Origin of the sequence: Nocardiopsis sp. CA-288880 (assembly GCF_050955985.1) — a bacterium.
Classification (GTDB): Bacteria; Actinomycetota; Actinomycetes; order Streptosporangiales; family Streptosporangiaceae; genus Nocardiopsis; species Nocardiopsis tropica.
This window is the reverse complement of record NZ_CP192105.1, coordinates 5,978,199-6,035,164: the sequence shown is the minus strand read 5'-3', so window position 1 is coordinate 6,035,164 and position 56,966 is coordinate 5,978,199. Positions and strand designations below refer to the sequence as shown.

Annotated in this window: 47 protein-coding genes (1 of these 47 only partly in view); 15 read left to right on the top strand and 32 right to left on the bottom strand. The window is 73.3% G+C overall.

The window, feature by feature from the left end; all coding sequences use genetic code 11:
• Positions 1 to 304: 304 nt before the first annotated feature.
• The 6 genes from ACQPYD_RS26050 (at position 305) to ACQPYD_RS26025 (ending at position 9,803) form a co-directional block, all read left to right on the top strand.
• Positions 305 to 1,903 (top strand): family 2 glycosyl transferase, encoded by a 1,599-nt coding sequence (locus tag ACQPYD_RS26050; RefSeq protein WP_433698122.1) that lies wholly within the window; start codon positions 305 to 307, stop codon positions 1,901 to 1,903.
• Positions 1,904 to 2,482: 579 nt separating this feature from the next.
• Positions 2,483 to 3,463, top strand: a complete 981-nt coding sequence (locus tag ACQPYD_RS26045; RefSeq protein WP_267946156.1) for an ABC transporter permease — start codon at positions 2,483 to 2,485, stop codon at positions 3,461 to 3,463.
• 97 nt (positions 3,464 to 3,560) lie between these two features.
• On the top strand, positions 3,561 to 4,472 hold the full coding sequence (locus ACQPYD_RS26040; protein ID WP_267946155.1) for an ABC transporter permease: 912 nt from the start codon (positions 3,561 to 3,563) through the stop codon (positions 4,470 to 4,472).
• 14 nt (positions 4,473 to 4,486) lie between these two features.
• Positions 4,487 to 6,691: a dipeptide ABC transporter ATP-binding protein gene (locus ACQPYD_RS26035; protein WP_433698121.1), complete on the top strand. Its 2,205-nt coding sequence runs from the start codon at positions 4,487 to 4,489 to the stop codon at positions 6,689 to 6,691.
• A 73-nt stretch (positions 6,692 to 6,764) separates the two neighbouring features.
• A complete protein-coding gene (locus tag ACQPYD_RS26030) occupies positions 6,765 to 8,474 on the top strand; it encodes an ABC transporter family substrate-binding protein (protein ID WP_433698119.1) in 1,710 nt (569 codons plus the stop codon).
• A gap of 273 nt (positions 8,475 to 8,747) precedes the next feature.
• Positions 8,748 to 9,803: a pectate lyase family protein gene (locus ACQPYD_RS26025; protein WP_433698118.1), complete on the top strand. Its 1,056-nt coding sequence runs from the start codon at positions 8,748 to 8,750 to the stop codon at positions 9,801 to 9,803.
• 76 nt (positions 9,804 to 9,879) lie between these two features.
• Here ACQPYD_RS26025 and ACQPYD_RS26020 read toward each other — a convergent pair whose 3' ends face one another.
• From ACQPYD_RS26020 to ACQPYD_RS26010, 3 genes are all read right to left on the bottom strand, one after another.
• Positions 9,880 to 10,872 carry a hypothetical protein gene (locus ACQPYD_RS26020; RefSeq protein ID WP_433698117.1) on the bottom strand — a complete coding sequence of 331 codons (993 nt, stop codon included), beginning with the start codon at positions 10,870 to 10,872 and terminating at the stop codon, positions 9,880 to 9,882.
• Positions 10,873 to 11,798: 926 nt separating this feature from the next.
• The gene (locus ACQPYD_RS26015) at positions 11,799 to 12,671 is read right to left on the bottom strand and encodes a hypothetical protein (protein WP_433698116.1); all 873 of its coding nucleotides are present in this window, start codon (positions 12,669 to 12,671) and stop codon (positions 11,799 to 11,801) included.
• A 93-nt stretch (positions 12,672 to 12,764) separates the two neighbouring features.
• Positions 12,765 to 13,865, bottom strand: coding sequence for a pilus assembly protein TadG-related protein (locus ACQPYD_RS26010; RefSeq protein WP_433698115.1), 1,101 nt, complete (start codon positions 13,863 to 13,865; stop codon positions 12,765 to 12,767).
• A gap of 545 nt (positions 13,866 to 14,410) precedes the next feature.
• On the opposite strand from ACQPYD_RS26010, the gene ACQPYD_RS26005 reads away from it, so the two are divergent.
• The gene (locus tag ACQPYD_RS26005; protein ID WP_433698114.1) at positions 14,411 to 15,385 is read left to right on the top strand and encodes a hypothetical protein; all 975 of its coding nucleotides are present in this window, start codon (positions 14,411 to 14,413) and stop codon (positions 15,383 to 15,385) included.
• 88 nt (positions 15,386 to 15,473) lie between these two features.
• Here ACQPYD_RS26005 and ACQPYD_RS26000 read toward each other — a convergent pair whose 3' ends face one another.
• The 5 genes from ACQPYD_RS26000 to ACQPYD_RS25980 all read right to left on the bottom strand — a co-directional run bounded on the left by ACQPYD_RS26000 (position 15,474) and on the right by ACQPYD_RS25980 (position 20,831).
• Positions 15,474 to 17,927 carry a glycosyltransferase family 4 protein gene (locus tag ACQPYD_RS26000; RefSeq protein WP_433698113.1) on the bottom strand — a complete coding sequence of 818 codons (2,454 nt, stop codon included), beginning with the start codon at positions 17,925 to 17,927 and terminating at the stop codon, positions 15,474 to 15,476.
• A 300-nt stretch (positions 17,928 to 18,227) separates the two neighbouring features.
• A complete protein-coding gene (locus tag ACQPYD_RS25995; protein ID WP_433698112.1) occupies positions 18,228 to 18,902 on the bottom strand; it encodes a hypothetical protein in 675 nt (224 codons plus the stop codon).
• 42 nt (positions 18,903 to 18,944) lie between these two features.
• Entirely contained in the window at positions 18,945 to 19,472 is a 528-nt protein-coding gene (locus ACQPYD_RS25990; protein WP_433698111.1) for a hypothetical protein, read from the bottom strand.
• A gap of 10 nt (positions 19,473 to 19,482) precedes the next feature.
• Entirely contained in the window at positions 19,483 to 20,460 is a 978-nt protein-coding gene (locus tag ACQPYD_RS25985) for an OmpA family protein (RefSeq protein ID WP_433698110.1), read from the bottom strand.
• A gap of 161 nt (positions 20,461 to 20,621) precedes the next feature.
• Entirely contained in the window at positions 20,622 to 20,831 is a 210-nt protein-coding gene (locus ACQPYD_RS25980; RefSeq protein WP_433698109.1) for a hypothetical protein, read from the bottom strand.
• Positions 20,832 to 21,305: 474 nt separating this feature from the next.
• Between ACQPYD_RS25980 and ACQPYD_RS25975 the strand changes: the two genes are divergently transcribed.
• Positions 21,306 to 22,469: a TIGR04222 domain-containing membrane protein gene (locus ACQPYD_RS25975; protein ID WP_433698108.1), complete on the top strand. Its 1,164-nt coding sequence runs from the start codon at positions 21,306 to 21,308 to the stop codon at positions 22,467 to 22,469.
• Positions 22,470 to 22,641: 172 nt separating this feature from the next.
• Here ACQPYD_RS25975 and ACQPYD_RS25970 read toward each other — a convergent pair whose 3' ends face one another.
• A complete protein-coding gene (locus ACQPYD_RS25970) occupies positions 22,642 to 23,649 on the bottom strand; it encodes an LLM class flavin-dependent oxidoreductase (RefSeq protein ID WP_433698107.1) in 1,008 nt (335 codons plus the stop codon).
• Positions 23,650 to 23,833: 184 nt separating this feature from the next.
• Between ACQPYD_RS25970 and ACQPYD_RS25965 the strand changes: the two genes are divergently transcribed.
• Together ACQPYD_RS25965 and ACQPYD_RS25960 are read left to right on the top strand one after the other, a co-directional pair.
• Positions 23,834 to 24,229 (top strand): ArsR/SmtB family transcription factor, encoded by a 396-nt coding sequence (locus tag ACQPYD_RS25965; protein ID WP_433698106.1) that lies wholly within the window; start codon positions 23,834 to 23,836, stop codon positions 24,227 to 24,229.
• A gap of 396 nt (positions 24,230 to 24,625) precedes the next feature.
• Positions 24,626 to 26,692 (top strand): serine/threonine protein kinase, encoded by a 2,067-nt coding sequence (locus tag ACQPYD_RS25960; protein WP_433698105.1) that lies wholly within the window; start codon positions 24,626 to 24,628, stop codon positions 26,690 to 26,692.
• Here the strand turns inward: ACQPYD_RS25960 and ACQPYD_RS25955 are convergent.
• Positions 26,665 to 26,970 (bottom strand): hypothetical protein, encoded by a 306-nt coding sequence (locus tag ACQPYD_RS25955; protein ID WP_433698104.1) that lies wholly within the window; start codon positions 26,968 to 26,970, stop codon positions 26,665 to 26,667. The genes ACQPYD_RS25960 and ACQPYD_RS25955 overlap by 28 nt on opposite strands.
• A 465-nt stretch (positions 26,971 to 27,435) precedes the next feature.
• Here ACQPYD_RS25955 and ACQPYD_RS25950 point away from each other — a divergent pair, with 465 nt between their 5' ends.
• Together ACQPYD_RS25950 and ACQPYD_RS25945 are read left to right on the top strand one after the other, a co-directional pair.
• Entirely contained in the window at positions 27,436 to 28,368 is a 933-nt protein-coding gene (locus ACQPYD_RS25950; RefSeq protein WP_433698103.1) for a nitroreductase/quinone reductase family protein, read from the top strand.
• A gap of 340 nt (positions 28,369 to 28,708) precedes the next feature.
• Positions 28,709 to 29,938, top strand: coding sequence for a S8 family serine peptidase (locus ACQPYD_RS25945; RefSeq protein WP_433698102.1), 1,230 nt, complete (start codon positions 28,709 to 28,711; stop codon positions 29,936 to 29,938).
• A gap of 117 nt (positions 29,939 to 30,055) precedes the next feature.
• Here the strand turns inward: ACQPYD_RS25945 and ACQPYD_RS25940 are convergent, their stop codons facing one another.
• The 8 genes from ACQPYD_RS25940 to ACQPYD_RS25905 form a co-directional block, all read right to left on the bottom strand.
• A complete protein-coding gene (locus ACQPYD_RS25940) occupies positions 30,056 to 30,967 on the bottom strand; it encodes a type II secretion system F family protein (RefSeq protein WP_433698101.1) in 912 nt (303 codons plus the stop codon).
• A gap of 13 nt (positions 30,968 to 30,980) precedes the next feature.
• On the bottom strand, positions 30,981 to 31,913 hold the full coding sequence (locus ACQPYD_RS25935) for a type II secretion system F family protein (RefSeq protein WP_433698100.1): 933 nt from the start codon (positions 31,911 to 31,913) through the stop codon (positions 30,981 to 30,983).
• Positions 31,914 to 31,968: 55 nt separating this feature from the next.
• Entirely contained in the window at positions 31,969 to 33,294 is a 1,326-nt protein-coding gene (locus tag ACQPYD_RS25930) for a CpaF family protein (RefSeq protein ID WP_267946133.1), read from the bottom strand.
• A gap of 48 nt (positions 33,295 to 33,342) precedes the next feature.
• The gene (locus ACQPYD_RS25925) at positions 33,343 to 33,759 is read right to left on the bottom strand and encodes a TadE/TadG family type IV pilus assembly protein (RefSeq protein WP_433698099.1); all 417 of its coding nucleotides are present in this window, start codon (positions 33,757 to 33,759) and stop codon (positions 33,343 to 33,345) included.
• Complete coding sequence (locus tag ACQPYD_RS25920) at positions 33,756 to 34,169, bottom strand: TadE/TadG family type IV pilus assembly protein (protein ID WP_433698098.1); 414 nt, start codon at positions 34,167 to 34,169, stop codon at positions 33,756 to 33,758. The genes ACQPYD_RS25925 and ACQPYD_RS25920 overlap by 4 nt, the downstream gene beginning before the upstream one ends.
• Positions 34,162 to 35,562: an AAA family ATPase gene (locus tag ACQPYD_RS25915; RefSeq protein WP_433698097.1), complete on the bottom strand. Its 1,401-nt coding sequence runs from the start codon at positions 35,560 to 35,562 to the stop codon at positions 34,162 to 34,164. Before ACQPYD_RS25915 ends, ACQPYD_RS25920 begins: the two co-directional genes overlap by 8 nt.
• A 6-nt stretch (positions 35,563 to 35,568) precedes the next feature.
• Positions 35,569 to 36,342 carry a Flp pilus assembly protein CpaB gene (gene cpaB, locus ACQPYD_RS25910; RefSeq protein ID WP_433698096.1) on the bottom strand — a complete coding sequence of 258 codons (774 nt, stop codon included), beginning with the start codon at positions 36,340 to 36,342 and terminating at the stop codon, positions 35,569 to 35,571.
• A gap of 69 nt (positions 36,343 to 36,411) precedes the next feature.
• Positions 36,412 to 37,533: a hypothetical protein gene (locus tag ACQPYD_RS25905; protein ID WP_433698095.1), complete on the bottom strand. Its 1,122-nt coding sequence runs from the start codon at positions 37,531 to 37,533 to the stop codon at positions 36,412 to 36,414.
• Between the two features lie 601 nt (positions 37,534 to 38,134).
• Between ACQPYD_RS25905 and ACQPYD_RS25900 the strand changes: the two genes are divergently transcribed.
• Positions 38,135 to 38,590, top strand: a complete 456-nt coding sequence (locus tag ACQPYD_RS25900; protein WP_433698094.1) for a YkvA family protein — start codon at positions 38,135 to 38,137, stop codon at positions 38,588 to 38,590.
• A gap of 389 nt (positions 38,591 to 38,979) precedes the next feature.
• Here ACQPYD_RS25900 and ACQPYD_RS25895 read toward each other — a convergent pair whose 3' ends face one another.
• Genes ACQPYD_RS25895 through ACQPYD_RS25880 form a run of 4 tightly spaced genes read right to left on the bottom strand, consistent with a single transcriptional unit; the run spans position 38,980 to position 43,708 of the window.
• Positions 38,980 to 40,653 carry a glycoside hydrolase family 43 protein gene (locus ACQPYD_RS25895; protein ID WP_433698093.1) on the bottom strand — a complete coding sequence of 558 codons (1,674 nt, stop codon included), beginning with the start codon at positions 40,651 to 40,653 and terminating at the stop codon, positions 38,980 to 38,982.
• A gap of 46 nt (positions 40,654 to 40,699) precedes the next feature.
• Entirely contained in the window at positions 40,700 to 41,524 is an 825-nt protein-coding gene (locus tag ACQPYD_RS25890; RefSeq protein WP_433698092.1) for a carbohydrate ABC transporter permease, read from the bottom strand.
• A gap of 1 nt (position 41,525) precedes the next feature.
• Positions 41,526 to 42,416, bottom strand: a complete 891-nt coding sequence (locus ACQPYD_RS25885; protein ID WP_267946124.1) for a carbohydrate ABC transporter permease — start codon at positions 42,414 to 42,416, stop codon at positions 41,526 to 41,528.
• Positions 42,413 to 43,708, bottom strand: a complete 1,296-nt coding sequence (locus ACQPYD_RS25880; protein ID WP_433698091.1) for an ABC transporter substrate-binding protein — start codon at positions 43,706 to 43,708, stop codon at positions 42,413 to 42,415. Before ACQPYD_RS25880 ends, ACQPYD_RS25885 begins: the two co-directional genes overlap by 4 nt.
• A 213-nt stretch (positions 43,709 to 43,921) precedes the next feature.
• On the opposite strand from ACQPYD_RS25880, the gene ACQPYD_RS25875 reads away from it, so the two are divergent.
• Positions 43,922 to 44,938 carry a LacI family DNA-binding transcriptional regulator gene (locus ACQPYD_RS25875; RefSeq protein ID WP_344183537.1) on the top strand — a complete coding sequence of 339 codons (1,017 nt, stop codon included), beginning with the start codon at positions 43,922 to 43,924 and terminating at the stop codon, positions 44,936 to 44,938.
• Positions 44,939 to 45,046: 108 nt separating this feature from the next.
• Here ACQPYD_RS25875 and ACQPYD_RS25870 read toward each other — a convergent pair whose 3' ends face one another.
• Together ACQPYD_RS25870 and ACQPYD_RS25865 are read right to left on the bottom strand one after the other, a co-directional pair.
• Positions 45,047 to 45,490, bottom strand: a complete 444-nt coding sequence (locus ACQPYD_RS25870; protein WP_433698090.1) for a hypothetical protein — start codon at positions 45,488 to 45,490, stop codon at positions 45,047 to 45,049.
• 407 nt (positions 45,491 to 45,897) lie between these two features.
• A complete protein-coding gene (locus tag ACQPYD_RS25865; protein WP_433698089.1) occupies positions 45,898 to 46,482 on the bottom strand; it encodes a TetR/AcrR family transcriptional regulator in 585 nt (194 codons plus the stop codon).
• A 69-nt stretch (positions 46,483 to 46,551) separates the two neighbouring features.
• Here ACQPYD_RS25865 and ACQPYD_RS25860 point away from each other — a divergent pair, with 69 nt between their 5' ends.
• Positions 46,552 to 47,004: a VOC family protein gene (locus ACQPYD_RS25860; protein WP_344183543.1), complete on the top strand. Its 453-nt coding sequence runs from the start codon at positions 46,552 to 46,554 to the stop codon at positions 47,002 to 47,004.
• 77 nt (positions 47,005 to 47,081) lie between these two features.
• Here ACQPYD_RS25860 and ACQPYD_RS25855 read toward each other — a convergent pair whose 3' ends face one another.
• From ACQPYD_RS25855 to ACQPYD_RS25820, 8 genes are all read right to left on the bottom strand, one after another.
• Positions 47,082 to 47,378, bottom strand: coding sequence for a YciI family protein (locus ACQPYD_RS25855; RefSeq protein WP_433698087.1), 297 nt, complete (start codon positions 47,376 to 47,378; stop codon positions 47,082 to 47,084).
• 135 nt (positions 47,379 to 47,513) lie between these two features.
• Positions 47,514 to 47,675, bottom strand: a complete 162-nt coding sequence (locus ACQPYD_RS25850; protein ID WP_433698086.1) for a hypothetical protein — start codon at positions 47,673 to 47,675, stop codon at positions 47,514 to 47,516.
• Positions 47,672 to 49,456, bottom strand: a complete 1,785-nt coding sequence (locus ACQPYD_RS25845; protein ID WP_433698085.1) for a TRAFAC clade GTPase domain-containing protein — start codon at positions 49,454 to 49,456, stop codon at positions 47,672 to 47,674. Before ACQPYD_RS25845 ends, ACQPYD_RS25850 begins: the two co-directional genes overlap by 4 nt.
• Positions 49,453 to 52,134, bottom strand: a complete 2,682-nt coding sequence (locus ACQPYD_RS25840; RefSeq protein WP_433698084.1) for a GTPase-associated protein 1-related protein — start codon at positions 52,132 to 52,134, stop codon at positions 49,453 to 49,455. Before ACQPYD_RS25840 ends, ACQPYD_RS25845 begins: the two co-directional genes overlap by 4 nt.
• A 93-nt stretch (positions 52,135 to 52,227) precedes the next feature.
• Positions 52,228 to 53,439, bottom strand: coding sequence for a TRAFAC clade GTPase domain-containing protein (locus ACQPYD_RS25835; protein WP_433698083.1), 1,212 nt, complete (start codon positions 53,437 to 53,439; stop codon positions 52,228 to 52,230).
• On the bottom strand, positions 53,436 to 55,088 hold the full coding sequence (locus ACQPYD_RS25830) for a hypothetical protein (RefSeq protein ID WP_433698082.1): 1,653 nt from the start codon (positions 55,086 to 55,088) through the stop codon (positions 53,436 to 53,438). The genes ACQPYD_RS25835 and ACQPYD_RS25830 overlap by 4 nt, the downstream gene beginning before the upstream one ends.
• A gap of 81 nt (positions 55,089 to 55,169) precedes the next feature.
• Positions 55,170 to 55,496, bottom strand: coding sequence for a hypothetical protein (locus tag ACQPYD_RS25825; protein ID WP_433698081.1), 327 nt, complete (start codon positions 55,494 to 55,496; stop codon positions 55,170 to 55,172).
• Positions 55,497 to 55,910: 414 nt separating this feature from the next.
• Positions 55,911 to 56,966, bottom strand: partial view of an acyltransferase family protein gene (locus ACQPYD_RS25820; protein ID WP_433698080.1) — the 3' portion only. It continues 978 nt past the right edge of the window; only the last 1,056 of its 2,034 coding nucleotides appear in the window; its start codon lies beyond the right edge, outside the window; it ends in the stop codon at positions 55,911 to 55,913.

Here is a 56,966-nt window from a genome sequence, read left to right as displayed (position 1 = left end):
CGTGCTGCATGCTCATGTCTGGTAGCGGATGTGCCCTACGACACTGAAGGGCGTATTCGCGATCAGCATACGCTCTGTGCCTCCCCGGAAACCCAGCCGACCTGGCTTGGCCAGGATAACCCCCGCTGAGCTGCCCGAAGAGGGCGTTCGGCCCGACGGGGCGGGTGGGCGGGCGCGCCTATCGGCGGGGATTCGTGACTCGTGGGACTCGAGAGCCCAAGTAACGATTACGTCAAGCTCTCCCCGATCTCGGTGCCTCCCGCGGTCTTGCGTCCGCCGTGTCCGACCCGACAAGGTATGGGGCATGGCCTCCCGCTCCCCGCTTCCCCCCGGCCTCGGTGTCGAGATCGACCGCTCCGTCCGCCTCGCCGACGAGGGGCACCTCCTCCTGGGCGGCTGCCCGCCACGGGCCGTCCGCCTCGCCCCGGCCCAGGTCAGCGCGCTGATCCGCTGGCTGAGCGGCGCGGTCCCCGCCGGAGCGGACGAGGGCCTGCTCGCCCGCGACCTGATCAGGGCCGGGCTCGCCCACCCCCGTCCGCTGCCCCTCCCGCCGGGGCGCACCGCCGAGGTGGCCGTCGTCGGCCAGGCGGGTCCCGCCGCGCTGGAGACCACGCTCGGCCTCCTCGCCGCGTCCCACCCGGAACTGCGGCCGGTCGTCGTCGGAGCCACCGGGGCCTGTGCGTGGACCGCGCGCAGGCACGGAGCCCGGGTCGTGCCCGGCCCGCCCGGGGGCGCGCAGGCACGGGCGGTGGCGCTGGGAGCCTGCTCCGCGGAGTTCGTCGCCCTGGTCGAGGCGGGGGCGCGTCCCACCGCCGGATGGCTGGACACCGCCCTGGGGCATTTCGCCGACCCCGGGGTGGCGGCCGTGGTGCCCCGCGCGCTCACCGACCGGCCCCGGACCCCCGGCCCCCTGGGCCGGGCGGTGGCGGCCGTCGCCGCCCACGGGGCCGGGCCCGACCGCGGCGCCGACCCCGGGGCCCTCCTCCCCTGGGGGCACGGGACCCCCGGCCAGGCGCGCCCGGGAGCCTTCGGCGACCAGGGCTCCGACGATCCGCTGCGTCCCGTCCCGGTGCTGGTCGTGCGCCGCTCCGTCGCCGACCTGGACCCCGAGCTGGGGCCGGCCGCCGAACTCGACCTCCTGTGGCGCCTCGCCGGAGCCGGGTGGTCGGTGCGCTACGAGCCGAGGTCCCGTGTGCGGATGCCGCCGACCACGGACATGGGGGACTACCTGCGCGCGTGTTTCACCTCCGGTGCGATCGCGGGGCCCCTGGCGCGCCGCCACGGAGGACGGGCCGCCGGGCCCGAGGTCTCCTGGCCCGGGGCGGCCGCCCTGGCTTTGGCGGCGTCCGGACGCCCCGGCGCGGCGCTGGCGGTCGGGGCCCTGGGCGGCGCGGCGGTCGCGACCGCGGTCTGCGGCCGGGAGGGCGCCCCTCTGGCGGAGGCGGTGAGGCTGACGGGGCTCGACCTGGTGCGCACAGCCGGGGCGGGTGCGCGCGCGGCGCGGGCCGGTTGGTGGCCGGCGGCCGTCGCCGCCGTGGTCGCCGGCACGGTGGCGCGGGGACGCCGCGGGGCGGGCGCGCGGCGGTCCTCCCGGTCGCGCCGGGGCGCCCGGATCGCGGCGGTGTCGGGGGCGGCCCTGGTCCTGCCGCACCTGGCGGCATGGCGGAGGGGGAGGGGCGTGGCCCTCGCGGGTCCGGTGACCTGGACGGTCCTGGGAGCCGCGGGCGACGCCGCCCGCTCGCTGGGCGCCTGGCGGGGGATGGCGGGGGCGCTCTCCGCGGCTCCCCTGGTGCTGCGGCCGGTGGCGGTGGCGGCCGGGGCCGCGCCGTGGGCGCCCGCCCCCGAGGGGGCCGGGGCGGCCGCCGTTCGGGAGAGCGTGCCCGCCCTCGTCAGCCGTCACTGACTTTCGCTACCCAGGGTGAGGGGCCTCGCCTTCGCGCGTCCGCTGTGCCCTGCGCGCGGGACACGGCGGGCAGGGGCGTTCGGTACGCGTTCGCCTGTAGGAGGAGTCAGGGTTTCGTGTGTGTTACTAACTATTGATGTTTGATGGCGCATTTGTGGTGATATGTCCAGTTCGAGGGCTTGAATGTTGTTTCATTCGGGATCCTCTGGAGTTTATTTTTGCAGGTCAGCTGGTGTATTGGTAACTGTGTGGAGTCGTCGGGAAGCTGTGTGTGTAAAGATTGACAAAACGGATGCATCCGGATGGTCGAATGGGCACCGTTGTCTTTTCTTGATGGAGTGGTTACCGTCGAGTGTCTAGTGCTCCCGCAGACTCTTGACATTCCGGTCACTGATCGTGAACCGGATGCAATTGTGTTTTGGTAGTCACCGGGAGTAACCCCCACCGGTGGTCGCAGGAACGTGAAGGCCCAACGGCGGCACCCGCCGCGCCCCTCCGATCCGTGACCCTCGGTGCTCTCAGTCACGACCGCGCACAAGGGACAAGCGTCGGGCTCGGCTGTGAGGTTCGGAGATAGTTTTGGGCAAGTTCCTGGCCAGGCGGCTGCTGAACTACGTCGTGCTGATCTTTCTCGCGACGAGTTTCGCCTACCTGCTCGCCGCAACCAACCTCTATCCGCGCGGCTATTTCGAGCAGATGCAGCCCCCGCCCACGGCCGAGGTCATCAACGCCCAGCTCGACACCCTCAACCTCAACGACGAGACGCCCCTGGCCGAGCGCTACGCGGTCTGGTTGGGCGGTGTGGTCCAGGGGGACTTCGGGCAGAGCATCCAGGGGCGTGACGTCACCCCCCAGATCTGGATGAAGGCCGGCGTCACGCTGCGCCTGATCACGTTCGCCACCGTCCTGGGCGCCGCCGTCGGCATCGCCGTCGGCGCCTACTCCGCCGTACGCCAGTACAGGCGCTTCGACAAGGCCTCCACGGCAGTCGCCTTCTTCGTCCTCTCCGTGCCCACCGTGGTCATCGCGATCAGCGTCCAGGTGGGCGCGACCGCCATCAACGACCTCGTCGGCTTCCAGCTGCTGATCTTCTCCGGCGAGTACTCGGCGGGCTTCCGGGGCGAGTGGTGGCAACTCCTGCTCAACCGGATACACCACGCGCTGCTGCCCACGATCGTGCTCGCCCTCTCCCTGTTCGCGGCCTTCGCGCGCTACCAGCGCAACATGATGCTCGACGTGCTCAACGCCGACTTCGTGCGCACGGCCATGGCCAAGGGGCTCACCCGCAGGAGAGCGCTGTTCAAGCACGCCCTGCGCACCGCGCTGATCCCCACGATCACCTACTTCACCTTCACCTTCGGGATCATGGTGTCCGGCGCGACCTTCACCGAGAAGATCTACGGCTGGCACGGCATGGGCGCCTGGCTGATCGACTCGATCTCCCAGCACGACGTCCACGTGGTCGCGGCGGTCTCCTTCTTCATGGCGGTGACGGTCATGGCCGCCTCGTTCCTCTCGGACATCCTCTACGCCTGGCTCGACCCGAGGGTGCGGGTGTGATCGTGACCGGCCCCCGCACCACCCACGGCGACGCCCGCGCGTCCCGCCCCTCGACCGCCCCGCACACCACCGCGGCAGCCCGGCTGGAGACCACGCCATGAGTACGACCGAAACGAGCACGGAGCCCGCACCGGCACCGGCCGTGCCGCCGGCGCCCAACCGCCTGAGGGACATCGGGCGCCAGCTCCTGGGGACGCGGCGCGTCATCATCGGGCTCGGCATGCTCGTCCTGCTGCTGGCCGTCGCCTTCATCGGCCCCCTCCTGACCGGATGGGACGTGGGGGAGCGCGACTACACCTCCCTCATCGACCCGCCCTCGCCCGAGCACTGGATGGGCACCAACCGCACCGGCCAGGACGTCCTCACCCAGAGCACCGCGGGCCTGCAGAGGTCGCTGCTCATCGGACTCCTCGTCGCCCTGCTCTCGACGGCGGTCGCCGCTCTGGTCGGCTCCTTCGCCGGGTACTTCGGGGGCCTCACCGACCGCGGCCTCATGTGGATCGCCGACCTGGCCCTGGTCCTGCCCAGCTTCGTCGTCCTGGCGATCCTGTCCAAGCACTTCGTCGGCAACGGCGGCTGGCTGGTCCTCGTCATCCTGCTGGCCGCGTTCAGCTGGATGGTCACCTCCAAGATGGTCCGCGGACTGACCATCTCCCTGCGCGAACGTGAGTACATCCACGCCGCCCGGTACATGGGCGTCCCCCCGCACAAGATCATCCTGCGGCACATCCTGCCCAACATGTCGTCCCTGCTCATCGCGGACGCCACGATCGCCGTGAGCACGGCGATCATCGGCGAGACCGCGCTGAGCTACTTCGGCCTGGGCGTGCAGGCGCCGGACATCAGCCTCGGCGTGGTCATCGCCGACGGCTCGCGGTTCGCGACCACGGCGTGGTGGATGTTCATGTTCCCCACGCTCCTGCTGGTGGTCCTCGTGCTCGCGGTGAACATGATCGGGGACGGGCTGCGCGACGCCCTCGACCCGCAGTCCAAGTCGCGCCGCTCCTAGGGGGACAGCAACACATGAGCACCGAAACGGTCGCCGCCACCGACGTCGCCCGAGACGGGCGGACCGCGGACAGCCCGGTCCTGGAGGTCGCCGACCTCACCGTCACCTTCCCGGGGTTCGACGGCAACCCCGACGTGCACGCCGTCCGCGGCGTCAGCTACGCCGTCAGACGAGGCGAGGTCCTGGGCATCGTCGGCGAGTCCGGCTCCGGCAAGTCCGTCTCCTCGATGGCCGCCATGGGGCTGCTGCCCGAGCACGCGAGGATCACCGGCTCGGTCCTGCTGCACGGGGAGGAGATCCTCGGACTGGACGACCGGGCGATGGCCGCCAAACGCGGCAAGGTCATCTCCATGGTCTTCCAGGACCCGCTCTCCGGCCTCACCCCCGTCTACACCGTCGGCGACCAGCTGGCCGAGGCCGTCCTGGTCCACGACCCGAAGACCCCCAAGGCCAAGGCGCACGATCGGGCCGTCGAACTCCTCGACCTCGTCGGCATCCCCAACGCGGCCCAGCGCTACCGGTCCTTCCCGCACGAGTTCTCCGGCGGCATGCGCCAGCGGGTCATGATCGCCATGGCCATGGCCAACAACCCCGACGTCATCATCTGCGACGAGCCCACCACCGCGCTCGACGTCACCATCCAGGCCCAGATCCTCGACCTGCTCCGCACCGCGCAGAACGAGACCGGCGCGGCCATCGTCATGATCACCCACGACCTGGGGGTGGTCGCGGGCTTCGTCGACCGCGTCCTGGTCATGTACGCGGGCCGCCCCGTCGAGATCGGCACCGTCGACGAGATCTACTACAGCAGCCGCATGCCCTACACCATGGGCCTGCTCGGCGCCGTCCCCCGCATGGACCTGGACCGCCAGGGCGCCCTCGTCCCCATCAAGGGCACCCCGCCGTCGCTGTCCCACCTTCCGCCCGGCTGCCCCTTCGCGCCGCGCTGCCCCATCGCCCAGCCCGAGTGCGAGGCCGCCGAGCCCGAACTGCTCGCCATCGGCTCCCAGCCGAGCGCGGAGGCCATCCGGCTCGCCCACGCCGACGGCGGGACCGCGCCCGGGAGCACCGGGGTCCACGACACCGGCGTGCAGCGGGTGGCGTGCATCCGCTCCGGCGAGATCGCCGACCGGGGCTGGACCGCCCAGGACATCTACCCCGTCCCGGAGATCCCCGACGTCCCGGCCGCCGACGTCCCCCGCGAGGACCGGCCCGAGATGCTGCGGGTCGAGGGCCTGGTCAAGCACCACGCGCTCAACAAGGGCATGGTGTTCAAGCGGCGCGTCGGCACGGTCTACGCGGTGGACGGCATCGACTTCGACATCCGCGAGGGCGAGACCCTCGCGCTCGTCGGCGAGTCCGGCTGCGGCAAGTCCACCACCCTCATGCAGATCATGGACCTGGAGAAGCCCCAGAGCGGCTCCGTCTCCGTCATGGGCAAGGACGTGACCACGCTCGGCAAGAGCGGGCGGTTCGCGCTGCGGCGCGACATGCAGATCGTCTTCCAGGACCCCATGAGCTCCCTGGACCCCCGCATACCGGTGTTCGACATCATCGCCGAGCCCCTGCGGGCCCACCGGACCGGCACGGCCGAGGTCACCCGGCGCGTCTACGAGCTCATCCAGCTGGTCGGCCTCGACCCCGAGCACGCCACCCGCTTCCCCTCGGAGTTCTCCGGCGGCCAGCGCCAGCGCATCGGCATCGCCCGTGCCCTGGCGCTGGAGCCCAAGCTGCTGGTCCTCGACGAGCCCGTGTCCGCTCTCGACGTCTCCATCCAGGCCGGCGTCGTCAACCTCCTGGAGGAGCTCCAGGCCCGGCTGGGGCTCTCCTACCTGTTCGTGGCGCACGACCTGTCCGTGGTGCGGCACATCGCCGACCGCGTGGCCGTCATGTACCTCGGCCGGATCGTGGAGATCGGCGACACCCAGTCCGTCTACTCCAGGCCCGCGCACCCCTACACCCAGGCGCTGCTGTCCGCCATCCCGATCCCCGACCCGGAGAAGGAGCGGGCCCGCACCCACATCGTCCTCGACGGAGACCTGCCCAGCCCCGCCAACCCGCCCTCGGGTTGCAGGTTCCGGACCAGGTGCCAGAAGTTCATCACCCTCTCCGACACGGAGAAGGACGCGTGCGTGAACGTCGAACCGCAGATCCTCGCCACCAGCGGAGGAGACCAGGGCGCCGCCTGCCACTACGCGGAACGGCGCCAGGTCGTCTGACCCCCCGGCCCTTCGAGGCACCGCCGGCGCCGCCCCGCGCGCCGGCAGAACCACCCCCATAGGAGGAATCCCCATGCGAATCGGGAAGGCGCGCTATCTCGCCCCCGTCGCCGCCCTGGTGATGGTCGCCAGCGCCTGCGGCAGCGATGACGGAAACGATCCGGACGCCGCGCAGGAGGAGGTCGCCGCGCTACCCGCGTCCGACCTCAACGCCGCTCCGCGCGAGGACCTGCAGGAGGGCGGCACCTTCGTGTGGGCCCTCAGCGAGTACGAAGAACAGCACAACATGGTGCACGTCCAGGGCAACAAGGCCGAGGTGCGCCGTGTCCTGGGCGCCCTCATGCCGACCCCGACCCGGTTCGACGACGAGGGCGGCTTCGCCCCCAACGAGGCCTACGTCCTCGATTACGGGGTCAGCGACGACGGCCTGGAGGTCTCCTACACCCTCAACCCCGACGCGGTCTGGTCCAACGGCGAGCCCATCACCTGGGAGGACTACGAGGCCCAGGTCATCACCCGCAAGGGTGAGCGCGACGGCGAGTTCGAGGTCGGCTCCGACACCGGCTACAAGTGGATCGAGGACGTCGTCCAGGGCGAGGACGAGTTCTCGTTCACCCTGGAGTTCTCCCGGCCCTACGCCGACTGGCCCGCCCTCTTCGACATCGTGTACCCCAAGGAGTACATGGAGGACGAGGAGCTCTTCCTGGAGGGCTACGACGGCGAGATCCCCGTCACGGCCGGCCCGTTCGCGAACCCCGAGTTCGACGACGTCACCCAGCGCATCACGGTGACGAAGAACGAGGACTGGTGGGGCGAGCCCGCCATGCTGGACGAGATCGTCTTCACCCACGTGGCGATCGACGGCCAGGCGACCGCGTTCAACAACGGTGAGATCGACGCCTTCTACCTCGGCTACGACGCCGCCGCGTGGGAGCTCCTGAAGGACCGCGAGGGCACCTACTTCACCCGCGCCGTCGACAACGCCCACCGGTTCATCTCGCTGAACGCCGGCAGCGAGATGCTCCAGGACAAGAACGTCCGCCAGGCCATCTCCATGGCCGTCAACCGCGACACCATGGCCGAGGTGGCCCTGGGCGCCGTGGACTGGCCCATCACCGGCGAGGTCAACCGCCTGCTCCGCTCCAGCCAGAACGGCTACCAGGACAACAGCGACCCGGTCGGCACCTACGACCCCGAGGCCGCGGCGGCGCTGCTCGACGAGGCCGGCTGGACCCTGGAGGAGGGCGCGGAGTTCCGCACCAACGAGGCGGGCGACACCCTGACCCTCGGCTGGGTGGCCTCCGAGAACATGCAGCTGGCCAAGGACGAGGGCGACATCGCCCGCGAGATGCTCGCCGAGATCGGCGTCGAGGTGGACGTCCAGAACGTTCCCGGCAACGCCCTGTTCTCGGACTACGTCATCCCCGGCAACTACGAGATGGCCAGCTTCGTCCTGACCGGCTCCAACCCCTACCCCACCGACACCGAGGGCAACTACAGCGGCCCGGTCGACGAGGCGGGGGAGGAGTGGGGCAACAACACCAGCTTCCACTCCACCCAGGAGATCAACGACCTCTACGAGGAGCTGGCCGGGGAGACCGACCCGGACCGCTACGCCGAGATCGCCAACCAGATCGACGCCGCCATCTGGGAGGAGGTCCTCACCATCCCTCTGTTCGAGCGTCCCGGCCAGTACGCGATGGACGAGAACCTGCGCAACTGGGGCGCCTACGGCGTCGCTGGCAGCTACGTCTACGAGGACATCGGCTGGCTCGCCGAGTAGCCTCCGCGACGGCACCGCCCACGGCGGGCTGAGCAGCCGCTGCTCCGAGCGCCGAAGGACACCCGGGCGCCGGTCCCCGACAGGGGGTCGGCGCCCTTCGCCGTGTCCCGCGGCGCACACGGGCCGGGCGGCAAGCCCCGTGCACACGGGCCGGGCGGCAAGGCCCGCGCACCAGGGGAACCGGGCCCTGGGTTGGGTCTGCGAACCCCGCTGTGGCAGGGTCGGGGGTGCAACCCCCCGCCCCCCGTTACCCCGCTCGCTGGAAAGCTCTCGATGAGACCTCACCCCATCCCCGCCGCGGCCGCGGCGGTGCTGCTCTGCGCGGCCCTCGTCTCCTGTACACGTCAGGAGGAGGAACCCCGGGACGCCGTCGAGCCCCCCGTCGGCGCGGCCGTCGAGCCGCAGACGGAGGAGGCCGACGAGTCGAGTCCCCCGCCCTCGGAGGAACCCGGGGAGGAGGACCCGTTCGGCACACCGGTGGGCTGGGCCGGCGAGCCCCTGGAACGCGACGGCGAGGACCACCCCGGCGTCTCCGGCGGAGCGGGGGGCGAGACCGTCACCGCGTCCGACGCGGACGAGCTCTCCGACCACCTCTCCGACGAGGAGCCGCTCACCATCGAGGTCAGCGGACGCATCGACCTGGACGGGGCCGTCGAGGTCGGCTCCGACAAGACGCTCGTGGGCGTGGGGGACGGCGCCGAGCTCACCGGAGGAAGGCTGGTCGTCGACGGCTCCAGCAACGTGGTCCTCGCCAACCTGGCGCTGGAGTCGGACGGGACCGCGGTGGCGGTCCGCGGAGGGGCGCACCACGTGTGGGTGGACGGCTCCACCCTCACCGGGGGCGACGGCGGCGCCGCCCTGGTCACCGTCACCGGAGGCGCCGACAACGTCACCCTGTCCTGGAACCACTTCCGCGACGCGGAGTCGGCCATCGGCATCGGGGGCGAGGACGACGAGCCCGGCGCCCTCCGCGTGACCGTGCACCACAACTACTTCGACGGGACCTCCGGCCGGCACCCGAGTGCCCGGTCCGCCGAGCACGTGCACGTGTTCAACAACTACTACCGGGCCAACCCCGAGTACGGCGTGCGGTCCACCCACGACGCCAACGTGCTGGTGGAGGGCAACTACTTCGACGGCACCCCGGTCTCGGTGGCGCCCGAGGACGAGGAACCGGGCAACGTCGTCACCCGCGACAACCTGCTGGTCGACTCGGCCCAGCCCGACCTGCGCGGCGCCGTCCCCGACCCGCCCTACACCTACGAGCTCGACGACACCGCGACGGTCCCCGACGTGGTGGCTGCGGGAGCGGGCGCCGACACCCCGTAGCCGCGGGGGACCGGCGCCGGGCCCCGGGGCGGGGCAGTACCGGGGCCGGGGCCCGGCGCGCGCCCGCTCCCGGGGCTCAGCTGAACGAGTGGTACTCGTAGCTCTCCGCGAAACCGCCGGGGGCCCGGTAGTCGAGTCTGCGCGGATATCCCTGCTCGTCGATCCACAGCTCGAACTCGGCGTTCGGCACGAGGGTGAGGGTGTTGACCCCGCCGTCCTTGTCGTAGCCGCCCACCTTGGCGGAGAAGGTCCCGGTGTAGAGGTAGGCGCTGTGGGTGCTCCGCTGGCCGGGCCACCGCAGGTCCACCTCCTCCAGGCCGACCAGGGCCAGGTCGGGGGAGGTTTCGAGGATCTCGTGCAGCTTGGCCGAGCCGAACCCCCGAGAACACAGGTAGCCGTCGGCCTCGCTCGGCGGATCCAGGAGCTTCAGCCCCCGGTCCGCCGTCATCATGAGCTGTCCGTCGCCCACGTCGTAGCGGTAGACGCTCTGTCCCTCCGTCGTGGTGAAGAAGTGGTCGAACTCCGGCTCGGCCGTGGCGTCGTACATGACGCGTCCGCGGCCGGAGGCCACGTTCGGGTACGCGGGCGCCGCCGGGACGGCCCCTGCGGCACGCTCGGCGGAACCCCCCGAGGCGGGCAGGACCCGGGGCGCCCTCCGCTCCTGGACGGGCGCCTCGGAGCCCTCACCGCCTTCCGGGCCGTCCGGGCGCTCCCGGCCCTCCGAGGCCTGCGAGCCCTCCGGTACGGCGCTCCCGTCGTCGACGGTGAAGGTGATGTGGAAGGCGGCCGAGTCCTCCACCAGGCCCGCGGCCACCGCGACGTAGGATTCGGCGTCCTCCGGGTCGGCCTCCGAGGAGGGGGCGCCCGTCCGGGGCGGCCGCGACTCGGGACCGTCCGCGACCTCCAGCGGCCGCAGGGGGTGGCCCAGCGTGAGCCGGGCCACCCCCCAACCGCTGGCGATCACGGCGAGGCAGACCACGACCACGAGCACGGACACCAGCCAGTTGGGGCGCTCTCCCCCCTCCGGCGGCGGGTCCTCGGAGTCGGAGGTGCGCGGTATCGACGGCATCGACACGGCCTGGGCCTCGTTTCTGCGAATCGGAACGCGCCCGCCAGGGCACGGAGGGGGACGGCGGCGCATCTTCGTCAGCTGGCGTCGTCGGGTTGCGTCTGCGGGGGGTACGACGCGGTGACGCAGTGTTCTGTTCGATGGTCGCATGCACGTAATCGCTCCCCGCATCGGCGAACCGGAGCACCCAGTCCAGGTGCGGCGCCTCCAGGGCCGGCTCCAGGAAGCCGAAGGTGGGGGTCCGCGACAGCCTCCGCAGGGCCTCCTCCGACGCGTGCTCCCACAGCGCCCGGACCGCTGCCCGGGCCGCGCCGGTCGCGGTGAAGGAACGGCTGGAGAAGAGTTCGTGCAGCTCATCGGCTTCCAAACGGAGAACGGTCGCTTCGAGTACCTCCGATTCCAGCAGTCCCAGGAGCGCCAGCGCACAGTCGACGCGGGCCACGGGGTCGGGAACGAGCGCGCCCCGCGAGCAGCGCAGGACGGCTTCGGCCGCGGCCACAGGATCCAGCGTCCAGTCACCGTCCGGTAGGCGTTCGTGGCCGATTGTGGCCTCGTCGTTATGGTCCGGTCCGATCGCTCCGCCGCTCCCGGGGAGCCCGTGGCGGCCGGTCCCGCCCGCACCGGGCTCTCCGCCGGAGCGACCGCCAGGAGGGGCCGCCTCCCCGGGCGGAGCCTCCGGGGCCCGGCCCAGGGCCGCGTGCACGGCGCCGCGGACCTGTCCGGGCAGTCCCCGGACCGGCGCCTGGACCACGACCGCCACCACGGCGGCCACCGCGACCAGCAGGGCCGTGTACTCGATCACGGCGTTGCCCCGGTCCACGTCGACTCTCCTCTCTCCGGTCGGGGACGGCGGGGGTACCGCGGGCGGCCCCGGGGACGCCGCGGGAGGGGCGCGGGCGTCGGGCACCGCGCGGGACACCCGGGGCTCAGGGCTCCGGGGGAGTCACCAGCAGGGGAGGCCGTGCCGCGTAGGCGCGGATCTTCCGGCGGACGCGGCGCAGACGGTGCGGGGGACACGACCAGCCCCGGCGGACGAGCGTGTGCAGGAGGCGCCGCACCAGGCGGTCGGGGCGACGCCGGAGGTCGTGCACACCGACGGAGACCACCTCCCAGCCCTCGGCGCGCATCGCGGCGTAGCGGGCGCGGTCGCGGGCCAGGGACTCCCGCGAGGAGTGGAACTCCAGGCTGTCGTACTCCAGCGCCACCCCCAGGGAGGGCCAGCCGAGGTCGGCGTGGAACAGGCCCTCCGCGGTGGCGACCGGGCACTGGGGGACGGGAGGCGGCAGCCCCGCCTCCAGGAGCAGTACCCGTGCCCACGACTCGGCGGGGGACTGGCTCAGGGCACTGGAGTAGGACAGCGCGGAGCGGAGCCGGCGCAGCCGCGGTTGCGTCCGGGCCGCGAGGGCCGCTCGGGCCATCTCGTCGTCGGTGACCAGCCCCCGTGAGAGGAACCCGTCGAGACGGGCCGTGGCCACGAAGACCGAGGGGGCGCGTGCGGCGACGTCGGCGGCGGTCCTCGCCGGGGTGGTGATCCGGACGCCCTCCACCACGGTGGTGTCGGCGGGCGGCAGGACCTCCCTGTGGGCGACGACCGGGGCCCCGGCGGTGCTCACCCCCGGCGGTACCGACACGTGCAGCCGGGTGCGGGTGGGCCGGGCGCCGCGCGGGTACAGGTCCACGCCCCACACGTAGGCGGCGGTGACGTCGGCGGCGACGGCCGTGGCGGACACCGTGTCGAGGACGGGGGCGAGTGTGCGGAGGAGGGAGCGGTCGGGGAGGGCGACCCCACGGAGTGTCATACCTCCAGGCTGGACCGCGGGCGGAGGGGGGACAAGGGGGAGTTCGCGCCTGTGGACGACCGCGCCGCGCCGACTCCGGCGGAGGCGGCGGCCCTACTGCATGTTCCCCTCACCCGCGGCCAGGTGGATGTGGTCGACGTGGTCCTGCGTGTTGTTCCCGGTGTCCTGGTGGAAGCGGCGCACGCTCTCCCAGGGCCCCACCGGGTCGAAGGCCGCGTTCCAGATGTGGTGGTCGTAGATGATGCCCTTGACGCGCAGCTCCCTGGCCCGCGGGATGATCCAGTTGATCACCGTCACAGCGGTCTGGTGCATCTGCGGGGTCGGCACCGCGCCCAGGTCCGACACCATCATGTAGTCGACCGCCTGGCCGGTGTGGTGGTCGCTCCCCGGCTCCGTGCGCTGTCCGCCCGCGGAGATGTAGAACCCGCCGAACTCCTCCTGGAGGCGGTTGTGCGCCGCGCACATCGCGGGGTGGAGGGAGCCGAGCGAGGAGCAGTTCACCACGGCGCCGCCCCCGAAGTACGAGTCCGGGTCGAACCTGTACCGGCCCTCCTGGTCCACCAGGTGCACGGCGACCAGGCGCTTGGCCGACTCGACGTCGGTGACCGGCCCGCCGCCGCAGTCCATGACGCCGCCGTCCACGCCGCAGTCGTGGGGGACCCGGACGATCGCGATGGCCGAGGCGTTGCCGACCACGGTGTCGGTCTCGTCCTCGCTCCCGTCGCACACCACGTCGTTCCAGTGGCGGGACCCGTCCTCCTCCAGCTCCCTCTGGCAGACGGCGCCGCGCACCTCGACCCGCACGATGTTGCCGTACCGCCCGAGGCTGTTGTCGCTGGCGCGGATGTCGGTCAGGACCGCCCCGTTGGCCCGCGCGTACTCCTCGGCGCGTCCCTCGGCGACCTCCTCGTCGAACCACGGGTACGGGATGCCGCCCTCGACCATCTCCTGGGCGGCCTCGTCCTGCAGGGCGCCCACGGCGGCCAGCGCGGCGGCGTCGGCGGCCGTCTGGACCCGGGAGCGCGTGTCGTTGGCGGCGCCGACCCTGACGAACAGCAGGGTCAGGGCCAGCAGGGCCAGGGTGAGGCCGAAGAGCAGGAGGGTGTTGGCCTGTCCTTCGTCGTCGCGGCCCAGGAGGGGCCGGGGCCTCTTCCGGGCGGAGGAGGAGGGGAGGAGGGTCCGTCGCAGTCCCATGTGTTTTCCGTGGGTGGGGGCCTTCCCCGTGTGGGCGGGGAGCGGGGGCGGGTGTTCGAGGGGCCGGGAGCGCGTCGCGCGGGGCGTGCGTGCGAGCGCGTCCGGACAGTTGCCCTGCCGGGCGCAGCTTATCCGGGCTTGTCCATGATCGGTAGTCGCCTGTGGACGGAACCGCGTTTCACGCGACTCCGGAGGGGGTTTTCGTCCTTTTGATGTCGCCCTGGGCGGTGGAGGCGTGACCACACCTGGCCATCGGCGCGGGAGTTCGTCCACACCCGCCTGTTGCCCCGTTTCGCGGCGCTTGGCCTGGTAAGAAAGGAAACGCGGACCGACCGTCCCGCCGTGCCGACGGGTGTGCCCGGGAGGGATGCGGGGGCCGCGCCGGGCTCGCGCGCGGGTTTTTGTCGTGTGTTCGGCCAGAATCGGATTCCACCCGGAAGGATGTACACCGTCCGGAAGCCGCATACGGGGAACTTTCCCAACCCACACGGCAATCCACCCAAGAAATCCACGTGCCACATACAGGGCAACTAGAAGGCGAGAACATGAGCGCCCGAAAAGCGATGACGCCCGTTGAACAGGACGAATCCCTCCGCGGTCTGGGAGCGGACCTGCTGCGGACGGCCCCCGAGGACTGGGCCAAGTTCCGGCTCGTGTACTCGGGACTCGCCGACGCCGAGTCCGCCCACTTCGAGGTCATGTTCGACGGGGGCCGGAGCACCGGGTGGCTCCCGCCGCTGTCCGCCCTGGAGGTCCTGAGGGAGGTCCGCTCCGGCATGTACACGCACGGCAAGGGCACCTGGTACACGGCCTACTTCGAGTACGACCGGACCGGCCGGTACCGGGTCCGGTACGACTACGACAACGAGCCCTGGTTCGACGAGCCCCGGGACGCCGCCGACTACATGCTCGACCTGGAGTACTTCCCCCGCGACGACGAGCACCTCCCCGACTGGCTCATGGAGAGACTCGAGGGTGAACGGGTGCCCGACACGTCGGAGGCCTCGTCGCCCTGGAGCGTGTTCCGGAGCGCGCGCGTCACGCGGGAGACCAGGATCGCCCCCGGCGACATGTCGCCCGAGGAGATGATGGACACCGTCCAGGAGATCGTCGACCGCACGATCGAGTCCGTGTGGGGCGAGTGGAGCGAGATCGTCGTCGACTACAAGGGGCTCGTCGGGGTCTCCTCGGCCAGGGTCAGCGTGCGCACACCGGACGGCGGGACGGAGTGGGACCTCCTCCTGCCGGAGGCCGGCCGCCTGCTCGGCCGACTGAGGACGGGCATGTACCAGCCGGGCAAGGGGACGTGGTTCACCGCCCGCATCACGATCCAGGAGTCCCGGGAGATCGGGATCCACTTCGACCACCAGAACCCGCCGGAGTTCGACGTGGAACCCGACCCCCGCAGCTACCACCAGGACATGCGGTACTTCCCCCGCAGCGCCGACCACCTCCCCGACTGGCTCCTGGACCACCTGAGCGCCGCTCAGCGCCTGCTCCGCGCCGACGCGCAGGAGTAGCCGCGGCGTCCGCGGGCGGGCCCTGCCGTGACCCGCCCGCGGACGCCGTGCTCCGGTGGCGGCCGCGGCCCCAGGACACAGCCGCGCGTCAGCGCAGACGCCGGCCGACCGAGCCCCACAGGTGCACGTCGGCGACGGTGACCTTGAGGTCGCCCGATCCCACCGGCGTCACCGTCACCGAACGCAGGTACGGGCCACGGCTCCAGCGGCGCGCCGTGTGCCCGGGAACCTCCTCGGCCCTCACCCGGCCCATCGCGTCCGCGGGCCCCGCCAGGAGCCGCAGCTGCCACGTGACCCGCAGAGGGGACGCGCCGTTGTACTCCTCGCCCCGGAGCAGCGGCAGGCTCCCGACGAGGCGACCGCCCCCGGGGACGGAGGCCGTCCCCGGCCGGCTCCGCGGACCCTCGGCTCGCAGGGGGAAGCGCCGGCCCACGTCGGTGCCGCGCACCACCTCCACCGCGTACTCGGCACCCTCCGGCAGCGGGCCGTCCAGGTGCGCCTCGAACCGCAGACGCCTTCCGTGGAGTCCCGCCGGACGCACCCGTACCTCGCCCACCTCCAGGGACGGCGCGGACGGGGTCGTCAGCAGCCCCAGGCGGTCGTTGACCGTGTAGTAGGGCCGCACCCGTACCCCGCCCCCGTGCGGGGACTCCACCCGGTGCGCCGGGTACTCGATGATCTTCTTGTAGCCGGCCACCCCGGACAGGTGACGGCCCAGGGTGTACTCGGCGCCGTCGGACAGGACCAGCCGCATCTCCCACTTCTGCGACGTCCCCTCCCGTCCGCGCACCACCGTCTCCGGGTCGATCACCGCGGTGAAGAGGCCGTCGGCGGCCACCGGGGCCGAGAACTCCCGAGGGGCCTGCGGCGCCTCGCGGAGCCGCACGGCGAGTCTGGCCCGGGCGTCCGGCCCGCCCCGGCCCAGGACCCGCCCCCGCACGGTGATCAGCCCGTCGGCGACCTCCACGCGCTCCACCTCCGCGTGGTGGGCGGAGCGGCGCACGTGCAGCACCAGACGGCCCTTGCCGGAACGGGCGGGGACCACCAGGGCGAGCCGGTCGACGCCGTCGGCGGCCAGCGGGTAGCCGTGCTGGTGGATCTCGACGTCCTCGACGGGGCTCACCCGGCCCCCGTCGACCCGGCACACCTCCCACGTGCGCGCCGCCAGGCGGTCCCGCTCGGCGTCCACCACCACCTCGCCCCCGGGGCTAGGGGTCAGCGCGACCCGCTGTCCCGGGCGCACCAGCACCACCTCGTCGGGAGGGTCCGTGAACGAGAGCACGGCCGGGCCGTCGCCCCCCGCACGCACCCGGCACGCCGCCGGCGGCCCGGGCCGGGGAACGGGCGCCGCGGGCGCCGGCGCCCGCAGCGGCCGCCCGGCCAACTCGGAGAACAGCTCCTCGTGCAGGCGCACGACGTTGGCCGGGTCGAACCGCTCGGAACCCAGGAGGGCGGCCGCGGACATGCGGCGGCGGAGGCCGTCGTCGGCCATCAGTGTGGACAACCCCTCGGCGATGCCCGGGGCCGACCGGTTGGGCACCAGAAGCCCGTCCTCGCGGTCGCGGATGATCGACGCGGGCCCGTGCGGGCAGTCGGTGCTCACCACGGGCAGCCCCGACCGCATGGCCTCCACGATGGTCATCCCGAACGGCTCCTCGCTGGAGGTGACCGCCGCGAACGCGCCCTGGGCCCAGGCCTCCTCCACCCGCGGGTGCGGCCCCATCAGCCACACACGGTCCTGGAGGCCCAGCGAACGCACCAGCCGGACCAGCGACGCACGCTTGTCGCCGCGCCCGTAGATGCGCAGCGTCCATTCGGGGAACTCGTCGCCGACCATGGAGAACGCCTCCACCAACAGGTCGTGCCGCTTGCTGGGCGCCAGCCGCCCGGCGGCCACGATCGTCCGCGTGTTGTGGCCGTTGGTGGTGAACGGCGGGGCGGGCACCGAGTTCGGGATGGACAGCACCCGGACCCCAGGCATCGGCATGCGCTCCGCGTAGGTGCGCGCGTCGGCCTCGGTCACCGTCACGAACGCGTCCAGGCGGGGGTACTCGGCCTCCATCACCCGGCGCAGCGGTTCGGAGTGCTGGTCGTAGGTCAGGTGCTCCTGACCCACCTTCACCACCCGGCTCGGGGCGGCGCGGGCGATCACGACGTTCAGACCGGGCCGGGTCCCCACGACCACGTCGGCGTCCGTGGTGGCCAGGTACTCCTCCAGCCGGTCGTCCGTGAGCCGGCTGTGCGTGGACCCCCGGGTGTCCTCCTGCGGGAACAGCTCGGGCGGGAGCCCGGCCCGCTCGGCCCCCTCGTACAGGGGGCGCCCCTCCGCCCCGGCGCCGGGGCCCCGCCTGTCCTTGCGCACGTCGACGAGGGGCCGCAGGCGCACCCCGGACGGCACGGGCAGGGCGGGCTCGGCGCGGTGCCGGAACACCGAGACGATCTCGACCTCGTGCCGTGCCGACAGCGCCGCCGCCTGGTTGGCGACGGTACGGACGGTGCCGCCGATGCCGTACATGTCGTTGATCAGATAGGCGATCTTCACTGGCCCCCCGTGTTTCCGGCGCCGCTCGGCGTTCTCTCGCGCGGGAAGGCGCCGACCCCCGTCGACCACGCCGATCCGAGCCCCCCGGCAGGGAAAGGCGTGGGGAATGAACGCTCAGGCTATGGGTCCTATCCAAGTAGAAAGTACTTTATGTCGGATTGCTGCCTGAAGGTTTGCCGGTCACTGTGCGGCTTTTGCGCACACCACGGGTCGTCCGGGGAACGAGAAAGGCGCCGTCCCCCGGAGGGCGGGGGCGGCGCACAGGACGCTGGGCTCGGCGGACACGCGCCGAGGGCGGGTTCAGTAGGTGCCGGAACCCTCCCACTGCGCGAAGGCGCCGCAGGGCGAGTCGTAGGCGGCAGCGATGTAGCCGAGCCCCCAGGAGATCTGCGCCGACGGGCTCTCCATGTAACCGGCGGGCATCGAGCCGTGCCTGGCCGGGTTGAACCCGGCGATGCCGCTGTTGCCCGTCTCGGTGTCGACGACGGTGTGGTCCCAGCTGGAGATGGTGCCCCACAGGTTGCTCAGGCACTGCCATTCGCCGTCGGTCCACCCGGCGTCGGCGGACATGCGCATGGCGAGGCTCTGGTTCTCGGTGGAGGTGGGGTCGTCGCCGCTCCACTCGTACTGCTCGGGTTCCTCCGGACGGTCGGCGTCGACCCACGTCTCGTCGCCGCAGTCGGGCCCCTCGACCAGGCAGACCATCTGCCGGACCCCGCTGTTGAAGGTCTGGCTCAGTTCGAGCTGGTACACCGAGACCATGATCGCCGCGGCCAGTACGGTGACCGCCGCGAGCTCGACGAGAGCCGCGCCCCCGTCCTGTCCGGATCTTCGTGCCGGACGGAACCAGCGGGAGGCGCGTTCGATCCGGGCCCGCACGCGAGGCGGCCCGTGGCGTGCGCCCGAGCGTCCGGGCGGTCCGCTGGGGGAGGGCCGTCGGCTGCCTCCGGGGGCGGGGCGGTGGGGGGTGGGCAACGCCGTCTCCTACGGGTGTCCGGAAAGGGAACGTGACAGGGGTCAGGAAATCGGAACATCCTCGATGGGCTCGAATCCGGGGATCTCGATCGTCACCGACTCGACGTCACCCGGCACCGAGAACATGGACCAATAAGCGATCTGGTCTCCGGCTTCAACGCGCTGGCTGAAGTCGTTCGACGTCTTTCCCGAGCAGAGGCACTCGCCTTCCCCGTCCATGATCGGATGGTATCTCACCTCACTGTCACTGCTCAGCGCGGTCACACCGGCAAAGTTTTGCCCGGAGTAAACATATGAGCGGTCCTTCACCCATGTGAGTACGACACGTTCGGTGCTGGTGTTCTCAATGCTCCAGGTGACGGAAATTATATTTCCATCTTCGTTCTGTTCGATCTGATGGACCTCGGCTATGAGGCCGGTCGATTCTTCGCTGTTTCCATTTGATCTTCCCAGTGAATCCAGGTTCTCTGTCAGTGGTGCGGGTGCGGCAGAGCTAGTTCCAGTGAGAATGAGAATGGCGGCGGCAGAGGTCAGCGCGGACGCGGTGAAGGTTCGTGGAAAAAACCTCACGTGAATCTCCTTATTTTTCGAACGTGACGCTGACTCTGCGGTTGCGTTCCTGGCCCTCTTCGGTGTCGTTCTCTGCGATGGGGTCGTTCGACCCGTGGCCTTGTACTTCGAAGGTCACGCCATCGCGGTTGATCTGTTCGGAAAGAGCGGTTTCGACGGCTTCTGCACGTTCTTGGGACAGAGGGATGTTGACTGCGTCGCTACCTGTGTTATCCGCGTGTCCATCGATGTTGACCACGGAAGAGCTCGCATCATTGATTTCCGTCGCCACTTGTTCCAGGATCTCCTGGGCGTCCGAGCTGAGATCTGCGCTGTTCGTTTCGAAAAGGACATCCGAGGAAAGGATGATGCTTACCTCGTCGCCGCTTTCGGTGCGTCCGGTCTGGTCCTCGGTGTTGTCGGAGATCATCGTCAAAGGGATGATCTGCGGATCGGAGAGGCCGTCGTTCTCGATTACTTCGGACGAATCAGTGATGGGTACGTCCAGAAGGGGTGGGGTTAGCGGGGTGGTTATGGTCATTGCTTCGATGCCCGGAGGGGGCTCTGGAAATACCACCCAGGTGGCCACTGTTTCTCCGCTTCCGATGGGGCCATCGAAGGGAAGGCAGAAGCAGTCTCCGCTGCTCTGGTCGAAGCTGAGGTGTCGGGTCTGATTCGCCGAGTCGATCAGGGTGACCCGGTTTGCTGTGTAGGGGTTATTTTCATCGGAAAGGCCCTGTGAAATGCGGAAGTTGGAGCCAGAGTTATTGGTGATGCCAAGGCGGAGTCTCAGGAGGCCGTTTCCCACCTTCTCCAAAGCATAGACGTCGATTTGGAGCTGATGGCCGATATCGGTCGATGAGGTGATGGTGCTGGCAATGATCTCCTGCTCGGAGGGGTTCTCTGCCTCCGGGGCTGGGTTCTCGATACCAGCTGCTCCTTCGCTTGCATTTCCTGTTGGCTCTCCGTTTCCCGAGTCGACCACGCAGGCTGAAGTGAGGATGAGCAAGGATGCGACAGAAGCTCCTGTGGCTAAGGGATATTTGCGCTTCCCTGGCACGGAAGTATGGCGTGTGGCTCTCAAGAGCTTCCCATTTCCTCTGTTTTTCCTGGGGCTCTGCTGTATGTAGAGGTTCTACTGATGGATGAGCGAAGAATGGAGTACCAGGTTCACGGTCCGCTCAGTGCGTCGTCAATGGCTGTGCTGATGGCGTCGGAGATGAGCGAAGGAACGCCGAGCGCGAATACCGCCATTGCGATAGCTGCCACAAGGATGACGATGGCGGCGTATTCAATGATCCCCGCGCCCTCGTCCTGCCTCTCGGAGGGGGGCGCCAGGTAGGCGCTGAGCGTCACCCAGAACCTGTTGGGACTGTTCACGGAACTGACTCCTTGCGGGAAGGGCTGAGGGCGCCGCCGGGGTGCGGCTCTGCGCCGGTGAACCGAGGCGGGGGGCCACCGGGGGCGTGCGTGCGGGTTCTGAGTGACCCTGGGGAACCACTATCCGACACGGGCTCGGGTGCCGCCCCGCGTCCTGGCCGGATGTGGCCATCTTTCTTCAGGATGCCCTCCGGGGCACGGGGCCACACACTTTCCACAGGGCTCGATGTCGGCCCAGGTGGATGCCGGTAACCGGGGAGTCGGTGGTTCACGTCCGCGCTGCCAGGGAGGTCACGATCGGTGCTCGTCGAGTGACCATGATGGCACGCGGTTCGCCGGGATGTCATGGCCGGGGGTGTAGTGCCAGGCCACCCCGTGTACGCGATATCGCCGTGGTGTTGGATGGGTGGGCCGTTCCGGCCGGGACGGCCGGAGGGAGCGTGATCCCGACACCGACGCGGAAAGGCGGCGGGGATGGACGGCAGTTCTGTTCTCTTCCTGGTACTGGGGGCGGCCGCGGGCCTTCTGGTCGGAGGCGTCCCGCTTCTGCGGGTCGTACGCGGGCATCTGGGCCTCCGGGCCGCTCTCCGGAGGAGCCCGGGACCGGCCCCGGCTCCCGACCCCGACGAGCTGAGCCCGAACGAGCTGGCCTTCCTCGCCGGGGGGCCGGTGCGGGTGGGGGAGACGGCGGTCGTGGACGCGTTCCTGGGCGACCGGATCCGGCCCCAGGCCGCCAGGGGGTTCTTCACCCTCGTGGGCCCCGGCGTCCCCTACGCGCACGAGAAGGACCCCGCACGGCGCGTCCTGGTGAAGGCGTTCAAGAAGCGCGTCGGGGTCAGCGCCCGGGAGATGGTGCGCCGCGTGGTGACGGGCCGCGGTGTGGAGCAGATCAGACGGGACCTGGCCGGGGCCCGGCTGGTCGTCGACACCCCGGAGGTTCGCGCGATCCTGGAGCGGCGGGCGGGGATCCCGAGGGCGATCCGTGGGCGGAGGGTTCTCTCGCTGCTGGTCGCCGCGGTGGGCGCGGGGACGTTCTTCCTGGCGGAGCCGACGAACCCGGGGCTGGCGGCCCTGGTGGGCGGTCTCACCGCCTCGGCGCTCCTGGTCGTCGCGCAGGCGGTCCTGGCCGCGACAGGCGGCCCGGCCGTCCTTCCCAACACCGCGGCGGGCGACGAGGTCGTCTCGCGGGCCCTGGAGCGCTACGGGAGCACCGCGGCCCTGAGCACGGCCGAGATCACCCGGGACCAGGCGGTCCGCCGCACGGCGGTCACCGGTTTCCGGGCGCTGCGGGCCGGTGGCCGCGATCGGAGCCCCAGCAGGGCGGTGTCCGGCGACGGATCGCCGGCCTTCAGCCCGGACCTCACCGCGGCCAACACCGTGTCGGCGGGCGGGGGTGACGCGGGCGGCGGCGGTGGCGCCGTCGACCAGAACGCCCTCTGCGAGTTCGCCGAGCTCTGCCAGGGCGGAACCTCCGAGAGCGGCGGCTCCAGCGGTGACGGCTGGAACGGCGGTTTCGACGGGGCCGGGGGCAGCGGGTCCGGCGGCGGCTGGGGCAGCGGTGGCTGGGGCGGTGGCGGCGGTGACTCCGGCGGCGGCGGAGGAGACGGCGGCGGGGGCGGCGGAGGTGGCGGCGACTGAGCCCGCCGGTCGCGGACCGGCGGCGGGTTCCGGGCCGGCGTACAGGGTGGACCGCGGCCGGGCGGGGCTCCGCTGGAGCCCCGCCCGGCCCGCCCTCACCGGGAAGACGGCGCCACTGCCTGCCTACAGTTCGGCGCCGCCACCCTTGACCGGTTCCCGGGTCGGGTGTGGGTCAGCCCTGTTCCGGACGCCGGAGTTCGGCCACCTCCGCGAGCAGCTCGAACGAGCGCAGGCGGGCCGACTGGTCGTAGATCATCGACGACACCATCAGCTCGTCCACACCCGTGTCAGCGACGAACAGTTCGAGCTTCTCACGGACGGTTTCGGGGGAGCCCACGAACGAGTAACGAAGCATGTGGTCCAGTCGTTCCTTCTCGCCGGGACGCCATGCCGTGTCGAGGCTCTCGACCGGCGGGCGCAGGCGTCCGCGGGCGCCGCGCAGGGTGCCGAGGAACGCCTGCTGCATGGTGGTGAACAGCCGACGGGCCTCCTCGTCGGTGTCGGCGACGAAGGCGTTCACCCCGGCCATGACGTAGGGCTTCTCCAGTTGGACGGAGGGCCGGAAACCCGCGCGGTAGGCCTTGAGTGCCTCGTACAGGGCGTCGGGGGCGAAGTGCGAGGCGAACGCGTACGGCAGGCCGAGCTGGGCGCCGAGCTGGGCGCCGAAGAGACTGGAGCCGAGGATCCACAGGGGGACACGGAGCCCCTCGCCGGGAACGGCGCGGACCGGCTGGCCGGGTTCGGCGGGCTCGAAGAACGCCTGGAGCTCCTGGACGTCGCTGGGGAACGTCGAGGAGGCGCTGTGGTCGCGGCGCAGCGCCGCCATCGTGCGCGGGTCGGTGCCGGGCGCGCGGCCCAGGCCGAGGTCGACGCGTCCCGGGTAGAGCGACTCCAGGGTGCCGAACTGCTCGGCGATGACGAGCGGCGAGTGGTTGGGGAGCATGATGCCGCCGGCGCCGACCCTGATGCTCGTCGTGCCCTCGGCGATGAACCCCAGCGAGACCGACGTGGCGGCGCTGGCGATGGCCTGCATGTTGTGGTGTTCGGAGAGCCAGAAGCGGGTGTAGCCCGCGCGTTCCGCGTGCTGGGCGAGTTCCCGGGCGGAGCGGAGCGCCTGGCCGGGGGTGGACCCCTCGGCGATGCTGGCGTGGTCGAGCACGGACAGCGCGATGGTGGACATGGTTGCCCTCTTCCCCTGCTGCGTAGCGGTTCCTGCGGCAGGGCCGGGGCGGGAGGGTCGGTGACCCCAGCCTGTCTGCGCGTTCGATGTTCGACGAACATCGAATTACGAAGGTACACTCGCGACTGTCCATGAGCCAAATCCCGTCTGGTCGTCGGCCAGGCCCCGTACGAGGAGGACCGCCTTGGCTCCCAGGGAGCAGGAGCACCCCGCCCTCAACGACGTGGAGCTGGTGACGGTGCTCTCCGCGCTGGCCGAGCCGACGCGGTTGCGGATCGTGCGGATGCTCGCGGCGATGGAGGGTGAGCGGGCGTGGAAGGACATCGACCTCCCCATCGCCCAGTCCACGCTGAGCCACCACCTGAAGATCCTGCGCAACGCCGGCCTGGTGCAGAACCGCACCGAGGGCACGCGGTGCTTCATCTCCCTGCGCGACGCGGAGCTGGAGGGGCGCTTCCCGGGGCTGCTGGAGTCTGTGCTGGAGTGCAGGGACACCGCTGTCGCCGGGGAGCCGGAGGAGCCCGGGTCCCCGGAGAACCGCGGGGCCACCGAGGGTTCATCGGTCCCAGCGGCCACATGAGAGCAGGTCAGCGCCCAGTCACGGCCGGACGGAAGCCGTGGCCGGGCGCCGCGTTCACACAGTAGGCGACGGCGGAGGTCCCTGTCAGGGGTTGCGCCCGGCTGCAATGGAGCCCTCCGCGCCCCTCCGCCTCCGGCGGGCCGGGTCCGGTTCGAGGTCCGGCTCCCCTCCGCCGGGGCGGCGCACCGTCGGCCGCCGCCTGGGGCCTGCCGGGCCGTGGGACCGGCGCGGCGGCCCGTGCTCTCCGTTCCCGCGCCGCGGGAGGAGACCGGGGAGGTCCCCGGGTGCGTTCGGGAATGTACGCTCTGTATCCAGGAGATTCCCGTATCCATGGGTCGCGGCTGGACGGGTCGGACACCGCGCCGACGGCCCAGGAGAGTCGAAAGCGTTCCCCCCATGGCACCCACCCCGTCTACTCCCCTCCCACCGCACGTCCGCCCCCTCGCCGGCGACGACCCGGAGGCGGTCGGCGGCCACCGGCTGATCGGCCGCCTCGGCCGCGACGGCACGGGCACCGTCCACGCGGCCGTGTCGCCGGACGGGGAGCCCGTCGCGCTCAAGCTCGCCCACCCGCGGGCCCCGGCCGCAGGGGCGCGGAGCGCCGCCGCGGTGGTCCGGGGGAAACGGGGCGTGTGCTGCGTGAGGGTCGCGGACAGCGGGAGCCTGGGCTCCCGACCGTGGTCGGCGACCCCCTACGTGCCCGGGGCCGGCCTCGCCCGCCACGTGGAGGACAGCGGCCCGCTGTCCGGCGGCGCGCTCCTCGTCCTGGCGGCGGGGACCGCGGAGGCCCTCGCGTCGGTCCACGCGGCGGGCGTGCCCCACGGTGACGTCAGGCCCGCCAACGTCGTCGTCGCCCCCGACGGCCCGCGGTTGATCGACCACGGGATCGCGCGCCTGTCGGACGGCGGCGAGGCGCTGACGCCCGAGGACGGCCCCGGATGGCTCGCCCCGGAGCGCTGCGCGGGCGCCCGTCCCGACCCCGCCTCGGACATGTTCTCGTGGGCGTGCCTGGTGGCGTTCGCCGCGACCGGCCGACCCCCTTCCGGAGGGGGCGAGCCCCTCACGGAGGCCGCCCGCCGCGCCGGCGAGGGGGCCCTCGACCTGTCCGCCGTACCCGGGGGGCTGCGCGACCTGCTGAGCCGCGCACTGTCGCCGGACCCCGGGCGGCGGCCCCCGGCGGAGGAGGCGTACCTGGAGTGCCTGCTGCTCGCGGGGGTCGAGGACGACGCCACCCGCGAGGTGTGGGCCGACCGCCTGCGCGGCCTCGTCCGCGCCCACTGGCCGCCGGTCGACACGGACTGGCACCGGCCCGGGCGGTGGACCGACGCCGCCCGGGCCCTGGCGGAACAGGGCCCGGGGGCGGTCCGGCCGCACCCCGGACCCGCCGACCCGGTCCGGGAGGGCGCGCGGGACGAAGGCGCCGGGCGCACCGCCGGTACCCTCCTGCGCCGGGGGCGGCCGGGCGGGCTCCTCGCCCTCGCGGTCGCCGCGGGCGTGTTCGCCGGTGCGGCGCTCGGCGGCGGGTACCTGTTCCTGGACTCCCTGGCCGAGGGGGCGGACACCGCCGCGCCGGAAGGCGGGGACGGCGCCGGGGCGGAGCCGGAGGGGTCCGCGCGGCTCTCCGGGGCGGACCTGGTGGCGGCGTCGCTGGACACGTTCCTGGCCGCGGAGTCCTTCGAGCTCACCGTGCTCACGCACGCGGGGAACGGCGAGGGCCTCGGCCAGCCCCTCCCCGCCGACACCGGTACCGTCCCGACCCTGTTCGACCGGGTACTGCGCCGGTCCGGGCCCCCGGACGCGCTCCGCTGGAGCAGCACCCTCAGCGGGTCGCGCACCAGCGACCTGATGGTGGTGGACGGGGAGCTGCTGCGCGGGGAGGGTACCGCCTGGGACGGCGCCCCCACCTGGTACCGGGTCGGGCCCGCGCCGGCCGCCGCCTTCAGCCCGGAGGGGGTGGTCGGGCCGCTCGTCCGCGCGGCGGAGGCCGGCACGGTCACGGGAGAGGCCGAGACGGTCTTCAGGGCGCCCGCGCCCGCGGAGGACGCCTACGGGCACCTCGCGGGAGGTGTGCCCGAGGAGGTGCCCGCCGTCCGGGTGGAGGGGGACTTCCGTACCTCCGACGCGGACGCGCGGGAGGCGACACGGTTCACGCTCGTCGCCACGGAGGACGGCGTCCCGCTGTCCTTCGCCACGGAGGGCGCCGCGGACGGCGGCCCCGTCCTCAACGGGCGCCCCGTCCCACAGGAGGTGCCGCCGTCGCTCCTGGCCCCCGCCGTCCCGGTGGAGCGGTGGTACACGCAGTACACGTTCGTGGAGCTGAACGGCCGACCGGACCTGCGCGTCCCCGATCCCGCCGAGGTGCTGCCCCCGGGGGCCGAGGCCCCCTCGCCGATCGCCCACCGGCCGATGCCGTGGCCGCGCCCGGGCCGGCCTCCTCAGGGGGAGCGGGAGCTCCCGGCGTAGGTCACACGGCGCAGCACCGCCTCCACGGGGCCCCGGCGCCCGGCCCCGCGCAGCACCTCCGCCAGGGCCACCGCGGCCGGCCACGTTGCGACCGCGACCGCCGCGGCCCGGTCGCCGAAGGTCCGTACGGGATCCGGTCCGACCAGGAAGAACCGGGTGTTCACCAGGGCGGTGAACAGCAGCGTGAAACCCCGTGCCAGGTCCGGTGCGAGGGCTCGCGCCGGGGCCGACCCGGGGCCGGCGGGCGGCGCTCCGGCCGCGCCCGGGTCCTGGCCCACCGTGGTCCGCCTCCGTCCCGACCCGTGTGTCCACGAAGCCGCGGACCGGGGAGGCCCGGCCCCCTGCGGCAGGCACACCTCTTCCGGTGGACCCGGCCCTACCCCCTGGGGTAGGCTCACCGGCGTGTCGCGTGTCCCGACCATGAGCAGTGGGCCGGTCGATGGGCATGGAGGCACCTTGATCGTCGAGGAGAGCACCGTGAGCGCACCCACCATGCATCGCGCCTAGGAGTCCGCGCGGCGTCGGCCTGAGCCACGCCCGAACGCGTTGATCCACCGCGACCTCCCCGAGATCCACGACACCCGGCCACCTCCGGAACCCTGTCACCCCACCCGGCCCTTCCGCGCGCCCGCGCGCAGGGGCGGTCCGCCGGCGTGCCCCGCCGCGCGGCCCGCCCTGCGCGCCGCCGGGCGCGCGCGGGCACCTCGGGGGCGGTCGCCCACCCCACACCCCGAAGGAGACCTGTGTCAGATTCGTACGCACCGACCGCACCGCACGTCAGCGACTTCAACGTCCCGGTCGTGGAGGAGTTCCGCGCCAACGGCGGCCGTGTGGGCGGCATGTTCGAGGGCGGCGACCTGCTGCTCCTCACCACCACGGGCGCCAGATCGGGCCGCGAGCACACCACCCCGCTCGGATTCGTCCGCGTGGAGGGGAAACTGCTGGTCATCGGCTCGGCAGGCGGTTCCGACCGCCACCCCGCCTGGTACCACAACGTCCTCGCCCACCCCATGGTCACCGTGGAGCTGGGCGCCGAGGAGTTCACCGCCGTCGCCGTTCCCGCCGAGGGCGCGGAACGGGACCGGTGGTTCGCCGAGGTCGTGCGCCTGGTCCCCGGGTACGGCGACTACCAGGCCGGGACCGACAGGGTCCTGCCGGTGGTGGCACTGGAGCGGATCCGCGTCGCGGGCCCGTCCGAGGCCGCCAACCTCGCCGAGAAGTTGGTGGAGATCCACACCTGGCTGCGCGCCCAGCTCCGGCACGTCCGTGAGGAGGCCGACGCCTTCCTCGCGGAACGCGCGGCCCGGCAGGGGCAGGAGGGGAGCGGGGAGCCGGCGCTCGGGCTCAACCTCCAGCTGCGGCAGCACTGCCTGGCGTTCTGCGAGTCCCTGCACTACCACCACACGGGGGAGGAGTCGATGTTCCCCCGCCTCGCGGAGGCGGAGCCGCACCTGGAGGAGGCGCTGCGGAGGCTGTCGGAGGAACACCGCACCGTGGACCGCATCCGCGGAGAGCTGGAGGCGCTCATCGGCGACCTGGCGACCGCCGATCCGGAGGCCTTCCGCCGTGAGCTGGACCGGATGACGCGGGAGATGGAGGCGCACCTGGACTACGAGGAGTCCGCGCTGTTCCCCGTCCTGACCGCCATCCCGTTCCCTCCGGGCGGGCCCGCGTAGCCGCTGTCCGGAACTGTGGGCGGTGTGCCGCCTGCGACCGGTCGTGCGGCGACCCGCTTCCACTGTCACCGCCGTTGCCCCTGGTGGTGGTGGGAGCGGGGCCGTTCCCAAAACCGGTCACGACACGTGTCTCCTCCGGAACGACCGGTATCCGGGGTCCGGCGCGAACCACCGCGCCGGTGTCCGTCAGTGTCCGCGGAAACGCCCTACGTAGCCCCGTCCACTCCGGGAAGTTACGTAGTGACCACGTATTGTCCGCACCCGGGCCGACGCGCATGATGGAAGCAGGGTGGCCACCCCCCCGCATCCCCCGCCCCCTCCCCGAAGGGTTCCTCCCACCATGCGCAAGTTCGGTGCGGTCCTCGCGGCCGCAGCACTGTTGCCGGCCATGCTCGCAAGCCCCGCCCTCGCCGCCGACGCCCCCGACACGGCGGAACGCACCTACATCGTCGTCCTGGACGAGGACGCCTCCCCGGACGACGTGGCCGACCGCCACGGAGACGACCCCAGCAGCGTCTACGAGCACGCGCTCACCGGCTACGCGGCCGACATGACCGCCGCCGACGCCGCCGCCCTGCTCCAGGACCCCGACGTGGCCTTCGTCCAGGAGGACCAGGTCATGCACACCTTCGCGCAGGACGTCCCGGACGGGGTGGCCCGCACCTTCGCCCCGGACAACCCCGGCCTGGCCATCAACGGCCAGGCCGACTACGTGCCCGACGTGTCCGTGGCCGTCCTGGACACGGGTGTGGACGCGGGCCACCCCGACCTGAACGTCGTGGACGCCGTGAACTGCACGAGCGGGACCTGCGTCCCCGTCACCGGCACCGACGGGAACGGCCACGGCACCCACGTGGCGGGCACCACCGCCGCCGTCGACAACGACGAGGGCGTGGTGGGCGTGGCGCCCGGCGCCGCCGTCTGGAGCGTGCAGGTCCTGAACTCCGGCGGCAGCGGCTCCCTCGCCGGGATCACGGCGGGCGTGGACTACGTCGCCGCCAACGCCGACCAGGTCGCCGTGGCCAACATGAGCCTGGGCTGTCAGGGGTGCACCAACCAGGCCCTCAGCCGGGCCATCGCCGGGTCCGTCGACGCCGGCGTCGCCTTCGCCGTCGCCGCGGGCAACAGCGCCACCAACGCCGCGAACTTCTTCCCGGCCAACCACCCCGACGTCCTGACGGTCTCCTCCATGGCCGACTCCGACGGAGCGCCCGGGGGCGCCGGCGGCGCGCTCCGCTGCACCGGTGACGACGACGACACCCTGTCCTACTTCTCCAACTACGGCTCGGTCGTGGAGATCGCCGCGCCCGGCTCCTGCATCACCTCCACCATGCCCGGTGGCGGCTACGGGTCCATGAGCGGTACCTCGATGGCCTCGCCCCACGCCGCGGGCGGCCTGGCGCTGCTGGCCGCGGGCCCGGCCAAGCCGACCGACCGGGCCGGGGTGCTGGCGCTGTACGGCGCCCTCGTCGGCGCGGGCAACCACGACTGGACCGACACCTCCGGCGACGGGATCCACGAACCGCTGCTGGACGTGGGCGACCCCGGCCTCTTCCCCTCCGACGGGTGACCCGCCGGCCCTCCGCCGCCGACCGCGGCCGGCAGGGCCCGGCCCACCCCGGGCGGCCCCTCCCCGATGTCGGGGAGGGGCCGCCACCGCGGTCGGGGCTGCTCCGGGGACCGGCGGTCAGCCGCCGAAGATGGCGCCGAGGTCGACCTCTGTGCCCAGGAACATGGACCCGACGATGAGGATCAGCAGCCCCGGCAGCAGGGTCACCGCCGTCACCATCGTCACGCGCGGGTTCATCCTCTGGGCCTTGCGGCGCATGTACTGGGCGTCGGCACGGCGCATGTCCCGGCTGATGTCCACCAGGGTGTCGCTGAGCGGGGCGCCCAGCTCCTCCGCCTGCTGGATGGCGGTCACGAACTTGCTCAGCGACTCGTTGCGGGTACGGCGCCGCAGCATCTCGAAGGCCTCGCGCCGGGACGTCCCCAGCTCCATCTGCCGGAGGGCGAGCGTGAACTCGTCGGCGAGCACCCCGGGCATCGACTCGGCCACCCTGGCCACGGCGGCCCGGAACGACATCCCCGCGCTCACCGTCACCGAGAGCACGTCCAGGAAGTCCGGCAGCTGCGACTGCACCCGGTCGGCCCGCTCCTGGCCCTGGACGTACATGCTCAGATCGGTCAGCCCCATGAACGCCAGCACGACCACGCCCACCAGGGGGCTGCCCACGGCGAACATGAGCAGCCCCAGGGGGCCGTACAGCGCCACCTCGCCGATCTTGCGCCGCACGTACCGTTCGACGGTCAGCCCGTCCGGACGACCCGCCGCCTCCAGCCGCTCGGTGACGGAGGCGCGCATCCGCGGGCTCATCGACGCCAGGACCGACTTGACGAAGGGCTTGCCGATCGCCTCGGTCAGCCGGTGCAGGATGAACGTCTCCTCCGCCCTGGTCCGGGGCGTGCGGGCCGCCGGACCGCCCACCTCCACCCGGGTCCGCGACATGGTCAGGTACAGGCCGTAGCAGGCGGTCAGCACGACCAGGGAGCCGGCCAGCGCCGCGGCGAGCGGGACCAGGGTGGGGAGCACACTCATCGGGGGAGTCCTTCTAGAGGTCGAACTTGGTGATGCGGGACACCAGCAGGAAACCGAGCGCGAACAGCGCCGCCACCACCAGCAGCACCGTCACCCCCGCGACGGACGTGGTCATGACGCGCATGATCCCGGGCTCGATGCCGTTGATCAGGAACAGGGCGCCCACCGACATGAACCCCAGAGCCCACACGGTGCTCGTCGTCTCGCTGAGGATCGTCTGCACCTCGCGCCGGGTCTCCTTGCGGTTCTCCAGGGTCTCGGAGATGTTGCGCAGCGCCGTGACCAGCGAACCTCCCGAGCGCGACGCCACCACCAGTGTGGACAGCAGCACCCCCAGCTCACGCGAGGGCATCCGCTCGCGCAGCTCCCGCACGGCCTCCTCGAAGGCCGCGCCGAGCTTCATCGACTCCGCCATCCGGCCCAGCTCCTCCCCGGCGGGCCCGTCCAGCTCCTCGGCGGCCATCGCGACCGCCGTGGGCAGCGCCAGCCCGGCGGAGGTCGCGTTGCCCAGGACCCGCGCCAGGTCCGGCAGCTGGGCGGTGAACTCCTCGCGCCGCTTGGCCTCCGCCCGGTTCAGGTAGGAGAAGAAGAGGAACGCCACCCCGACCGCGGCCAGCAGGCCGAAGAACGGGGCCAGGACCTGCCAGACCACGATCACCGCCAGGAGCGAACCGCCGATCAGCGCGAGCACGAACGTCGAGAGGCGCACGTCCGCCCCGGACCTGGCGATCCGGCGGTACAGACGCGAACCCCACTGGGTGCGGTAGATGGCCGCGTCCAGGCGGGCGGCCGGCGTGGACGCCTCGTACTCGGCCCGGTCCAGGGCGCTGCGGGCGGCGATCATGCGACGCTGCTCGGCGCTGGCCACGAACTCCCACAGCCCCCACAGGGCCACGGCGAGGACCACGGCCAGACCGCCGAGGATCGCCACGAACTGCCAGGTCACCGGGACTCCAATCGGGTGGGGGGCGAGCACGCCCCGGAGGGCGCGGGAAGGGGGGTCACCATCGGCCCGCGACGCCCTCGTCGGGGACGACGCCGAACGCCGCCGGGATGGCCTCGCCCACGTGGTAGATCCGTCCCGCCATGTGCCGCGGCATCGGGTAGTGCCGGAACTCGCCCGACACGGACCGGTTGGGGCCCGTGGGCAGGGCGTCGAAGGTCATCACCGGGTCCAGCCGGAACTCCTCCCGGCGGCGTGAGGAGACCACGGCGATCTCGTTGACCCGTCTCGACCCGTCCGGCCAGCGCCCCAGGTGCACGATGGCGTCCACCGCGTTGTTGATCTGGTCGCGGATCGCGTCGTAGGGCACGTTGCCGTCGCCCAGCGTCGCCAGGGTCTGCAACCGGTAGATGGCGTCGTCGGCCGAGTTGGCGTGAACGGTCACCAGGGAGCCGTCGTGGCCGGTGTTCATGGCCTGGAGCATGTCGATGGTCTCCGGACCGCGCACCTCGCCGACGATGATGCGGTCGGGGCGCATCCGCAGCGCGTTGCGAACCAGGTCGCGGATGGCGATCTCACCCCGGCCCTCGATGTTGGCCGGCCTCGTCTCCAGCCGCACCACGTGCTCCTGCATGAGCTGGAGCTCGGCGGAGTCCTCGATGGTGACGATGCGCTCGTCGGTCGGCACGAACGCCGACATGGCGTTGAGGAACGTGGTCTTCCCCGTGCCGGTGCCCCCGGACACCACGATGTTGAACCGGGCCCGCACCATCGCCGCCAGCAGGATGCCCGTCGGCGCGTCCAGGCTGCCCATCCGCACGAGCTCGTCGATGGGGTAGGGCTTGGGGAAGCGCCGGATGGTCAGGATCGGCCCGGACAGCGACAGCGGCGGGATGATCACGTTGACGCGCTCGCCCGTGGGCAGGCGGGCGTCGACCATCGGCGAGGACTCGTCCACCCGGCGGTTGACCAGCGACACGATGCGGTCGATGGTCTGGTAGAGCTGCTCCTCGCCGTTGAAGGTGGCGTCCACCCGCTGCATCCTGCCGCCGCGCTCGATGAACACGTTGTCGGGACCGTTCACCATGATCTCGGTGACGGTCTCGTCGGCCAGCAGGGGCTCCAGCACACCCAGGCCGAGGGCCTCGTCCACGACCCTGCGGATCAGCAGCGACCGCTCACGGTCGGACAGCACCGGGCCCTCGCGGGTGAGGATGTGGCCCACGACCTTCTCCAGCCGCACCCGGCGCTGCGCCAGGGTGAGCTGGGTGAGGTCCTCCAGGTTGATCTCCTCCAGGAGGCGCCGCCGCCAGTGCGTCACGCTGGCGCTGTCCGCGCGGCCCTCGACGACGCGGTCCTCCTCGAGGCGGTCCTTCAGGCCCATGTCCCTCGTCTCCTTCCCCCCGGACGGGCGCGGCGCGCCGCGCCCGCCTCACACATTGGGCATGTCCACGCGACGCGTCAGGGTCAGGTCGAGCCCCGACGACGAGAACACGATGGGCAGCGGGTGCGACACCTCCACGTAGAAGCCCTCGCTGTCGTTGGTCCCGCTGGTGACGGTCGCGTCGTCCAGCCACGAGGGCAGGGCCTCCAGGGCCGCCGCCTCCGCGCCCGGCAACTGCTCGGCCCCGGCCACCCGGGCGCCGGCGCGCGCGGCCGACTCCAGGCGCTCGGCCGCCACGAAGGCCAGGAACGCCTCGATCGCGACGACCGCGGTCAGGAGCAGGATCGGGAAGAACGCCGCGAACTCCAGGAGCGGGCCGCCGCGGTCGGCGTCCCGCCCCGGGGAGGGACCCCGGGCGGTGGGGCCGCCCCGGCCGGAGCCGGGACCGGCGGTCGGTCGGCTCATGGCGCGGTCCCCCGCGGCTCCACCTCGGGGACGACCAGGGCCTCACCGGTGATGTCCCACGGCCCCGTGACCCCGGGCAGGAAGATCGGCATGGCGAGCGTGACCCGCGCGAACCGCCCGCCGTCGCGCTCGACGACGCTCACCGTCATCACGTCCTCGCCGTCCCACGGCGGCCGCACCCGTTTGCGGGCCTCCTCACCGATGCGCTCCGTGTCATCGGGGGTCACGGAGGCCTGCCGGGCGGCCTCGGCGGCGCCGTGCGAGGCGTACATCGAGGTGATGCCGAGAAGCAGGACCTGCCACACCAGTGCCATCGCGAGCATCATGAACGGCACCGCGGCCGCGAACTCCACGATGACCGCGCCGTCGTCGCGGCGGCGCCGGGCGCGCGCGGACCGCGGCTCAGCCATCGAACCCACCGCGGCCCCCGCCGCCCCACGGCCCCGCCGCCGGGCGGCCCCCCGAAGGGGTCGCGGAGGATCCGTTGGCGGCCCTGTGGGCCGGGTCGGGAACCGACGCGTTGAGGAACCCGGACACGTCGCGGGTGGAGGGCGCGAGCGCCTGGCGGTCCGCGAGGGCGGCGAACGAGCCCAGCCCGCCGGAGGGCGTGGTCGGCCCGCCCTTGCCGCCGCTGCCCGGAGGGGCCGGCGGGCTCAGCAGGTCCAGCTCCGCGGCCAGGCGCGCGAAGGCCTTGCGCAGGCCCTCGTCGGTGACCTTGGTCGGATCGCCGTTGTTCTCCCCGGGTTCGAGGGCCCGGTAGGCCGCGGGGACCGGGGTGCGCAGCACCCTGGTGCCCAGCAGCTGCTGGAGGAAGTCCGGCTGGATCTCGTTCTTGCGGCTGTGCCGTGTGACCAGCGAGTACACGTCCTCGTGGGAGCGGATCTGCAGCCGTTCCCACATGCCCATGAGCCGCTGGGCGCCGCGCAGCGCCGGGACGTCGGGGGTGACGGTGACGACCGCGGTGTCGGCGAGCTCCACCGCCATGGCGGTGGCCTCGTTCATCGTCGAGCCGCAGTCCACCACCACCAGCTCGTACCGGGAGCGCAGCGCGTTGAGGACACGGCGGGTGGCGCGGGCGGTGACGTCCTCGCCGCGTTCGCCGTGCTCGGGCGCGAGCAGGACGTGCGGGCCCCGGTGGTCCACGTACAGGGTCTCGGCGAGCATCCCGGGGGTGATGTCGTCCCCGGCGTCGACCAGGTCGCTGATGGAGCGGCGGTGGCGCAGGTTGAGGAACGCGGGCAGGTCGCCCGTCTGGAGGTCGAGGTCCACCAGGCACACGACCCGGCCGGCGGCCGCCGCGACCATCGCGAGGTGGACGGCGCAGGTGGTGGCGCCCACGCCCCCCTTGGCGCCGCTGACGGCCATGATCCGGCCGCGCACCCCGGAGGCGGGCAGGTCCAGGGACGCCGACTCCAGGTGGCGGCGCAGGGTCCGCGACCACTCCGCGGCCTTCGTGACGCGGGTCTCCAGCTCGGCGATCCCGGAGTCGTGGGGCAGCACGCCCCGGGCGCCGGCCTCCATCGCCCCGGTGAACGTGTCGGGGTCCATGGTGGGGGAGACCAGGAGGATCGCGAGCTGGGGGTGGCGGTGGGACAGGTCGCGGATGGCGTCGAACACCGGGGCGGGCCCCAGTTCCTGGTGGATGAGCACGACGTCGATCTCGGGGAACTCCCCCGCCGCGTCGATCAGCGCGGAGGTGGTGGGCCGGGAGGCCACCAGTTCGGCGCTGCCCAGCTCCTCGAAGCGCGCGGCCAGCACCAGCTCCGCCTCGGAGGTGGGCATCCCCGCCAGGACTCGGAACATCAACGTCTACCCCCCATGCGGCGCGGGCCGCTCGTCGGTCGTCTCTCCCTCGTCGGGGGTCGCGCCCCCGGCGAGGTCGTCGAAGTCCCCGCTGCAGAACTCGCTGGCCCCGGGCGTTCCGCCGCCGTCGGCGCTCACCAGCGCCAGCCTGAGCTTGGTGGAGAAGTCCTCCGCGTAGGCGAGCTGGAGCGCCGCCTGCGGGTCGAGGCGGAAGGTCACCGGGACCACCCCGGAGACGCCGCCGTTCTCGCGCTCCTGGGAGCGGAGCTCCCCGATGTCGAGGACCTCGACCTCGGTGATGATCCGCACCGCGCACGCCTCACCGTGGTCGCGCGGCTGGAACGTGCCGTAGATGTCCACGAACGATCCGCGCTGCACCTTGCCCGCGACACCGGTCTCGGCGTCGACCATGATCGCGATCTCGCGCTCGCCCGTGGTGAGGGTGGGCTGGGGCTGCACCATGCCGCGCTGGAGGTAGACGCCCTCCTCCAGGTGGGAGGCGGCGACGAGCTCCTGGTCGGCGGGCGTGTCCACGTCGGCCAGGTCGGTGATGAACACCTCGGGGTCGAAGTACATCCTCGGCACCTGCACCCGTTCGAGGGAGTCCTCGCCGACGGGCTGGTAGGCGTCCACGTCCTCCGACAGGCGGAGGACGGTCGCGAACTCGCCCAGGCGGTCCTGCTGCGAGTTGAGGTAGGTGAACACGGACGCGAACACGGCGACGGCGCCGATGGCGGCGATGACCATGAGCAACACGCCACGTCGCTGACGGGGGTTCATAGGGGGTCTTTTCCGTTTCCGGTGTCGTCGCGGAGCCGTCCGCCCGTCGGGCCGGCGCGGTCGCGGGTCCTAGCGGGAGTAGGTCCTGGGTGTACCGGGCCACAGGGCGCGGCCCGCGAACGGGGCGCCCTCCGGCCGGTCTGCGGTCGGTGGGATCGGTCGGCCGTCGGAGGCGCCCCTGCCGCCCGGGGGCGGAGGAGCGCCGTCGGACGGCGGGTCGGAGGGTACGGGCCCCGCCCGGCGCCGGTCGCGCGCGTGGCCGGGCGACGGGCCCTCCACCGGGCCCTGCGCGGGTCCGGGGGAGGGGCGACGCTGCGGCCGGGGCGCGGATTCGGGCACGGGGGGCCGGGACGTCTGCGGTGTCCGGACGCCTGCGCCGGTCCGGGGGTTGTCGGCCGAGCAGAAGGGGCAGGGCCTGCCCGACATGGGTTCGCCGCACCAGGAGCAGTACGAGGCGCGGACGGCGCCCGCCGCGTAGGCGAGCGCCTGGGGGTGGGCGCTCAGGGCCACGAACTCCACGTACCGGGACGTCCCCCAGTACACGGGCCCGAGCGGTTGGACGGGAAGGGTGCGGGTGGCCACCGGTTGGATGGCCTGCGGCAGGTTGTCGTCGAAGACCCCGGTGATGGACGGGTCGGGGGTGGAGCAGAGCAGTTGGACCGGCTGGACCGGGCGGAAGGGCAGCGTCCGGGAGACGTCGGCCGGACGCAGGCGTCCCACGCGGGCGGTGGGGGCGCAGTAGGCGAGGAAGGACACGGACGGCGCGAAGGAGCCCATGTGCTGGCGCATCGAGGTGGGGATGGTGGACAGGCCGGAGACCGTCTTCAGCCAGGCGCCCGCGAGCAGGTGCCGGGGGAGTTCGTCGCAGAGCGCGGCGACCATGCCCGGCGGCAGGTAGGGGGCGAGGTAGGCGAGCTGGTCCGCGATCAGCGACAGCGCCAGGGGGGAGAGGTCGACGGCGATCCCCGCGACGTGGTCGGTGCGCATGGAGCCGCGCGCGAAGTTGATCGCGCGTTCGGCGTCCTCGGACCGCCAGGCGGGGTAGAGCGCGACGACCTTGCGGCCGGCGTCCACCTGTTGCCTCGCGAAGGCGACGAACGCCGAGCTGCGCTCGCCGATGCCCTCGCCCCGCATCGCGAACCGCTGCGCCCGGACCTCGCCCACATGGCCCGTGCTGGGGATATCCGCCAACAGGGCGACGGTCGTCGCCGACCGAGGTTGGGCTCTGGACACTGGGCAAGCTCCATCGGTTCTGCGCGCTTGGGAGAGATCTGAAGCAGAGCGGCCTCCCGCGTCGAAGGTGCCACCCGAACGCATCGTAACGAATGTGCGGCTGAAGGGGGGAGACCTCGCATTTGTCGCCATTGAACAGGAGGCGCGGGCCGACCGGAAGGGCCGGGGGCGGGAACCCGCGTGCGCGGCTCGCGCGCGGCGCCTCCCGCGCGGGTCCCGGGGGACCGGCCCGGGGCGGGACGCCGGTCGTGTCGGCCGCATGCGACCAGGGGGTGGACAGGCCGTTCTGCGCCGGTCCGGTGGACATGTGTGTGTCTTGCCCGGCGTGTTCGCGGGCTGTACGCGCGTCCGTCTCCTCGCCTCCGTCCTTCCCACCCACCCAAGGATGCCCCTCCGCTCCGCCTCCCACCAGTGCCCACGGCCGAACTGTGGAAAACTCCCCGGCGGGCACGGGTGTCGCGTGCGTCTCGTCGGGGGTTGGGGCGTCCTGCCGAGGGAACGAATCGGAGGGACTTCGCGTCATATCTTGAGAAGTCAGACGCCCCTGAGGAGACCAACGATGCGCAAGGCAAACCGTGCCGCGGCCGGAGCCGCCGCCTGGCAGGTCATCCAGAACTCCGACACCGACATCTCGGTCTGGAAGCGGATCGGGGCCGTCCCGCGCATGCTCGGGGCCAAGATGCGCGGCCGGTACCCGGACCTGAGCAGCGGGAAGCTGCTCGGCATGCTGGTGCTGGCGGTCTACATCGTCTCGCCGGTCGACTTCGTACCCGAACTGTTCATCCCCCTGCTCGGCCTCGCGGACGACATCGGCGTCGCCGTGTGGCTGACCACGATGGCGCTCGGCGAGAGCGAGCGCTTCGTGCGGTGGGAGCGGCAGAGCCAGGCCCAGCAGGCCTTCCACCAGGCCAACCGGCCCGGTGAGGGCACCGGTCGGCCGGATCCCGGACAGGCGGGCCCGGGCCCCGAGGGCGCCCGCGACGGGGCCGACCGGACCGCCGCCCGGAGGTCCTGACGGGCGGGACGCCCGGCCTCCCGGAAGCGCCGACGGGCCCCGCGTGTCACCGGACACGCGGGGCCCGCTCCGGTCCGTCCGTCCCCGCGGCCGGGTCCCGGGTCGGCCCCGGCGCCGACCCGCCCCGTGACGCGCGGGGACTGAGACCGGAAGGCAATTGTGGTCGGTCCGAAAATGGTGACAGTGTGACGTCTGTGGCTCCGTAACGGTGCGGACGGGCCCTGCGGCCCGCCCGCACCCTGGGCCGGAGCGTGTCGTGGGCCACAGCGTCCGGCCGTGTGCCGCCGACGGAAGGCCGTCCCCGCAGCCCGCCGCTCCCGCGGGTCGCGGGGCCGGCGCCCCGCCCGGGGGTGCCGGGAGCGGCCCCCGTCCGCCGCTCCGGCGCGGGATCACCGGTCGGGGCGGTCCGTCCCCCGGTACGACGCGTGGTCGAAGTCGGCGTGGCACCCGGTCCCGGCGAGGTCGTGCACCCACAGGCCGAGGAAGGCGCCCGTGAAACCCCAGGCCCTCACCAGGCCGGCGTTGCCCTCCCGGTCCGGATGGCCGCCCTCGCCGCCCTCGCGCTCGGCCGCGTGGTCGTCGGAGAGGATGCCCGCGTCCAGCACCACGCCCATGTCGGTCCACGAGCGCCCGTCCCGGGAGAGGCCGAACCGCAGTTCGGCGCCGTCGATCACGGCCCTCATGTGGCAGCGCTCCCAGTCCTCGACCACGACACGGTGCCCGACCTCCCGGTACCGGCCCCGGTCGCAGGTGAGGACCCTCGCGAACATCCCCTCCTCCTCGTCGAAACCGATCCGCAGGTAGTGCCAGTGCCGGGTGTTGTAGTACGCCGTGAGTCCGGCCATCTGCTGGAAGGTGCGGGTGCGGAACTCCATCACCGTCTCCATGGCGCACCGCTCGTGCTGGACGCGCCGCGCCACCAGGCTCGGCGAGCCGGTGCCCGCGGGGGACTGCCCGCCCCGGATCCGCAGGTGCCCCGGGCGCTCCTCCAGCGACAGCCAGTCCGCGGAGGCGTGGCGCCGCAGGGTGCTCCACTCGGGACGGAGCTCGGCGGCGTCGAAGCCGTCCGTCTCCGGCGGCTCCGGCCACGGGTGCGGCTCCAGCGCGGGGCCGGGCACCTCCTCGCGGGGCGCGGCCCCCTCCACACGCGGCCACCCCTCGGGCGACCAGGCCACGCGCTGGAGCGCCGTCTCCCGGCCGCGCACGCACCTTCCGCGCTCGGTGAGGGGGCGCGAGGCCAGGTGCGCCAGGAACCACTCGCCGCCCCGGGTCTCCACCAGGCTGCCGTGGCCGGCCTTCTGGAGGACCAGCGAGGGGTCGGGGCGCGAGGTCAGGGTCGGGCCGGCCGGGTCGGGCTCGTAGGGGCCCTCGATCCGGCGCGACCTCGCCACCGTGACCTGGTGGTCCCAGGTGGTCCCGCCCTCGGCGGTCATCAGGTAGTACCAGCCGTCCTTGCGGTACAGGTGCGCCCCCTCGGTCACACCGGCCTCGGTCCCGGTGAAGATGAGCCGCGCCTCGCCGACCAGCCGCATCGCGTCGGTGTCCAGCTCCTGGAGCACGATCCCCTTGAACGCGTTCCTGTCGGGACGCCAGTCGTTCAGGTTGGACAGCACCCAGCTGCGGCCGTCCGCGTCGTGGAAGACCGACGGGTCGAACCCCATGGAGTGCAGGGGCACCGGGTCCGACCAGGGGCCGGTGACCGCCGGTGCGGTGGTCACGAGGTTGGGGGTGTCCCAGAAGCCGCCCGCGTAGTTCTCCACGTTCGTGAAGATCAGGTAGAACAGCCCCTCCTTGTGGGAGAGGCAGGGGGCCCACACGCCGGCGGAGTCCCGGCGCCCCGTCAGGTCCAGGAGCCGCGCCTCGGTCAGCGCGCCGCCCAGGGGACGCCAGCGGACCAGGTCCCTGGAGTGGTGCAGCACCACCCCCGGGCACCATTCGAAGGTCGACGTGGCCAGGTAGTAGTCGTCCCCGACCCGCAGGATCGAGGGGTCGGGGTGGAACCCGGGGAGCACCGGGTTGGCGATGGTCCCGGAGAGCGCGGCGGTGGCGGGGAGGGTCGTCATCGTGGCCTTTCGTCAGTGCGGTTCGTGTGTGGTCGGGAGGGGTTTCCTACTTGCCGAACCCCGCGGCCAGCCCGCCCAGGAGGTGCCTGCGCCCGAACAGGTAGAGGGCGAAGATCGGCAGGGTGGAGAGGACGACGGCGGCCATCAGGCCGGGCACGTCGGTGCCGTACTGGGTCTGGAAGGACCACAGGCCCAGCGGGAGGACGCGGTTCTCCTCGCTCTGGGTGAGCACCAGCGGGAAGAGGAAGTTGTTCCAGGCGTTGAGCCCCACGAAGATGGCCACGGTGACCACGCCGGGGCGCGCCAGGGGGAGCACCAGGCGCAGGAACGCCTGGAGGTTGGTGGCGCCGTCCAGCGCCATCGCCTCGTAGAGCTCGCCGGGCACGTCGCGCAGCGAGCTGGTCAGCACCACGATGGAGATCGGCAGTGTGAACGCGGCGGTCGGCAGGATGATCGCCGTGAGGCTGTCGTACAGGCTGAGACGGGTGATGATCAGGTAGATCGGGATGATCACCGCCTGGGCGGGGACCGCCAGCCCCAGCAGGAACAGCAGGAACGCCACACGGAGGGCGCGGCTGCGGCCGCGCACGATCGCGAACGCCGCCGGCAGGGCCACGGCGAGGACCAGCGCCACGGAGCCGCACGCCACGATCAGGCTGTTGGCGAGGAACCGCAGGAACCCCACCTCGAGGACGTTGAGGTAGTTGTCCAGGGTGAGGTCGTCCGGCAGGGCCAGCGGGCCGTCGGCCATGTAGTCGCCCGGCCCGCGCAGGCTGGTGGCGAGCAGGTAGTAGATCGGCACCGCGACGACGACGAGCCACAGCGCGGCCCCGATCCCGCCGCCGACCGAGGGCCTGGTTCGGGTGGCCATGTCACATTCCCTCTCTCTGGCTGGTCATACGGGCGTAGCCGGTCACGCGCACCACCAGCAGCGACAGACCGGTGCCGATGACGACCAGCAGCACCGCGACGGCGCTCGCGTAGCCCATCTCGAAGGCGATGAAGCCCTGGTTGTACATGTGCAGCGGCAGGATGCGGGTCGCGTTGCCCGGACCGCCGTCGGTGAGCAGCAGGACGGTCTCGAAGTAGGTCATCGACCCGACCAGGATCAGCACGGACGAGGCGATGATCGTGTGCCGCAGCTGGGGGACGGTGATGTGCCAGAACCTCCGGAGGGGGGAGGCCCCGTCGAGTTCCGCGGCCTCGTAGAGGGAGCTCGGGATCTGCCGTGCCGCCGCCTGGTAGAGCAGCATGTGGAACGGCAGGAACTGCCACAGCAGGATGAGGACGATCGCGTACAGGGCCAGCGAGCGGTTGCCGAGCACGTTGCCGTCGGGCAGCCCGATCCAGGGGCCGATCTGGGAGGGCAGGCCGAAGTTCGGGTCGAGCAGCGCCTTCCAGATCAGGGCGATGGCGGCGGTGGACAGCAGGAGCGGGAGGAAGAACACGGCGCTCGCCACGGCCCGTGCGCGCTGGTGTCCCGCCGCCCATGTGCCGAACGCCAGGGCCAGGGGGGTCTGCGTCGCCCAGCACAGCGCGGTCAGGGCCAGGGTGACGCCCAGTCCGCGGGTGACGTCGTCGTCGCCCGGGAGCGCCCGCCAGTTGTCCAGGCCCACCCACTGCGGGGAGCCGAGCCCGTTCCACGCGGTGAGGCTGAGGTAGACGACCACCGCGACGGGAGCCAGGCCGAACAGGCCGAAGAACAGCAGGGCCGGAGCGGCCCAGGCGAACCCGGGCCGCTCCGCGGGGGTCGCGGTCCTCACAGGTGCTGCTCCATGTCCTGGGAGAACTCCTCGGGGGTGATGTCGCCGAGGAAGAGCAGCTGGAGGTTGGTCAGCAGGGCCTGCGAGGCGGACGGGGACAGCGCCTGGTCCCACGACTGGGTGAAGCTCGGCGCCTCGGAGACCAGCTGGTGGGTGAAGACGGCGAAGTCGGCGTGCTCGCTCTCCTGGAGCCGGTCCTCCACGCCCTCGATGGGGGGCACCTGGCCCGCCTCGATGAGCCCGTCGACGTACTCGTCGGAGGCGAAGGTCTCCACCAGGAAGTCCACGGCCGCGTCCGTGTGCCCGCTGTCGGCGTTGACGGAGAAGTAGTTGCTGGGGTTGCCGACGATCGCTCCGGGCTCGCCCTCGCCGCCCTCCACGGCCGGGAAGGCCGTGTACCCGAGGTCGCCGCTCGCCATGAACTCGGGGCTGTCCTGCTGCTGGCGGGCGATGTCCCAGGTCCCCATGAGGAACATGGCGGACTCCCCGGTGGCGAGCAGTGCCGAGGCGCTGCCGTTGTCGTAGTCGATGGAGCTGAAGTTGGTGCCGAACGCGCCCCTGTCCACCAGCTCCTGGCACATCTCCATGGCCCGGACGATCGCCGGGTCGCTCCACGCGCCCGCCTCGCCGTCGACGACGGCCTGGAAGCTGTCGGGGCCGCCGATCCGCTCGACCAGGTACGAGAACCACATCAGCTGGGTCCACCCCTGGGCCCCGGGGAGGGTGACGGGGGTGACGCCCCGCTCCTGGAAGGTGTCGACGGCGTCGAGCAGTTCGTCGTAGGTCTCGGGGGGCTCGATGCCGGCTTCCTCGAAGACCGCCCTGTTGTGGAACAGCACGACGGGCTGCACGCCGAGGATGGGGACGCCGTAGTAGGCGCCGTCGATCCGGGCGACGTCGAGCACGCTGGGGAGGAAGGCGTCCCGGAACTCCGGCGCGTCCTCCAGAGCCCCGGTCAGGTCGACGGCCTGGCCGGCGTCGACGTACTGCGCCAGGTTGCCGCCGCCCCAGTTGAAGAACACGTCGGGGGCGTTGGGCGAGCCGAGGGCCACCTGGAGCCGCTGCTTGTAGGAGTCGTTGACGTAGGTGACGAGTTCGGCGGGAACGTCGCTGTCGGCGTTGTAGGCCTCGATGCCCGCTTCGACCAGCTCGTTCACCGCGGCGTCCTCCAGGGCCCACACCTGGAAGGCGTCGCCGCCGCCGGGCCCGGTCGTCCCGCAGCCCGTGGCCAGGAGCATGGCCAGGGCCAGGGAGGTACCGCCGATCACACGTATCCGGTAGGTGCTTCTCATGGGGACACCGCTCTTCCGTCGGGGGGAGACGTGGGTCGAAATTCTCGAAATATTTCGATATGTTTCGGTTGGCACGACGCTAAGTTGTCCGAGAGGGTGCGTCAAGGCCCCCTCTGATTTCGGGTAGGTTACAGCGAATGCCCTCGAAAAGTTTCGAGATAGAATCCTGAAGGGCCGCGAACCGCTCCCGGCCCGGATCCGACGAGGAGGCGCATGCCACAGCGACGACCCACCCTGGCGGAGATCGCCCAGGAGGCGGGGGTCTCCGTCCCGACCGTGTCCAAGGTGCTCAACGGTCGCCTCGACGTCGCCGCGGAGACCCGCCGCCAGGTGGAACGGCTCCTGGAACAGCACCGCTACCAGCCGCGCAGGCACCGCGACGACCGGACGGTGGGCCTCATCGACCTGGTCTTCCTCGACCTGGGCAGCCCCTGGTCGATGGCGATCCTGGACGGGGTCGAGGAGGTCACCCACGAGGCGGGGTTCGGCATCGTGGTCTCCGCCGTGCACGACCGCAGCCGCACCCGCCCGGGGCGCAAGTGGCTGGACAACCTCCAGGCGCGCAACTCCGACGGCGTGGTCCTGGTCCTGTCCGAACTGTCCGCCGCGCAGCACGCCCAGCTGGACGCGCTGGGCATACCCGTGGTGGTGGTCGACCCCGTCGGAGACCTCGCCAAGGACGTCCCGGCGGTCGGCGCCACCAACTGGGCCGGGGGCGTCGCCGCGACCGAGCACCTCATCGGCCTCGGCCACCGGCGCATCGCCACGCTGAGCGGCCCCCCGGACGTGATGTGCAGCCGGGCGCGGGTGGACGGCTACCGGAGCGCGATGCGCGACGCGGGCCTCGCCGTCCCCGACGACTACGTCCGCTACGGCGACTTCCTGCTGGACACGGGCCGGACCGAGACGGCCGCCCTCCTGGAGCTGCCCGAGCCCCCCACCGCGATCTTCGCGGGGTCGGACCAGATGGCCCGGGGGGCCTACGGGGCCCTGTTCGACCGCGGGCTGCGGGTCCCGGACGACGTCAGCGTGATCGGCTTCGACGACCTGCCCGAGGCGCTGTGGGCGACTCCGCCGCTGACCACCGTCCGCCAGCCCCTGCGCGACATGGCGCAGATGGCCGCGCGCATGCTGCTCGACCTGGTCGGCGGGGACCGGCCCGAGACCACCCGCGTGGAGATGGCCACACGGCTGGTGGAGCGCAGCAGCACGGCCCCGCCCAAGGGCTGACCGGCCCGGGGTCCGCGCCCGGCGTGGGACGCGCGGAGGGGAGCACCGGGTGGCGGGCGCTCACGCGCGGCGCGGGCCGACGCCCGCGTGCGCGGTGCCGGTGAGCGGTCAGGGGCCGTCCCGGTCCTCGTCCGCGTCCTCGCTGCCGGGTCCGATCCGGACGACCTCCAGGTCCAGGCCCGCGGCCGGGCGGCCCAGCGCGGAGGCGAGCGCGCGCAGGGCCTGGCCCTCGGCCGCCTCCCGGCTCAGCGCCACCGGCAGGTCCAGGGCCGCCGGAAGGTCCTCCTGGGCCGGGAACCGCGTGTGCCACCCGGCGCCGTCGCACAGGACGGCCGCCGCGTAGCAGGGGTCGTCGCCGTCGTACCCGAAGAGGGTCACGTCGACCTCGTCGGGGGAGACGCCCAGGCGTTCGGCGACGACCTCGGACATCTCCTCCGCCAGCCCGGCCTCGTCGTCGCCGGTCACGACCGCGTCGGGCCGTCCCGGCAGTTCGACGACGGCGCGCCGGGTGCGGCCGTCGCCGGTGACGATGCCGAAGTGGTGTGTGTGCACAGGGCCTCCTCGCGAGAGTCTGGAGTCTTGCACGCCGGAGCCGCCCCCGGACAGGGGTTTTCCTGGACGGACCGGACGCCGCGGGCTCTCCCGGGCGCGTGCCGACCGGCCGTCGCGGGCGCGGGCGGCGGGCGGCCGGCCACTCCGCGGGGAGGGCGTCGGCGAAGGGTCCGGTCCCCGGGGTGCGCCCGCCTCCTCCCCGGTGGGCGGGAACGCGTGCGGCAGTGGCGCCGGGCGGGCGGCGTCCGGGGCCACGCCGGTGAGCGCGGGGCGCTGCCCCGAGCCGGGGCCCTGCGCTCCCCGGCGGCAGGGCGTCGTCGTCGGCGTTCCGGACAGGGGGCGTCCCGGGCGGGCGCAGAGGGGGCGGCCTCCCCGGGGCGGCAGGCCCGTGCGGGGGCCGGGGCGGGCTATGCCTGGTCGGGGCCGGGGACGATCAGGTCCACCATGCGGTCCACCAGGGGGCCGGCGGCGTCGTCGGCGAGCACCGCGGGCAGGGTCAGGTGCTCGATGAACAGACCCGTCATCGCCAGGTAGAGCGTCACCACGGTGGTCCGGTCGCCGGGGAAGCCGCCCTCCAGGTGGGTGCGCACGTTCTCCTCCAGCGTCTCCTTGATGGTGCGGGTCAGCTCCTCGCGGATGCCCGGGTGGCGGTTGGCCTCCAGCCGGAGCTCCAGCAGCGCCAGGTAGCCGTTGCGGTTGTGCTCGATGCGCCGCAGCAGGTCCCGCATGCCCAGCCGGGTCTGCTCCCGGGACGGCCGGGCGTTCGCGAACCGGTCCATGAACTCGTCGGTGGGGGTCAGGCGCACATGGACGTGCGCGCCCGCCTGGAGCAGGAGTTCGGCACGGTTGGCGAAGTAGTTCGACGCGGTGCCCTTCGGCACCTCCGCGCGGGCGTCCACCGCCCGGAAGGTGAGCCCCCGCGCCCCCTCCTCGGCCAGGACGTCGATGGCCGCGTCCAGGAGGGCGCGCCTGCGTTCGGGGTTCTGCCGCATGGTCTCGGTCTCCAGTCGTCGGGAAGAGCTGCTTGCTGCAACCACTTTAAGTGTAGTACTTTGGACGAAGTGGTCAAGAACGACTCAGGGGAGAACACCGTGAACATCGACCTCATCGGCATGGCGGTGCTCTGCGACGACCCGCGCGCGAGCGCCGAGTGGTTCGCCGAGCACATCGGCTTCGAGATCGGCGCCGACATCGGCTGGTACGTCAACACCCAGCACGCCCAGCACAAGAACCTGTCGCTGGACTTCGTCCGGCGCGACCACGCGTCCCTCGCCGAGGGGATGCTCGGCAGGACGGTGGCGGGGACACTCGTCGCCTTCCTGGTGCAGGACGCGGACGCGGAGGAGAAGCGGCTGCGGGAGGCCGGCCTGGAGATCGTCCTGCCGCTGGTCAGCGAGCCCTGGGGGCAGCGCCGCTTCCAGGTCGCCGGCCCGGAGGGGCTCTTCGTGGAGATTCTCCAGCTGGTCGCCCCCGACCCGCGGTGGATGAGGGACAACGGCTTCGCGCCGGAGTAGAGCGCGCGGGACCGGCCCGGGGCGCCGCGGGACCGGCCGGGGCGACCTGTCCCGCGGCGTGCGCACCGGGCGCCGGATCAGAAGTGCTCGGCGAGCGGCCCCAGCACCGGGACCCACTCCTGGGCGGAGACCTCCGCCACCAGGCCCTGGATCCGGAAGGGGTCCTTCTCGGTGTGGGCCACCGCCTCCTCGCGGGAGCCGGTCCGGAACAGCAGCAGCGCGCCGGGGGCCTCCTCGGGGCCGAACGGGCCCGAGCACAGGTTGACGCCCCGCTCGGAGAGCCCGGCCAGGTACTCCCGGTGGGCCGGCCGGTGCTCGTCGCGTGCGGCGGCGCTCCCGTCGGCGTAGGTGTAGGTGACGGCGAAGACGGCCATCGGTTTCCTCCCGTAAGGCGTGGTCAGGCGGTGGGCACCGCTTCCGCCGCCACTGTGCCACAGGCGGTCCCCGGGGCGCCGACCGGGTTCCGGCCGCCACCCGGTCCTCCCGGCCCCCGGCACGACGGGGCGCCGTCACATCCGGGCGAGGGCGTGCTCCCACACGGCCTGGACGGCGGCGACGCCGAACCAGACGGCGGCGGTGACCGCGGCCGCCGTCAGTGCCCCGGTGACCAGGTAGACGGTGACGGCGATCGTCCGGCGCGCGCCCCGGTGCCCGGGGGTCCGGCAGTTCATCGGCCGCCTCCCACGCGCTCGGGACGGGGCGCAGCGGAGCCGAGGGGCGCGGGCGCGCCGCGCGGTGCGGTCCCTTCCCCGGAACCGGGCGCGGACCCGGCCAGCATCCCCGCGAACACGGCGGACTCCCCGGCCAGTACCCACCGCAGCAGCGCGGAGAGGCTGGGGTGCGCGGTCCCGGAGCCGTCGGCGACCGACGCCGTCAGGAACACCCGCACCTCCCCGAAGTCGGCCGCCGCGTCCCGCAGTAGGTTCCCGAGCCCCAGGGTCCGTGCCGCCCACTCCTCCGGCGGCATGCCGCCGGGCGCTGCCGAGGTGCCGCGGACCAGGTCTGCGCGGGTGACCACCACCGCCAGACGGGTCCGCGCACGCCGGGGCCGCAGTCTGCGGCCGGACATGCGGTACTGGCGCCGGATCTCGTCGCGCACCGCCCCGTACGCCAGTTCGGGGTCGCGGACGCGCGAGCGGTGCCCGGACAGGCGCGACCGCTCCCCGGCGGTCATGGACCGCCACACCGCCTCGACTCCCAGGGGGTCCACCACCAGCACGAACGTCGACGCCTGCCCCAGATAGGTGAGGTCCTCGGTGGTCGCCGACCGGTTGAACCGCTCCCCGGCCGCGTCGTACACCTGGAGGAGGAGGGTCCGCCCCTCGGCCCCCACGCGTACCGTCAGCCCGCGGACCTCGCGCCCCGGGGGAGTGGGGCCGGTCCGGTGGGCCGCGGTCAGGAGCCGCTCGCTGTCGCGCAGCCGCCGGACGGTCTCCTCTCCGACGGGCTCCACGTACGCCTCCCGTGTGCCCCGCGCGGCCTGGGCCAGCGCCAGGTTCATCCCCGCCACCAGGCGGGTCTTGCCCGCGCCCGCGCTGCCGAACAGCGGCAGCACGAACTCCCGGGCCTCACCGGGCCGGTGCTCCAGGCCCCGGTCGCAGTGCGGGCACAGCGCGTCCAGGTCGGCCGAGCCCAGCAGGAGCAGCGTGGGGAGCCGGGCCCCGCACAGGCACCGGCGCCGCAGCAGCCCCCGGAGCCCCGGGCGGATCGCACCGTGCCTGCGCCCGCACCGCGTGCACAGGTACGCCGGGTAGCCGAGCCGCAGGAAGCAGCCCGGGCACACCATCCGCACCCGGCGGACCACCAGCAGGCCGGCGTCCACGACCCGCAGCACCCCCACGAACGTCCAGGCCGCCGCCAGGTACGCGGCCACCACCAGGGCGTGGACCGCGAAGTGCGCGCCCAGGAGCACCCCCCACACGGCCGACGCGGCCCAGGTCCGGCCCACGATCGTCCGCAGGTCCCACCAGGCGGGGCCCCCGTGGTAGGCGCGGTGGGCCGGGTCGTCCCCCTCGCCCGGGGGCGGGTCCTCGGGGCGGCCGCCGCCGAACATCACCTCGTGCGTCCGGCGGAAGTACAGGCCCGTCAGCACGGACCCGCCGACCACGGCGGCGGCGACGCCCAGGGCGACGACGGCGCTCACCAGGAACGCCAGCAGCCACCAGCGCAGGACGTAGACGACCACCAGCCCGAGCACCGCCGCCGACGCCGCGGCCGCGCAGCCCGTCCCCAGGTCCGCCCGGCCCCCGTCCCGGCGCGGCCACAGCTCTCCCGCGAACCCCGCGACCCCCGCGGTCCGTGCCCGGCCCGTGCGGCCCCGCCGAGCGGCCCCCGCCCGGCGCCTGCCCGCCCGCCGCCCTCCGGCGCCTTCGCGCCCCCGGGCCGCCGCACCGCCCGGGGGCGCGAAGCCTTCGGCGCCCGTGGCCGGGCCTTCGCCCGTGGGACCGCTCACGAGCGCCGCCCGCCTGCCCGGCGACCCAGCCCGAACCGTCTCCGCTCCCGTTCCCCGCGCCGCCGCCGCGCCCACTCGTCGAACGCCGCCGCCCCCTCCCGGGGCAGCTGTCTGCGCACCCCGGCGAGGTGGCGGCGGCGCCACGCCGCCACGGCGGGGGACAGTACCGCCGAGTCCAGGCGCCCCCCGCGCTCGTGCCCCGCCAGGTCCTCGTGCCCCGCGGCCAGGTACACCGCAGCCGCCGTCGCCGTGTCGGGCCGGTCGTCGGCCAGCCGGGCGGCGACCACCCCGCAGAAGGCCCCGAACACGTCCTCCGGGCACCCCCGCAGAGCCGCGGCCAGCGTCCCGGGACTCCGCCATCCGGACAGCACGCCCACGACCGTCCGCCGGGCGACGGCGTCCACCGCCGGGTGGACCTCAACGAGCGCCCGGTACACGGCGGCGAGCCGCTCCGGCCCGTGCTCCTCCCCGGCCCGGCGGAGCCCGGCCAGGAGGGGGCGGACCTCCGACCACTCCACCGCCACGCGCTGTCCCGCCACCGGAAGCCGGTCGCGCAGCCAGTGCCGGGACACCTCGTCCACCAGGTCCCGCCACGCCCGCTCCCCGTCGGGCGCGGGCGCGGCCACCATCGCCTGGGCCACCCAGCCGCCCACGCCCGGGGACACCAGGACACCGGGGCGCATCGCCCGCAGGGCCAGCAGGGCGGAGTGCGGCCCGTGCCCGGGTCCCCACACCTCCGTCAGCAGGGCGTCGTCCAGATCGTGCTCGGCCAGGCCCGGGGCGTTCGACGCCCGCCCCTCCCGGCGCACCGACACCACGTACGCCAGCAGCCCCACGGGGTCGGAGCGGTCGTCGGTACCCAGGCGGCGCAGCTCGCGAAGGCGCGCGCTGGCCCCGTCGCGGTCGTCGGCGAACAGGGCGCCGGCCGGGCCGACCGCCACGTCCGCGAGCCGGTCGGGTGGCAGGACCGCCAGCCGCTCCGCCGCGCCGCGCCGCACCTCGCGGTGGTGGGACAGCAGGACCGCCACGGCGGGATCGGGCCACGCCGCCCGCGGCGCCCCGTCCCGCAGCCCGGGGGCGGGGGCGGGGGCGGCTCCCGCGACGCCGGGCGCGGAGGGACGGCCGAAGCGGGGGTCCGCCAGCAGCGGGGCGACGACCTCGCGCCCGTACCTCTCCAGGCTCACCGCCGACGGCGCCAGCCCTCCCGCGCGCGCCCAGCGCAGCAGCTCCACGGCCCGGTCGGGGGCGACCCCGCCGCCCCCGGCCCCGCCGCGCCGGGCCGCCGTGTTCACGCCGGGCTCCTCCACCGGGGCAGACCCCGCCCCGGGCCGCCTGCCCTCCGGCGCCCCGGCCTCCGGACCGGTCCCGTCCGGTTCCGTCCCGACCCGTGCGGACCGACCGGGCGAGGGCTCCTCGGAAGGCTCGCCGGCCAGGAGCGCGGAGATGCGCTCACGCGCCGCCGCGCGCACCGCGTCCGACCGCATCGGCGCGACCCGGGGAGCGGCCCCGCCCCCGGCGATGCCGTCCAGGGAGCGGTGCACCAGAAGACGTTCGATCCGCTCCGTGACCTCCTCGGCGCCCACCCGGTGGGCCAGCCGCTGCAAGCCGGCCAGCGCCCCGTCGTCCAGCGTCCCGGCGCCGGAGTCCAGGACCCGGGCGACCAGCGACGCCGTGTCCCCGGGGACGAGCCACTCCACGGCCTCCGACAGCCACTCGCGGACGGCCCGCAGGTCCTCCGGGCCCAGTGGGTCGCCGGCCAGGGCCGCCGCCGCGGCCAGCACCGGCCGCCAGTCCGCCAGGCGCCGCTCCCTCCCCGACGCGTAGGGGGCGGCCCCGCGCCACAGGCCCACCGCCCCGCGGGGCCCCGCGCCGACCAGCCGGGCGGCCACCGCCCGCGACCGCTCGTCGGGTTCGGGCAGCCGCCCGGGGGAGTCCGCCCCCGGGTCGTGCACGGTGAACCGGTCCTCCCACGGCGAGGTGTCCGACCCCGGCGGCACCCCGATGACGTGGACCGGAGTCCCGTCCGGGTCGGCGCCGTACGTCGCGAACGACAGCAGCCGCGCCCGCTCCGGCGGCATCAGGTGGGTCAGCGCCGCCACCCAGTGGGCGACGGAGGCGCTGTCGGCCACGAGCACGAGCGGCCGGGCGCCGTCCACGGCCCCGTCCGCGCAGACCAGCAGCCGCACGACCGCCTCCGGGGGCAGGCCGCGCACCCAGGCCTCGGTCCGGCGCCGGTCCAGGGGGCCGCGCCGCACCTCCAGCACCGGGAGCCCGGTGCCGCGGACCGGTGCGTCCGCCCAGAAGCGGGCGCCCCACAGCTCGGCCGGCAGCGGGCCCCCGTCCCGGGCACCGCCGGCCCCGTCGCCCCCCGCCGCGCCTCCGGCGGGGACCAGGCTGTGCGCGAAGTAGTTGCCCGGCCGCCCCGAGGGGTCGTCGCCGCTGGACACGACCCGGCTCACCACGGGGACCCCGCCGAGGTCCGGCGCGTAACAGAGGTTGACGGGGTGTGCGGCGACCCCGGAGGGGGAGGAGCGGCGCGGCGGCTCGTAGACGGTGAACCGCTCGACCTCCCTCAGCACCCGGGGGTCCACCCCGGGCGTGGCCGCGTTGAACTGGTATCCCGCGTACCCCGACAGGCCGTGTTCGCACGAGGTGTAGTAGAGCTGAGCGAAACCCATCGGCGCGCCCTTCCGGTCGTTCTGGTCTTTCGCGGGGGATCCTGCGGCCGGCGGACCGGCCCTGCGGGTACGCCGCGCCGGGGCGGCCGCGGCTCAGGGGCCGTCCCGGGAGGGGACCACCCCGAATTCGCCCAGCATCCACAGGAACGGGTCCGCGACCCGGTAGGGGCGCACCCCTCCCCGGACCCGGTTCCCGTCGTCGGGGGCGCCGCCCAGCGCGGACACCCCGAAGTAGCGGGCGTTGCGGTAGTGGTTGCGCACGTGCCCGTCGATCCCGCCGCCGTCCCACCGGTGGAGGAGCTGCTGGACCTGGGCGTGCACGTCCTGGCTGTCGGAGTCGTCGAAGAACGGCTCCCCCGGCTGGGGCCGGTGCAGGGGGGAGCCCGCGTCCAGCTGGCCGTGCAGCGCGTCGATCTTGGTCAGGCACACCGCCATGGGGACCCGGATGAGGCGGCCGGCCGCCCCGGGCCGCTTCAGGAGCAGATCGGTGACCCTGCCCAGCATGTCCAGCGGCCGCCCCGCGTTGCGCCCGGGCGCGGGCATCCTCGTCCCCGCAGGGGCGAGCCTGCGCGCGCCCTCCATCTGGAGCGGGTCCAGCAGCAGGATGACCCCGTCGGCGTTGTTGAGGTACCGGAGGTTGGCCTCGACGCTCTCCTCCGACGTCAGGTCCTCCCCGGCGGTGTCGAAGAACGACAGCAGGGTGTGCCGGGGCCGCCGTCCGGTCAGCCCCCGCCGGGGCGCCGTGAACCGGAACACCAGCGGCTCACGCGTGGTCCCCGTGCGCCGGGTGGCGCCCAGGAGCCGTTCCTCCTCGTACAGCGGGGTCTCGTAGTCGGCCCGGAACCGGTGGCGCGTGTGGTCGTCCGAACCGCCCACCGAGGCGCCGAACCTGGCGCCCACGCGGTTCATCAGCTCGTGGATGAGCACCGTCATGAACACGGTCTTGCCCGCGTCACGGGCGCCGACCAGGGCGATCAGCCGGCTGCGGGTGCGTCCGAAGTTCACCGGCAGCTGCGCGTGGCAGGTGGCGCACACCTGTTTGCCGGTGGTCGACGAGCACTCCGGGCAGACCGCGAGGGCCCGCCGACCGTCGGCCCCGAACACCGGGGGGAGCAGTTCGCGGCGTCCCAGGTGGGTCCGGACCGCCGTGTCCTCGACGGGCGCGCAGACCCTTCCCCCGGGGCCGGGCCGCCCGGTGCACCGGAACCGGATCAGGCGCTCGGTGAAACGCGAGTAGCAGTAGGGGCACACGAGGCGTCGGCCGTCCAGGGGGTTCAGGGCGTGCAACGCGGTCAGGGCTCTCACAGGCGCAGCTCCTTCACCGAGGGCTGGCGCAGGCGCGCAGCGCGGTCGTCGTCGGCGGCGGGGAAGCACATCAGCCAGCCGGGGCCGGCCCCCCGGGGAGGCCTCACGCGCACCGACACCCGCTCGCCCGCGCCCAGGCGCCGGGAGGGCAGGGTCGCCAGGACACGTCCCTGGGCCCCCGAGTGCGGCTGCACCTCCCCCTCGGCGTAGACCACGGACACCTCGGGCATGGCGCAGGCCCGGTCCGCGACCAGGTGGACCACGCGTTCGCGCCGCAGCAGACCGGCCGTCTCCACGCGGTAGGAGATCACCGCCCGGCCCGGCACGGTGACGGACACGGGAGCGCCCACCGCCTCCTCGCCGCCCGACACCACGACGGTGCGGACGCTCACCCGCACCGGGTCCGATCCCATGGCGGCCTCGAAGCCGCCGTCCGCCCCGTACTGGCGCCGGGTGCACCGCGCGCTCCCGGACCCGTCCGGTCCCCGCGTGCGCTCAGGCCCCCCGGGGGGCTCGGGGGCCCAGGCGACCAGGGCCGCGGCGGCCTCGTCCGGCCAGGTCCACCCCAGCCGGACCGAGGTGTCGAAGCGCTCCGCGCGCAGCCCCCCGACCGGGGGCGCGGTCGCGATCCGCACCGAGCGGCCCACCACGGCCCGGTCGCCGGCGACCGTCACCGCCAGCACGTGGCCGATCCCCGCGCCCAGGAGCAGCCTGGCCCGCTCGCGTCCGGGCCCGGGGTCCCCCTCCCGGACCGGTTCCGGCCCCGGTACGGGTTCCGGCTCCCGGACCGCCTCGGGGCCGTGCGCGGCCACCTCGTCGGGGCCGACCACCGCTCCCGGCTCCCACCTGGACGGCTCCGGGCCCACCCTCAGGACGACCCGGCCGCGGGGCGGCCGGGTCCAGTGGACCCGTACCCCCGCGCCGCCGTCCGCCGACACGGCCAGGTCGAGCACCGGAGGGGGCGGAGGCCCGGGGGTCGCCCGGCGGACGAGTCCCTCCGACGCACGGGCGTGCCCGTTCGAGGTCAGGTAGACCGCCCGCACCCGGTAGAAGTACTCCGTGTCCGGGCGCACGTCGCAGTCCCGGAACCCGGCGCCGTCCGTCTCCACCCTGACCCCGTCGCCCGGCCCCCTCGGCGCGGCCCCCTCGCGCCGCCACGCGTCCACGCGCACCGCCTCCGCCGGGGCCTGCCACGAGGCGGTCACCGACGTCTCGCCCGCTCGTACGCGCAGGTCGCAGACCTCCGGCGTGATCATCACCGGGGAGGTCTCCGCCGGATCGGACACTTCGCGGCCGCCGCGCACCGCCACCACCGCGTAACGGGCGTCCGTGCCGACCGGGGCCTCGGTGTCGGTGATCTCGGTCCCCGACAGCTCGCCCACGGCGACCTCGCGCGCGGTGCCGGCCCTGCCGGTCCGCCGCACCACCCGGTAGGTGACCGGTCCCGCCGGGCCCGGTCCGGGCTGCCACGACACGACCACGTCGCGGCCGTCCACGCGGGCGCGGGCTCCGCGCGGCGGCATCGGCTCCGCCTCCCCGGGCCCGGCGGCCGGGGCCCCGTCGCCGGCGGCCGTCCCCACCGCCGCGGCGAGGGCGCGCGCGGCCTCCTCGCCCCCGTGGCGTCTGCGGTCCTGTGCGTCCCAGGGCATCGTGCCGTGCCGCTCCCCTCGCGCTCGTGGTGGTCGTCGGCGTCGCGGGAGGGGGCTCCGCGGCGCGGAGCCCCCTCCGGGTCAGCCGGGGGCGCGGGTCATGGCGACGGCCTCCCCGGCCCGCTCCACTCCCGCCCTGCCCGTCCCGCCGGTCCGTCCGTCGAAACCGGTCGCCCGTCCGCTCGCCGGGTCCCGGCCGCGCACGTGGAGCAGGCCGGTCCCGGGAAGGCGGGACCCGATCCGGAAGGGGGTCCCCGCCGGTCCGTGGGGAAGCCCCGGAAGCAGTGCGTCGCCGATGCGGACGCGGTGGTCCGGGGAGGGGGCGGTGTCGTCGCCCCCGGCGTTCCCGGCGACGGCGGCGCGCCCGGCGGCGACCTCCGCCGACCCTCCGCCGTCGTGCGACCCCATCCGACTCGCCCTTTCGCCTCCGGAACGACCACGGCGCAGCGCTGTCACGGCGCGGCCGGTGTATTCCGCGATCATACTCGCGGAGGCCTTCGCCGACGGGGAGAACGCACGCGACACATTCCCGGGGTCGCGCATGTTCTCGGAGGGATTGTTCCGGCCTTCCACCTGCGCTTTCGTGCGCCATCCGAAAACGTCCGATTATGCACTGAAGAGCTTTATATGGTGCTCATGAGGCTCTGAATATGTGTTTTTCGGCGATCGTGACAACGGTTTGCGAAGGGACGTGCGGCGGACGGCGTTCACGCGGTTGCCTCCCGGACCGGCAGCGGCCGGAGCCCGGGGGAGGCCGGGGCCGGGGCGCACGGCGGAGGGCCCGGCGGCGGCCGGGGGCGCCGGGCCCGTCGGCAGGCGTGCTCAGGACAGGGCGCGGTCCAGGCGGCTGCCCAGGTCGTGGGCGAGCAGCCGGATGTAGGTCTCCGTGATGTGCCCGGCGTCCCGGTAGATCATCACGTTGCCGATCACCGCGGGGCACGCGCCGTCGACGCAGAACCGGTCGCTGAGGTCGAGCATGTGCGCCTCGTCCCCCAGCGCGAGGACGGCCTCCTCCTGCGGATCGGCGTGCTCGAAGGCCTCACCCTCGGACACCTCGCAGCGCTCCGGCTGGTCGAGGTTGGCCGACACGCACTCCACCACGTCCCTCTGGTGGCGGGGGGTGTCCCTGATCGCGACGATCGGGCCCGAGACCTCGGCCACGTCCTGCCACAGGCGGTGCATGCCCTCGGCGATCGCGGTCTTGCCCTCCTCGACGGTCTCGGCGCCGAAGGGGCGGCTGGTCGTGGAGGAGCTGGTGAAGACCAGGTCCGGGGCCAGCTCCGCGAACTCCTCCACCACCCCCCGGTTCCACTCCTGGCACTCCTCGTAGGCGCCGCCCTCGGCGTCCGCGGTCATCGTGTCCGTGAACGCGCAGGAGGACTTCGTGTAGAGGAACAGCCGCCAGTCCCTCTCCTCGGCCATCTCGTGGAGGGCGGGGAACCACTGGGCGCTGTGGGAGTCCCCGACCACCGCCACCGTCGTCCCGGCGTCCTCCGCCCCGTACACGCACTCGGCCGACGCGGGGTCGCTGTCCTCCTTCGACGCCTGGCAGTCGTCGTCGTACAGCAGGGGCAGGTCGTCCTCGGCCCTGACCGGGGAGGGGTACGTCCACTCCCCCTCGGAGTCGGCGGAACGGCCGATCGCGGCCGGGCCGGTGTGCACCGACGGGTCGAACGTCACCGACCCCGACCGGTCGACCTGCAGGTACGCGGCTCCGCCCACCGCCGCCACCGACACCATGCCCGCGGTGGCCACGGCCAGCGCGGACCGCCCGCTCCGGACCAGGCCCCGGTCGCGCACCGGGTCCTCCACCCACACCTTCGTCGCCCACGCCAGCAGCACGGACAGGCCCGCCACCACGACCGTGTCCAAGGGGCC

What these genes read in the sequence shown, in the direction of transcription:
- ACQPYD_RS25975 (WP_433698108.1), top strand. Translation starts at nt 21,306, where the DNA reads ATGGACGGCAGTTCTGTTCTCTTCCTGGTACTGGGGGCGGCCGCGGGC.
- ACQPYD_RS26010 (WP_433698115.1), bottom strand. Translation starts at nt 13,865, where the DNA reads ATGGGACTGCGACGGACCCTCCTCCCCTCCTCCTCCGCCCGGAAGAGG.
- ACQPYD_RS25850 (WP_433698086.1), bottom strand. Translation starts at nt 47,675, where the DNA reads ATGAACTGCCGGACCCCCGGGCACCGGGGCGCGCGCCGGACGATCGCC.
- ACQPYD_RS25875 (WP_344183537.1), top strand. Translation starts at nt 43,922, where the DNA reads ATGCCACAGCGACGACCCACCCTGGCGGAGATCGCCCAGGAGGCGGGG.
- ACQPYD_RS26030 (WP_433698119.1), top strand. Translation starts at nt 6,765, where the DNA reads ATGCGAATCGGGAAGGCGCGCTATCTCGCCCCCGTCGCCGCCCTGGTG.
- ACQPYD_RS25830 (WP_433698082.1), bottom strand. Translation starts at nt 55,088, where the DNA reads ATGCCCTGGGACGCACAGGACCGCAGACGCCACGGGGGCGAGGAGGCC.
- ACQPYD_RS25890 (WP_433698092.1), bottom strand. Translation starts at nt 41,524, where the DNA reads ATGGCCACCCGAACCAGGCCCTCGGTCGGCGGCGGGATCGGGGCCGCG.
- ACQPYD_RS25945 (WP_433698102.1), top strand. Translation starts at nt 28,709, where the DNA reads ATGCGCAAGTTCGGTGCGGTCCTCGCGGCCGCAGCACTGTTGCCGGCC.
- ACQPYD_RS26040 (WP_267946155.1), top strand. Translation starts at nt 3,561, where the DNA reads ATGAGTACGACCGAAACGAGCACGGAGCCCGCACCGGCACCGGCCGTG.
- ACQPYD_RS25920 (WP_433698098.1), bottom strand. Translation starts at nt 34,169, where the DNA reads ATGGCTGAGCCGCGGTCCGCGCGCGCCCGGCGCCGCCGCGACGACGGC.
- ACQPYD_RS26050 (WP_433698122.1), top strand. Translation starts at nt 305, where the DNA reads ATGGCCTCCCGCTCCCCGCTTCCCCCCGGCCTCGGTGTCGAGATCGAC.
- ACQPYD_RS25840 (WP_433698084.1), bottom strand. Translation starts at nt 52,134, where the DNA reads ATGGGTTTCGCTCAGCTCTACTACACCTCGTGCGAACACGGCCTGTCG.
- ACQPYD_RS25895 (WP_433698093.1), bottom strand. Translation starts at nt 40,653, where the DNA reads ATGACGACCCTCCCCGCCACCGCCGCGCTCTCCGGGACCATCGCCAAC.
- ACQPYD_RS25900 (WP_433698094.1), top strand. Translation starts at nt 38,135, where the DNA reads ATGCGCAAGGCAAACCGTGCCGCGGCCGGAGCCGCCGCCTGGCAGGTC.
- ACQPYD_RS26015 (WP_433698116.1), bottom strand. Translation starts at nt 12,671, where the DNA reads ATGACACTCCGTGGGGTCGCCCTCCCCGACCGCTCCCTCCTCCGCACA.
- ACQPYD_RS25880 (WP_433698091.1), bottom strand. Translation starts at nt 43,708, where the DNA reads ATGAGAAGCACCTACCGGATACGTGTGATCGGCGGTACCTCCCTGGCC.
- ACQPYD_RS25940 (WP_433698101.1), bottom strand. Translation starts at nt 30,967, where the DNA reads ATGAGTGTGCTCCCCACCCTGGTCCCGCTCGCCGCGGCGCTGGCCGGC.
- ACQPYD_RS26025 (WP_433698118.1), top strand. Translation starts at nt 8,748, where the DNA reads ATGAGACCTCACCCCATCCCCGCCGCGGCCGCGGCGGTGCTGCTCTGC.
- cpaB (WP_433698096.1), bottom strand. Translation starts at nt 36,342, where the DNA reads ATGAACCCCCGTCAGCGACGTGGCGTGTTGCTCATGGTCATCGCCGCC.
- ACQPYD_RS25960 (WP_433698105.1), top strand. Translation starts at nt 24,626, where the DNA reads ATGGCACCCACCCCGTCTACTCCCCTCCCACCGCACGTCCGCCCCCTC.
- ACQPYD_RS26020 (WP_433698117.1), bottom strand. Translation starts at nt 10,872, where the DNA reads ATGCCGTCGATACCGCGCACCTCCGACTCCGAGGACCCGCCGCCGGAG.
- ACQPYD_RS25865 (WP_433698089.1), bottom strand. Translation starts at nt 46,482, where the DNA reads ATGCGGCAGAACCCCGAACGCAGGCGCGCCCTCCTGGACGCGGCCATC.
- ACQPYD_RS26005 (WP_433698114.1), top strand. Translation starts at nt 14,411, where the DNA reads ATGAGCGCCCGAAAAGCGATGACGCCCGTTGAACAGGACGAATCCCTC.
- ACQPYD_RS25925 (WP_433698099.1), bottom strand. Translation starts at nt 33,759, where the DNA reads ATGAGCCGACCGACCGCCGGTCCCGGCTCCGGCCGGGGCGGCCCCACC.
- ACQPYD_RS25825 (WP_433698081.1), bottom strand. Translation starts at nt 55,496, where the DNA reads ATGGGGTCGCACGACGGCGGAGGGTCGGCGGAGGTCGCCGCCGGGCGC.
- ACQPYD_RS25855 (WP_433698087.1), bottom strand. Translation starts at nt 47,378, where the DNA reads ATGGCCGTCTTCGCCGTCACCTACACCTACGCCGACGGGAGCGCCGCC.
- ACQPYD_RS25915 (WP_433698097.1), bottom strand. Translation starts at nt 35,562, where the DNA reads ATGTTCCGAGTCCTGGCGGGGATGCCCACCTCCGAGGCGGAGCTGGTG.
- ACQPYD_RS25930 (WP_267946133.1), bottom strand. Translation starts at nt 33,294, where the DNA reads ATGGGCCTGAAGGACCGCCTCGAGGAGGACCGCGTCGTCGAGGGCCGC.
- ACQPYD_RS26035 (WP_433698121.1), top strand. Translation starts at nt 4,487, where the DNA reads ATGAGCACCGAAACGGTCGCCGCCACCGACGTCGCCCGAGACGGGCGG.
- ACQPYD_RS25970 (WP_433698107.1), bottom strand. Translation starts at nt 23,649, where the DNA reads ATGTCCACCATCGCGCTGTCCGTGCTCGACCACGCCAGCATCGCCGAG.